This window comes from Rhodanobacter fulvus Jip2, assembly GCF_000264315.1.
Classification (GTDB): Bacteria; Pseudomonadota; Gammaproteobacteria; order Xanthomonadales; family Rhodanobacteraceae; genus Rhodanobacter; species Rhodanobacter fulvus.
This window is the reverse complement of sequence record NZ_AJXU01000014.1, coordinates 1-57286: the sequence shown is the minus strand read 5'-3', so window position 1 is coordinate 57286 and position 57286 is coordinate 1. Positions and strand designations below refer to the sequence as shown.

Below are 57286 nucleotides of genomic sequence, written 5' to 3'. Positions count from 1 at the left end.
CTGTGGAATTTCGGCGAGGAGCGCCACGGCCGGCGCATCGCCCGTGCCATCGTGGCCGATCGCGACGCCACGCCGTTCACCCGCACCGGCCAGCTGGCGGCGTTGTGCGAACGCGTGGTGGGTCGGCGCGAGCCGGGCAAGCATCCGGCCACGCGCACGTTCCAGGCGCTGCGCATCCGCGTCAACGGCGAGCTTGATGCGTTGCACGACGGGCTCGATGCCGCGCTGTCGCGGCTCAATCCGGGCGGACGTCTGTCGGTGATCAGCTTCCATTCGCTGGAGGATCGCGCGGTCAAGCAGTTCATCCGCGACCAGTCCGGTCGCGTGCAGAACTCCCGCCGCGGCCCGCCGGTGCAGGCCGCGCCCGCACGCCTGACGGCGGTGGGCAAGGCGCAGTTCCCCTCGGCAGAAGAGTTGTCGGCCAACCCGCGTTCGCGTTCGGCGGTGCTGCGCGTGGCCGAAAAGCTGGCGGAGGAAGGCGCATGAAGGCTGTCGGCGCCATCGCCACCCTGCTGTTGCTGGTTGCCGTGCTGGCCAGCGCGTTGGGCGTGGTGTGGACGCGTCACGAAAGCCGCGTGCTGTTCGTCAGCCTCACGGCGCTGCAAAACCAGCGCGACGAGCTGAACATCGAGTTCGGCAAGCTGGAGCTGGAGCAGGCGACCAAGGCCGACCCCAGCCGCATCAATGCCGAGGCGCGGGAGAAGCTCGGCATGGTCGATCCGCGTCCGCAAGATGTCAGGTTGCTGCGCTGATGGGCTGGCGCAATCACATTGCCGCACCGCAAGGCCGCCGCCACGCGGCCGGCCCCAGCGCACGCAAGCGCATGCTGATCGTGGTGGGCCTGCTGAGCCTCAGCGGGCTGGGGCTGGTGGCGCGCGCGTTCGACCTGCAGGTGGTGCGCAAGGCGTTCTACCAGCGTCAGGGCGACGCCCGCTTCCTGCGCGAAATGCCGATCCCGGTGTCGCGCGGCACCATTTTCGATCGCAACGGCGCGCCGCTGGCGGTATCCACGCCGGTCACCTCGATCTGGGCCAATCCGCCGGAAGTGCTGGCCAATGAAGAGCGCATTCCCGCGCTGGCGCGGGCGCTGGGCGTCGATGCCGCCGAGCTGAAAAACAAGCTGGCACAGCGCTCCGAGCGCGAGTTCGTGTACCTGCGCCGGCAGATGGCACCGGAAGCGGCGCAGGCCGTGCTGGATCTGGGCATCCCGGGCATCAATGGCCAGCGCGAGTTCAAGCGCTATTACCCGTCGGGCGAGCTGACCGCGCACGTGCTCGGCTTCACCAATATCGACGATCACGGCCAGGAAGGGCTGGAGCTGGCGTACGACGACTGGCTCTCGGGCAAGCCCGGCGCCAAGCGCGTGATCCGCGACCGCATGGGCCACGTGGTGGAAGACGTGGAGCAGGTGCGCGCGCCCAAGCCGGGGCAGAGTCTCACGCTGAGCATCGACCGGCGCATCCAGTTCCTCGCCTTCAACGAGCTGAAGAACGCGCTGGAGAAATTCGAGGCCGACTCCGGCTCGATGGTGGTACTCGACGCGCGCAACGGCGAAGTGCTGGCGATGGTCAACCTGCCGTCCTACAACCCCAACGCGGTCAACGACAGCAAGCCGGGCCAGCGGCGCAACCGCGCGATGACCGACCTGCTCGAACCCGGTTCGACGATCAAGCCGATCCTGATGGCGGCGGCGCTGTCCAGCGGCCAGTACACGCCCACGACGCCGATCATCGACACCACCGGTGGGCACTGGTATTTCCAGGGCCACGACATTCACGACACGCACAACTATGGCTTGTTGACGCCCACCGGCGTCATCACCAAATCCAGCAACGTGGGCGCGGCGCGCATCGCGATGTCGCTGGATACCACGTTGATGTACGACACCTATCGCGGCTTCGGTTTCGGCAACAGCACCGAGAGCGGCTTTCCCGGCGAAGCCTCCGGCTTGCTGCGCATCGGCCGTGACTGGCGGCCGTTGGAAAAGGCCATCCTCGGTTACGGCTACGGGCTCAACGTGACCGTGCTGCAGCTGGCCAACGCCTACGCCACCATCGCCGACGGCGGGCTGATGCACACGCCCGCGTTCATCAAGGACAACGACGGTCCCACCAAGCAGATCATCTCGCCGAAAGTGGCGCACGAGCTGGTGCGCATGATGGAGACGGTGACAGGGCCGGGCAGCACGGCGCCGCAGGCACGCATCCCCAATTACAGCGTGGCGGGCAAGACGGGCACGGCGCACAAGGCCAACGCCGGCGGCTACTCCAAGAGCAACTACACCGCCGCGTTCGCCGGCATCGTGCCCGCGTCGAACCCGCGGCTGGTCGGCGTGGTGGTGATCGACAACCCGCAGAAGCGCAGCTACTACGGCGGCATGGTGTCCGCGCCGGTGTTCGCCAAGGTGATGGAAGGCGCATTACGGCTGCTGGATGTGCCGCCGGATAATGTGGGGCGCTGGTATGTGGGCGGCCCGCTGCAGGGCACCGGTGGCCTGGCCGGCAGCAACCCACCGGTCGATGCGCCGATCGATGACGCACCCATCGACGAGGGCGCGCCATGACCGTGCATCGTCTCGACCGCCTGCTGCTGGGCATTGGCGATGCGGCGCTGGCGCAAGTAGCCGGCGCCCGTGAGCTTTCGATCGCCGGGCTCGCCATCGACTCGCGCCAGATCGTGCGCGGCGACGCCTTCGTCGCCTTGCGCGGCACGCAGACGCATGGCATCCGCTTCGCCCCCGTCGCCGCGCAGCGCGGCGCCTCGGTGGTGCTGGCCGAGGCACCGGTACCGGCCGACATCGGCACCTCTTCGCAGGTGATCGAAGGCGTGCCGGTGGTGTGGATCGACAACCTCGCCTCGCAGGTCGGCGAGATCGCCGCGCGCTTCTACGAGCGCGCCAGCGAAGCGATGCGCGTGGTGGGCGTCACCGGTACCAATGGCAAGACGTCGTGCGTGCAGATGCTGGCGCAGGCGCTGAGTTTTCTCGGCCATCGCAGCGCCACCATCGGCACGCTCGGCGCCGGCGTGCACGGGCAATTGCACGAGGGCGAGCGCACCACGCCCGATGCGGTGGCCGTGCATCGGCTGCTGGCGGAATTCCGCGACGCGGGCGTAAGCCATGTGGCGATGGAAGTGTCCTCGCACGCGCTGGCGCAGCATCGCGTGGCCGCGGTGGATTTCGACGTGGCCGCCTTCACCAACCTGACCCGCGACCATCTGGACTACCACGGCGACATGGCGTCGTACGGCGCGGCCAAGGCCTTGTTGTTTGCGTGGCCCAGCCTGCGCGCCGCCGTGATCAATCTCGACGATGCGTTCGGTCCCGAACTGCTGGCGCGGCTTGATGGCGCCGTGCAGCCGCTGCGTACCAGCATGGCCGACAATGCGGACGCCGATGTCGCCGCCAGCGCCATCGTCACCTCGTCCAACGGGCTCAGTTTCGAGCTGCGCACGCCGTGGGGTGCCGCGCCCGTCAAGAGTCCGCTGCTGGGCCGTTTCAACGTGGCGAACCTGCTCACGGTGGCCGGTTGCCTCGGTGCGCTGGGTGAGCCGTTCGAGCGCATCGTCGCTGCACTCGAAAACCTGCAGCCGGTGCCCGGCCGCATGAGCCGCCTCGGCGGGCAGGGCGATCTGCCGCTGGTGGTGGTGGATTATTCGCACACTCCCGACGCGCTGGAGCAGGCGTTGACCGCGCTGCGCGCGCATTGCGCCGGCCGCCTGATCTGCGTGTTCGGCTGCGGCGGCGAGCGCGATGCCGGCAAGCGTCCGCTGATGGGCGAGATCGCGGCACGGCTGGCCGACGTGGCCATCGTCACCGACGACAACCCGCGCGGCGAAAACGGCGACGCCATCGTGGCGCAGATCGTGGCCGGCATGCCTGAGGGCACGACGATCGAACGCGACCGGGCCGCGGCCATCGCTCTCGCGCTGCGCGACGCGCACGCCGGCGACGTGGTGCTGATCGCCGGCAAGGGCCACGAGCCCTACCAGGAAGACGCCAGCGGCAAGCATCCCTTCGACGACATGGCCGTGGCGCGAGCCGCGCTGGAACGCCGGGAGCCGCACGCATGATGTCCGCGAGCACCATCGCCATGTGGACCCACGGCCGCCTGCACGGCGCCGATGCCAAAGTCACCGGCGTGGTCATCGACACGCGCCGGGTGAAGCCCGGCGACCTGTTTGTGGCGATCAAGGGCGATCGCGTCGATGGCCATGACTACCTGGCCGACGCAGCCGCCCGCGGCGCCGTGGCCGCCATGGTGACGCACAAGCTGGAGCATGATCTGCCGCAAATCGTGGTCGACGACAGCGCACTGGCCCTGGGCGACCTGGCCAGTGCCGTGCGGGCGCAGCGCGACGTGCGGGTGGTGGGTATCACCGGTTCCAACGGCAAGACCACCGTCAAGACGCTGACCGCCTCGATCCTGTCACGGCATGGCCGCACTCATGTCAGCGCGGGTAATTACAACAACGAACTGGGGCTGCCGCTGAGCCTGCTGGCGATGCCGCTCGACACCCAGTTCGCCGTGCTGGAAATGGGCGCCGGCAAGCCGGGCGACATCGCCTACCTGGCGGCCATCGCGCGGCCCGATGTCGGCGTGGTCAACCTGATCGCGCCGGCGCATCTGGAGCGCATGGGCAGCATCGAAGGCGTGGCCGAAACCAAGGGCGCGCTGTATCAGGCCCTGCCCGCCGATGGCGTGGCGATCGTCAATGCCGACGATGCCTTCGCCAGCTTCTTCGACGGCCTGGCCGGTGGTCGCAAGCTGCTGCATTTCGGGCTGGATCATGCGGCCGACGTGAGCGCCCGGATCCTGGAGCAGCGCCCGGACGGGTCGCGTTTCGTGCTGCAGACGCCGGCTGGCGAGGCCGAGGTTTCGCTGCCGCTGCCCGGTCGCCACAACATCGCCAATGCGCTGGCCGCCAGTGCCATCGCGCTGGCGCTGGAGGTGCCGCTGGCCACCATCGTGGCGGGGCTGCAGACGGCCGAGGGCGTGCCCGGCCGGCTTCGCCGCGAGCTGACGTCCGGCGGCTGGACCGTGATCGACGACAGCTACAACGCCAACCCCAGCTCGATGCGGGCAGCGATCGACACGCTGCTGCTGGCCGGGGGCGAGCGCTGGCTGGTGCTGGGCGACATGGCGGAACTGGGCGCCGATGCGCGCGCCCTGCACGCCTCGGTCGGGCAACGTGCGCGCGAGCGCGGCGTGGAGCGGCTGTTCGCGGTCGGCCCGCTGGGCGCGGCCACGGTCGAGGCGTTCGGCGACGGTGCGACGCATTTCATCGACAAGCCCGCGCTGATCGCGGCGCTGCGCTCGCAATTGCATCCGGGCGTCACCTGTCTGGTGAAGGGTTCGCGCTCGGCCGGCATGGAACAGGTGGTGGTGGCGCTGGGGCAGCCTCCGGGCGCACCCGGCCCGGCGCAGGAGGGCACGTCCGATGTTGTATGAATTGGCCGAATGGATGTCGCGCCACTTCGTGGCGCCGCATCTTTTCCAGTACATCACCTTCCGCACGATCATGGCCGCGCTCACCGCGCTGGCGGTGTCGCTGCTGCTGGGTCCGGCGTTGATCCGCAAGCTGAGCGCGCTGAAGGCCGGCCAGGTGGTGCGCAGCGACGGTCCGCAGACGCACCTGGTCAAGGCCGGCACGCCGACCATGGGCGGGGTGATGATCCTGCTGTCGGTGAGCGTCGCCACGCTGCTGTGGGCCGACCTGCGCAACCGCTACGTGTGGGTGGTGCTGGCGGTGATGCTGACCTTCGGCGTGATCGGGTTCTACGACGACTACCGCAAGCTGGTGCTGAAGGACAGCCGCGGGCTGGCCAGCCGCTGGAAGTATTTCTGGCAGTCCGTCTTCGGCCTCGGCGCCGCGCTGTTCCTGTACTACACCGCACCCCACGCGACCGGCGCGCTGCCGGTGGCGGAGACCGCGTTGTACGTGCCGCTGTTCAAGCACGTGGTGCTGCCGATGGGGCTGTTCTTCGTGGTGGTGGCGTATTTCATGATGGTGGGCTTCTCCAACGCGGTGAACCTCACCGACGGCCTGGATGGCCTGGCCGTGATGCCGACGGTGCTGGTGTCCGGCGCGCTGGGCGTGTTCGCCTACCTGGCCGGCAACAAGGTGTTCTCCGAATACCTGGGCATTCCGTCCATCCCCGGCGCAGGCGAGCTGGCGATCTTCACCGGCGCGCTGTCGGGCGCGGGGCTGGGCTTCCTGTGGTTCAACACGTACCCCGCGCAGGTGTTCATGGGCGACGTGGGCGCGCTGGCGATGGGCGCGGCGCTGGGTTGCGTGGCGGTGATCGTGCGCCAGGAAATCGTGCTGCTGGTGATGGGCGGCGTGTTCGTGATGGAAACGGTGTCGGTGATGTTGCAGGTGGCCAGCTTCAAGCTCACCGGCAAGCGCATCTTCCGCATGGCACCGATCCATCACCACTTCGAACTGAAAGGCTGGCCGGAGCCGCGGGTGATCGTGCGCTTCTGGATCATCTCGGTAGTGCTGGTGCTGATCGGCCTTGCCACGTTGAAGGTGCGGTGATGGCCGGGAATAGGGAATCGGGAATGGGGAATCGGAACGGCACGTGCGCGCCGGTGCGTAGTGTCGTGCGTGCTTGTACCTATTCCCCATTCCCTATTCCCCATTCCCGGCTTGCGGAGCAGGCCCATGTTTGACACCACCCAGGCAAAACGGCGACACGGCCCGCGCGGCAGCTTCGATCTGCTGTTGCTGATTGCGCTGGTTGCGCTGGCCAGCATCGGCGTGGTGATGGTGGCGTCCAGTTCGATCTCGGTGGCCGACAGCCAGCACCTGGGGGCGTTCTATTACCTGAAGCGGCATCTGGTGTTTCTCAGTCTGGGGCTGCTGGCGGCGGGCGTGGCCATGCGCACCGAGATGAAGCTGCTGGAGAAATTCGCGTTTCCGCTGCTGGCGCTGGCGTTCGTCTTGCTGCTGGCGGTGTTCGTGCCGCACCTGGGCATGCGCATCAATGGCGCGCGGCGCTGGCTGAACCTGCTGGTGACCACGTTCCAGCCGGTGGAAGCGGTGAAGCTGATCCTGGTGGTGTACATCGCCAGCTATCTGGTGCGTCACCGCGAGAATGTGGAAACGCGCTTCCTGGGCCTGTTCAAGCCGGTGGTGGTGGCGGGGCTGATCGTGCTGCTGCTGCTGGCGCAACCGGATTTCGGCTCGGCCACGCTGGTGATCGCGGTGACCATCGCGATGGTCTGGCTGGGCGGCGCGCGGCCGATCTTCCTGTTCCTGATGGGGCTGCCGCTGATGCCGCTGCTGTACATCGCGGCCACTGGCGAGAGCTACCGCATGAAGCGCCTGACCTCGTTCATGGATCCGTGGAAGGACCCGTTCAACGACGGCTTCCAGCTGACCCAGTCGCTGATGGCGATCGGTCGCGGCGAGTGGACCGGCGTGGGCCTGGGTTCCAGCGTGCTGAAGCTGTCGTACCTGCCCGAGGCGCATACCGATTTCATCTTCGCGGTGATCGGCGAGGAGCTGGGCCTGGCCGGCGTGGCGCTGGTGATCGGCCTGTTTGCATTGGCGGTGGGGCGTGGACTTTATCTGGGCCTCAAGGGCGTGGAAGTCGGCCAGCGCTTCGCCGGCTACGTGGCGTTCGGCACCTCGCTGATGCTGGCGATGCAGGCGATCGTGTCGGTGGGCGTGAACCTCGGCGCGTTGCCGACCAAGGGCCTGACCTTGCCGCTGATCAGCTACGGCGGCTCCTCGATGGTGCTGACCTGCGCCATGGCCGGCGTACTGCTGCGCGCCACGTTCGAGATCAACCGCGCGCTGGATGCTCGGCACATGGCCACCCGGATGCCGGCGGCGGTGACCGCCGTCGATGCGAATGCCGCGGCGGTTCCGCGCGAGCAGGTGGCGGCATGAGTATCTACGGGAATCGGCAATCGGGAATCGGGAATGGCCAAGACGCGCCGCGCCCGGCTTTTACCGATTCCCCATTCCCCATTCCCGATTCCCGTCCCGTGCTGATCATGGCCGGCGGCACCGGCGGCCACATTTTTCCGGGCCTGGCCGTGGCGGAAACGCTGCGTGGGCAGGGCGTGCCGGTGATGTGGCTGGGGGCAGCCGGCGGTATGGAAACCCGTGTGGTTCCTGCCCACAACATCCCGCTGCACACGGTGGCGGTACGCGGGCTGCGCGGCAAGGGCTGGAAGGCCCGCCTGCTGGCGCCGGCGATGCTGCTGCAGGCCTTGTTCGCTTCGCTGGCGTTGCTGCGGCGGATCCAGCCGCGCAGCGTGTTGTCGATGGGCGGCTACGTGGCCGGTCCCGGAGGTTTGGCGGCGTGGCTGTTGCGGCGGCCGTTGCTGGTGCACGAACAGAACCGCGTGGCCGGCTTCACCAATCGCAAACTGGCCAGCATGGCTCGCCGCGTGCTGACCGGTTTTGCCGATGCGCTGCCGCAGGCCGAATGGGTGGGCAACCCGGTGCGCCAGGCGATCGCCCAACTGCCGCCGCCCGCCGCGCGCATGGCGCAGCACCGGGATGCGCCGCGGTTGCTGGTGCTGGGCGGCAGCCTGGGCGCGCGGGCATTGAACCTGGCGCTGCCGCAGGCGCTGGCCCGACTCGACCCGTCGCAGCGGCCCGACGTGCTGCACCAATGTGGCGCGCGCGGCATCGACGAGACCAATGCGGCCTATGCCGAGGCCGGCATCCGCGCGCAGGTGGTGCCATTCATCGAAGACATGGCGGCCAGTTACGCCTGGGCCGATCTGGCGGTTTGCCGCGCCGGCGCGCTGACTCTGGCCGAACTGTCGGCGGCCGGGCTGGGTTCGGTGCTGGTGCCGTTTCCGCACGCGGTGGACGACCACCAGACCCGCAATGCCGACGTACTGGTGCAGGCCGGCGCCGCCGTGTTGCTGCCGGAATCCGATCTGAAAGGGAACAGCTTGAACGTAGAACTTCTGGCGCAGCAGCTCGCTGCGCTACTTGGCGACCGCAGCCGCTTGCTGGCGATGGCCGAATCCGCCCGCACGCTGGCCAAACCCGACGCGGCCGCGGCCATCGCCCGCGCCTGCCTGGAGGTGGCGGCATGACCCCGCGCCGGCTCTCCGCCAACGAGGATTTGATGAGCACCTTCCGCCGGGTGCACTTCATCGGCATCGGTGGTGTGGGCATGAGCGGCATTGCCGAGGTGCTGCACAACCTGGGCTACGCCGTGTCCGGCTCCGATCGCAACCCGTCGCCTACCGCGCTGCGGCTGCAAGGCATGGGCATCACGGTGCACATCGGTCATGCGGCGAGCAACCTCGGTGACGCCGACGTGGTGGTCACTTCCAGCGCGATCCCGCAGGACAACCCCGAATTGCTGGCCGCCCGCGAGGCGCGCATCCCGCTGGTGCCGCGCGCGGAAATGCTGGGCGAGCTGATGCGTTTCCGCCGTGGCGTGGCCATCGCCGGCACCCACGGCAAGACCACCACCACCAGCCTCACCGCCAGCGTGCTGGCCGAGGCCGGCTACGATCCCACCTTCGTGATCGGCGGCCAGTTGAACGCGGCCGGCGCCAACGCGCGGCTGGGCACTGGCCAGTACCTGGTGGCCGAGGCCGACGAGTCCGATGGCTCGTTCCTGCTGCTGTCGCCGATCATCGCGGCGGTCACCAATATCGACGCCGACCACCTGGAAAACTACGGCGGCGATTTCGCCCTGGTGAAGAAGGCGTTTGCCGATTTTCTGCATCGGCTGCCGTTCTACGGGTTGGCCGTGCTGTGCGTGGACGACGCCGAAGTGCGCGAGCTGGCCGGCCGCACCACCCGCCGGGTGATGACCTACGGCATCGAATCGCAGGACGCCGACGTGCGCGCCAGCGCGCTGCGCCAGAGTGGCTTCGAGATGCATTTCAACCTGCACCTGCCGGGTCGCGACGAAGCCTTGCCGGTGATGCTGAACCTGCCCGGGCGCCACAACGTGCTGAACGCGTTGGCGGCGGCGGCGATCGGCTGGCAGTTGGGGGTCGAGGCGGAAGCCATCGCGCACGCGCTGAGCAAGTTCCAGGGTGTGGGCCGGCGCTTCCATCGGCGTGGCGAGATCGCGCTCGATCAGGGTTCGGTCCTGCTGGTGGACGATTACGGCCATCACCCCAGCGAACTGGCGGCGGTGTTCGCCGCGGTGCGCGGCGGCTGGCCCGAGCGGCGGCTGGTGGTGGGTTTCCAGCCGCATCGCTACAGCCGTACGCGCGACCTGCTGGACGATTTCGCCAACGTGCTGGCCGAGGTCGACGTGCTGGTGCTGACCGATGTCTACGCCGCCGGCGAAGCACCGATCGCCGGTGCGGATGGCCGTGCGCTGGCGCGTGCGGTACGTGCGCGCGGAAAGGTCGATCCAGTGCTGGTCGATCACCCGCGCGAGTTCGCCGACACCTTGCCGGCGCTGCTGCGCGATGGCGACCTGCTGCTGCTTATGGGCGCCGGCGATATCGGCGCGGTGGCGGTCGAGCTGGGGCGGGCCGGTGAGCTGAGGACACGCAAATGAGCGCCACGCAACGCCATCGCATCGACAACCCCGCCGACTTCGGCCGCGTGGCCGTGGTGATGGGCGGCAGCTCCACCGAGCGCAGCGTGTCGCTGGATTCCGGCCGCAACGTACTGGCTGCGCTGCAGGCGCGCGGCGTCGATGCGCATGCCGTCGACGGCATTCCCGCCTTGCTGGACGCGCTGCGGGTCGGCCGGTTCGCCCGCGTGTTCAACATCCTGCACGGCCAGCACGGCGGCGGTGAGGACGGCGTGCTGCAGGGCGCACTGGAAGCCTCGAACGTGCCGTACACCGGCTCGGGCGTGCTGGGTTCCGCGTTGTCGATGGACAAGACACGCTCGAAGCGGGTGTGGCAGTCGCAGGGCCTGCCCACGCCGGCGTTCATGCCGCTGCCGCGCGGCGCCGACGTGCAGGCCGCGGCGCAGGCGATCGGCTTTCCGCTGATCGTGAAGCCGGCCTGCGAGGGTTCCAGCGTGGGCGTGAGCCGCGTGTTCGATGCCTCGCAGCTGGATCAGGCGGTGCAGTTGGCGACGCAGTATCCCGGCGATCTGTTGATGGAAACACTGATCGAAGGCGCCGAGCTGACCGTCAGCATCCTGGGTCGCGACGTGCTGCCCAGCATCCACATCGTGCCGAAGGCGCAGTTCTACGATTTCAACGCCAAGTACGTGGCCGAAGACACCCAGTACCTGTGCCCGGGCCTGGAAGGCGAGGCCGAAGCGTCGCTGCGCGCGCTGGCGTTGCAGGCCTTCGATGCGCTGGGCTGCAACGGCTGGGGCCGCGTCGACGTGATGCGCGATCGCCAGGGCCGCAACTGGCTGCTGGAAGTGAACACCGCCCCCGGCATGACCTCCCACTCGCTGGTACCCAAAGCCGCCGCCGCCGCCGGTATCGATTACCAGGAATTGTGCTGGCGCGTGCTGGAAACGAGCTTCGGACCCCACGCCGCCGGCTCTTCCGAATCCCGAATCCCGAATCCCAAATCCCGCGACTCCAACGGAGGCGCCCAGTGAAAAGCTCCGTCCGCCTGATCGCCTGGTGCCTGGCCATCGCCCTGGTGGCGCTGCCCATCGTGGGCGTGTTGCGCGGCTGGTTTGCGGCCGCGCGGTGGCCGGTGAACCATTTGACCGTGCAGGCGGAGTTCAAGCACGTGACGCCGGCGGAAGTGCGCGCCGCGGTATTGCCTGGCATCGGCCGCGGGTTTTTCGCGCTGAACCTGGACAACGTGCAGAAGGCCGTCGCCGCGCTGCCGTGGGTGGAGTCGGTGGAAGCGCGCAAGCGCTGGCCCGATACCTTGTCGCTGCGCATCTACGAGCGCCAGCCGTTCGCGCGCTGGAACGACAAGCGGCTGATCAGCCGCCAGGGCCTGGTGTTCGATGCGCCCGGTGCGGGTGACCTCGTCGCGTTGCCGCATCTGCAAGGCCCGGACGATCGGCTGGCCGAAGTGGTCAGCTTCTACGCGCAAACCCAGAAAGCCTTCGCCGGCAGCGGGCTGCGCATCAACGGCGTGGCGTTGAGCGAGCGCGGCAGCTGGAGCGTAAGCACCGCCGCCGGCGCGCGCATCGTGATCGGCGACCGCGAACAGGCTGGCCGCCGCTTGCGCCGTTTCCTCGATGTCTACCCGCAACTGATGGCCGGCCATACCGAGCCGTTTGCCTACGCCGATCTTCGTTACACCAATGGATTCGCCGTGCGCTGGCCGCAAGCGGCCCCCGCCAACGCTGGAGGTTCGCCCCCCACCATGAACATTTCCTCATGAAACCACGCAACGACAAGCAACTCGTCGTCGGGCTCGATATCGGCACCTCGAAAGTGGTGGCGATCGTCGGCGAATACGAAATCGGCGAGCCGATCACCGTGATCGGCATCGGCACCCACGTGTCGCGCGGCATGAAGCGCGGGTCGGTGGTCGACATCGAATCCACCGTGCACTCGATCCAGCGCGCGGTGGAGGAGGCCGAGCTGATGGCCGGCTGCGATATCCGCTCGGTCTACGCCTCCATCTCCGGCAGCCACCTGGAAACCCGCAACTCGCACGGCAACGCGGCCATCCGCGACCGCGAGGTGACCGTGGGCGACCTGGAGCAGGTGCTGGAAGCGGCCAGTGCGGTGGCGATCCCCGCCGACCGCAAGGTGCTCTACAAGGAGTCGCAGGAATACCGCATCGACGGCCAGGACGGCATCCGCTCGCCGGTGGGCATGAGCGGCGTGCGGCTGGAGGCGAACGTGCACCTGGTCACCGGCGCGGCCGCCGCGGTGCAGAACATCACCAAGTGCATCCAGCGCTGCGGGCTGTCGGTGGACGAGCTGGTGCCCTCGGCGCTGGCCAGCGCCAAATCCGTGCTCACCGACGACGAGCGCGAGTTGGGCGTGTGCCTGGTCGATATCGGCGCGGGTACCACCGACATCGCCATCTACACCCACGGCTCGATCCGCTTCACCGCCTCATTGCCGGTGGGCGGCGACAACGTCACCGGCGACATCGCCCAGGGCGTGCACACGCCGACCGCGCACGCCGAGGAAATCAAGATCAAGTACGCCTGCGCGCTGGCCGGCCTGGCGCACGCCGACGAAACCATCCAGGTGCCCAGCGTGGGCGACCGTCCGCCGCGCCGGCTGGCGCGGCAATCCCTGGCGCAGAGCGTGCAGGCCCGCTACGAGGAAATCTTCGAGATGGTGCAGGACCAGCTGCGCCGCTCCGGCTACGAGAACCTGGTGGCCGCCGGCGTGGTGCTGACCGGCGGCGCCTCGAAGATGGAAGGCGCGCTGGAACTGGCCGAGGAGATCTTCCACATGATGGTGCGCATCGGCGTGCCGCAGGAAATCAGCGGCCTGGGCGAAGTCGTCTCCAGCCCGCTGCACGCCACCGGCGTGGGCCTGCTGCTGCACGGCTCGCGCGCCGGCGGGGCCCGCGTCAGTCACCCGATGGGCGGCAGCGTGGGCGGCCTGGTCGGCAAATGGCGCAACTGGTTCACCAGGAATTTCTGAGGGGGCGCGGGACGCGCCACCGCGGGTGACGGATTCACCCACCCACCGCGAGACGGCAGGAGCCGTACTCACGGTTACAACGACAACAACTCTACGGAGAACGGGAAATGTTTGAAATGATCGAAAAACTCGCACCCAACGCGGTGATCAAGGTGATCGGTGTCGGCGGTGGCGGCGGCAATGCCGTGGCCCACATGCTCAACGCCAACATCGAGGGCGTGGAATTCATCGTCGCCAACACCGACGCCCAGGCCATGACCAGCTGCGGCTCGCGCACGCATCTGCAATTGGGCGGCAACGTCACCAAGGGCCTCGGCGCCGGCGCCAACCCGGAAGTCGGCCGGCAGGCCGCGCTGGAGGATCGTGAACGCATCGAGGCCATGCTGGAAGGCGCCGACATGGTGTTCATCACCGCCGGCATGGGCGGCGGCACCGGCACCGGCGCGGCTCCGGTGGTGGCGCAGCTGGCCAAGGAAAAGGGCATCCTCACCGTGGCTGTGGTCACCAAGCCGTTCCCGTTCGAGGGTCGTCGTCGCATGCAGGTGGCGCTGAAGGGCATCGAGGATCTGCAGCAGCACGTGGACTCGCTGATCACCGTTCCCAATGAAAAGCTGCTCAGCGTGCTGGGCCGCGAAGTCACCCTGCTGAACGCGTTCAAGGCCGCCAACGACGTGCTGCAAGGCGCCGTGCAGGGCATCGCCGACCTGATCACCGCCCCCGGCCTGATCAACGTCGACTTCGCCGACGTGCGCACCGTGATGTCGGAAATGGGCCTGGCCATGATGGGCACGGGCACCGCGTGCGGCGACGACCGCGCCCAGGCGGCCGCCGAGGCGGCGATCAAGAACCCGCTGCTGGAAGACGTCAACCTCAACGGCGCCTGCGGCATCCTGGTCAACGTGACGGCCGGCCCGAACCTCACCATGCGTGAATTCGACGAAATTGGGCGGGTTATCCACGATTTTGCCAGCGAAGACGCCACCGTGGTGATCGGCACCTCGATGGACCCGGAAATGAAGGACGACGTGCGCGTCACCGTGGTCGCCACCGGCCTGAACCGCGCCGCGGCATCGCGCCAGCCGATCCGTGCGGTCGAGACCCAGCAGCAGGTGCAGATGCGTCCGCGCCCCGTGGTGCTGCGTACCGGCACCGGCAACGAAGTGGTCGATTATGCGCAGCCTGACGTGGTGGCCGGTCACAACCGTGCCGATGCTGGTGCCACGCCGGCCCGCAACGCCGAGCCGAACATCGACTACCTCGACATTCCCGCTTTCCTGCGTCGCCAGGCTGACTGAGGTATCACATAGACTGAACAAATCTACGCACAGCTTGTCCATCTCAGCATTGCCTGGCGCCGGCTGTCCGCATCCGGCGCTGCAGCGTTGCGTCGTTGCGTTGTTGCCGCGCTGACTGATCGTCGTGCGGCCAAAGTCGGCGTGGGTTCACTGCGACAGGCGGATGGTGTCGGAGCATGTGCGATCAGGCGTATACGTCGCCACATGTCATTTGCTCCGGCGGCATGTCGCTGCGAACGGCTTCGTCGCCACTACCGAACGACGGCTTCGCGGATCGCTTTCCGCAGGGATGAAGGAATCATGAAGGCTTAATCAGACTGTACGGTTCGGTTTGCTTTTATCACAGGTTAAATCTGTGTTAGCATCCGCTCCCTGATTGGCTGCTACCTACACAGGTACCAACAAAAATGATCAAGCAGCGTACGCTCAAGAACATCATCCGGGCCACCGGCGTGGGTTTGCATACTGGCGACAAGGTCTACATGACCCTGCGCCCGGCTGCGCCGAATACGGGCATCGTGTTCCGTCGTACCGACCTCGAACCCCCGGTGGAAATCCACGCGCGACCCGACAATGTCGGTGACACGCGCCGGTCCACCACGCTGGCCAAGGGCGACGTGCGTGTTTCCACGGTGGAACACCTGCTCTCGGCCATGGCCGGGCTGGGCATCGACAATGCCTATGTCGACCTTTCCGCACCGGAAGTGCCGGTGATGGATGGCAGCGCCGGTCCGTTCGTGTTCCTGCTGCAATCGGCAGGCATCGAAGAGCAGAACGTCGCCAAGCGCTTCATCCGGATCAAGAAGCCGATCAAGGTGCAGGAAGGCGACAAATGGGCCAGCTTCACGCCGTTTGACGGTTTCAAGGTGGGCTTCTCGATCGACTTCAACCATCCGATCATCAGCAAGCGCACCTCGCGCGCCGAGATCGACTTCTCCACGACCTCGTTCGTGAAGGAAGTCAGTCGCGCCCGCACCTTCGGTTTCATGCGTGATATCGAGATGTTGCGCGAACACAACCTGGCGCTTGGCGCCTCGATGGACAACGCGGTGGTGCTGGATGACTACCGGGTGCTGAACGAGGACGGCCTGCGCTACGAGGACGAGTTCGTGAAGCACAAGATCCTCGATGCCATCGGTGACCTGTATCTGCTGGGTCACAGCCTGATCGGCGCCTACGACGCGCACAAATCCGGCCACGAACTCAACAACAAGCTGCTGCGCACGCTGATCGCCGACGCCTCGGCGTGGGAAGAAGTCAGCTATCAGGACGATCCGGCCACCTCGCCGATCTCCTACGCGCATCCGGCCCAGGCGATCTGACGCCACCACCCGGCTAACCCGGAAACACCCCAACGGCCCTGTCAGCCCCCTGACAGGGCCGTTTTCGCATGCGCCGCGCCCGCTCGTCGGCCGGGTCAGTTCACACTTTCGTGATCGACGAGGTGCTTGGCGGCGCAAACGCGTGCTATAAAACCCCTCGGCCGCGATCGCAGGCGGCCAACGGGGGGTTCCTGGCGCACAAGCCGACGAGGACGCATTTGGCGACTCGTGGCTACTTTGCCCGGGGAAAAGGGGAATCAGCAGGTTCGGCGATGGACGCCAATTCAAGGAACAGTCCCTGCAATTCGGGGTCTGTCATGGATGCTGCGGTGGCCCGAAGATGGGCGGCGGCGGCAGGCGAAAGCGGTTTTGATCGGGACGGCTCGGTAGGGGCCGGCGGTTGGGGGACCACTTTCACGGTAATCGCACTGGCGTTGGTGCCAATGGCATCGGCGGCGGCCAGGATCTGCGTCTGCATCAATCGCAGGCGCGCCGCCCAGGCTGGTGAGGTTGCCAGGAAGACAAGGCGTCCGTAGCGCAGGTTGGCGAAACGTACTTCGTCGCGCAACGGCAAGGGCAATGTCTGACGCAATGCGCGATCGAGCGCTTCCAGCGCGCCGGCCTTTCGGGCCAGGGCCGCGAAGGAGCCGCAATCGACCAGGGCTTTCGGGCCGTGGCCATGGCGGCGCGAAGCGGGGTTGGCGTACTGCGTCACGGCGGGATTCGACTTGGGAAACTCATGCAAATCATACTCGTCTCACGTCATCGAAAGTTGCCACGCACGCTCGATCTTTCCCGGCGCTGGCTGCGCTGGAAGCTCTATGCGGCCACGGGATTCGTGCTGCTCGGCTGCGTTGGCGTGGGGGCCGCGCTGGCGCTGACCATCGCCAGCCCGCAGGACCGTACGTTGGCCCACATCCACGAACTGCAGCAGCAGATCCAGCAACAGGATGCGCAATTGAGCGGGGTCCGCCAGGACGCCGAGCGCGGACTGGACGCGCTGGCGCTGAAACTCGGCCAGCTGCAGGCGCAATCGACCCGCCTCAATGCGCTGGGCGTGCGGCTGGCCCAGGTCGGCAAGCTTGATGACGGGGAGTTCAGCTTTGACCAGCCGCCCCCGGTGGGCGGCATCGAGGAAGCCGGCGAAACCGGCTATGCGCTGCCGCCGGTGCTGGAAGCCAGTATCGACCAGCTTGCCGGACAGTTCGACAGCCAGCAGGCGCAGTTGTCGGCGCTGCAAAGCCTGTTGCTGGACGCGCGCATCGAATCGAGCCTGAAACCCACGGGCATGCCGGTCCAGGGCTATATCTCGTCGTATTTCGGCACGCGCCCCGACCCCTTCGACGGCCATATGGCGCGCCACACCGGCATCGATATCGCGGTGCCCAAGGGCACGCCCGTGCACGCCGTGGCCGCAGGCATGGTGACGTTCACCGGCGTGCGTCGCGGCTACGGCAAGGTGGTAGAGATCGACCATGGCAACGGCTACATGACGCGCTACGCGCACAACAGCAGCTTGCTGGCGCATCCGGGCCAGCGCGTGCGCGTGGGTCAGGTGATCTCGGACGCGGGTTCGACCGGGCGTTCGACCGGGTCGCATCTGCATTTCGAAGTGTGGCGCGGCGGTCGAGTGGTCAACCCGCTTACCTACGTGCGCAGCCATCGCTGAAACGCTCCCGCTATCCCCCTTGTGATGGCTCGGCCGAGGCCGATGGCCGTCACCGTGGCGCGTCGCCCTTGAATACCGGCGCCGCGACCGCCATTCCGAATCACCACATTCCTGATCGCCCTTGGGGTGTGTAGTAATATGCCCGATTGGCCTGCGCCAGTCGGCGGGCATCCCGTTTATCTACCCGGAAGATCGATGTTCAATCGTGCCTTGACGAGCCTGTTTGGTAGCCGCAACGAGCGCGTGCTGCGTCAGCTTTCCCGATCCGTCGCCCGCATCAACGCACTGGAACCCGAGTTCGAGAAACTCGGCGACGAAGCACTGCGCGGCAAGACCGAGGAATTCAAGCAGCGCGTCGCCGGGGGCGAATCGCTGGACAAGCTGCTGCCCGAGGCCTTCGCCGTGGTGCGCGAGGCGGCCAAGCGCGTGCTGGGCATGCGCCACTACGACGTGCAGATGATCGGCGGCATGGTGCTGCATCAAGGCAAGATCGCCGAAATGCGTACCGGTGAAGGCAAGACCCTGGTCGGTACGCTGCCGGTCTACCTCAATGCGCTCGAGGGCAAGGGCGTGCACGTGGTCACCGTCAACGATTACCTGGCGCGGCGCGACTCGGCCCAGATGGGTCAGTTGTACAGCTTCCTGGGCCTGGAGGTGGGCGTGGTGTATCCGGGCATGGATCACGCCGACAAGAACGCGGCGTACGCCGCCGACATCACCTACGGCACCAACAACGAATTCGGCTTCGACTACCTGCGCGACAACATGGCGCTGAGCAAGGAGCAGCGCTACCAGCGCAGCCTGAATTACGCGATCGTCGACGAGGTCGACTCGATCCTGATCGACGAGGCGCGCACGCCGCTGATCATCTCCGGCCCGGCCGAGGATTCCCCGGCGCTGTACATCGCGCTGAACAAGATCGTGCCGCAGATGATCCGCCAGACCGAGGAAGAAGGCAGCGGCGACTACTGGGTCGACGAAAAGCAGAAGCAGGTGCACCTGTCCGAGGAAGGCATGCAGCACGCCGACGAGCTGCTGCGCGCCGCCGGCGTGATCGACCAGGACAGCGGCCTGTACGACTCCAAGAACCTGGCGGTGGTGCATCACCTCAACGCCGCGCTGCGCGCCAACGGCATCTACCAGCGCGACGTCGATTACATCGTGCGCGATGGCGAAGTGGTGATCGTGGACGAGTTCACCGGCCGCACCCTGACCGGCCGGCGCTGGTCCGACGGCCTGCATCAGGCGGTCGAGGCGAAGGAAGGCGTGCCGATCCAGCGCGAGAACCAGACCCTGGCCACGGTGACGTTCCAGAACCTGTTCCGCATGTACAAGAAGCTGGCCGGCATGACCGGCACGGCCGACACCGAGGCGTTCGAGTTCCAGAGCATCTACGGCCTGGAGGTGGTGGTCATTCCCACCCACAAGCCGATGATCCGCAAGGACAACCCGGACATGATCTTCCTGTCGCAGACACCGAAGTACAACTCGGTGATCGAGGACATCAAGGCCTGCCACAAGCGCGGGCAGCCGGTGCTGGTGGGTACCACGTCGATCGAGGTGTCCGAGCTGCTTTCCGGGCTGTTGGACAAGGCCGCCGTGGCCCACGAGGTACTGAACGCCAAGCAGCATGAACGCGAAGCGCAAATCGTGGCCCAGGCGGGTGCGCCGGGGCAGGTCACCATCGCCACCAACATGGCCGGCCGCGGTACCGATATCGTGTTGGGCGGCAGCCTGGAAGTGGCGCTGGCCGCGTTGCCCGAAGGTGCCAGCGAGGTCGATCGCGCCCGCGTCAAGGCCGATTGGAAAAAGCTGCACGACCAGGTCCTGGCCTCCGGCGGCCTGCACATCATCGGCACCGAGCGGCACGAATCGCGGCGCATCGACAACCAGCTGCGTGGCCGTTCCGGCCGCCAGGGCGATCCGGGTTCCTCACGTTTCTACCTGTCGCTGGAAGACAACCTGCTGCGCATCTTCGGCGGCGAAGGCCTGGTGCGCTGGATGAAGCGCTTCGGCATGAAGGACGACGACTCGCTGGAAGATCGCATGATCAGCCGGCAGATCGAGAAGGCGCAGCGCAAGGTCGAGCAGCACAACTTCGATATCCGCAAGCACCTGCTGGAATTCGACGACGTCGCCAACGACCAGCGCAAGGTGATCTACGGCCAGCGCAACGAACTGCTCGAAGGCGAGGAAGTGGCCGCTACCGTGGCCGACATCCGCGAGGACGTGGTGCAGTCCATCGTGCGCACCCACGTGCCGCCCGAGAGCATCGACGAGCAGTGGGATATCCCCGCGCTCAACCGCGAGCTCGAGGGCCAGTTCGGTCTGTCGCTCGACCTCGTCCACTGGGTGGAACAGCAGGCGGAAGTGGATGCCGACGCCATCCTGGCGCACGTGCGCGAGGCGCTCGACACCTTGTTCGTGGCCAAGGAAGCGCAGATTGGCGCGGAAACCATGCGTCAGCTGGAAAAGCACATCATGCTGACCGTGGTCGACAACGCCTGGAAGGACCACCTGGCCAACATGGATTACCTGCGCCAGGGCATCTACCTGGTCGGCTACGCCCAGCAGGATCCGAAGCAGGCGTTCAAGCGCGAGTCGTTCAAGCTTTTCTCCGAGATGCTCAACCGGATCAAGACCGAAGTGGTGCAGATGCTGGCGCGCATCCGCATTCGCAGCGAGGAGGAAGTGGCCGCTATGGAGGCCGAGCAGCAACGCCTCGCCGAGCGCATGCAGAAGCAGATGCTGGCCAGCGGTGGCGGCGCGCCGGGCGAATCCTCGTTGCCCGCCAACGGCGGCTCCATGCGGCCCGTCACGGGCGAAAAAGTCGGCCGCAACGACCAGTGCCCGTGCGGCTCGGGCAAGAAGTACAAGCACTGCCATGGCCAGCTGTCCTGACCATGTCGGTTGATTGAAAGAAAAAGGCGGCCCGCATGGCCGCCTTTTTTTTTAAGGCAGGCGCGCGGTGAACATCGCCGATTCCAGCGTGAAATCGAGCGTCGCCCGGATCCGGTAGTAACGCTGCACTTCCATCGGTGCATCCGCCAGCAGATGGCGGATGGCCGCTTCCAGTACCGGCGGCGTGCGCATGCGGGCGACCCAGCTCGCGAACTCGATCTCCAGCGGCCAGGTCTGTTCGGCGGTCAACTCGAAACCCGCCCGCTGCAACATCGCGTGCCATTCGGCGGGGCTGTAGTCGCGCACGTGTGAGGTGTCGCGCAGAAGCTCCAGCGCCTGCAGATGCGTGTCCAGCAGCATGGCGTGAGGCCCTTGCGGACCCACCACGTCGATGAAGCACAGGTGTCCACCCGGCTTGAGCACCCTGGCCGCTTCGCCCAGCGCGGTGGCCGGATCGCTCCAATGGTGGGCGCTGTAGCGACTGACGACGAGGTCGAACGCACCGGCCTCGAACGGCAATTGCTCCGCGGGCCCCTGCTCGGTGCGCACCGAGGGCAACCCGCGCTGCGCCGCCGCGTCGCGCACCACGGCAAGCATGTCGCGCGAGAGGTCGTAGGCCACCACTTCACCCACATGGGGCGCCATCGCAAAACTGGCGTGGCCGGCACCGCAACCCATGTCCAGTATGCGCGCGTCGGCCGAAAGCGTCGCCGCGAGTGCCGCCAGGTGCTGCAAATCCTGCCCGCGTGCGTGTACCGCGCTTTCCAGGTAGGCCTGTGCGCGCGAACCGAATTGCCGGTCGACCTTGTCGTGATGTTCCATGGCGCTCGCTCATGTTGCGGAGCAGCAAACTAGCACGCGACGCGACGCGTTTGCATCGGTCAATGCGCCGCGTCCCGGATGCTCGGGTGGGTACAGCCGATGCCGTGCAACACGCGATGCGATGGACTCAGTCGCCGCCGCCGGGTGGACGTACGCGATGGGGTTCCGCGTCGACCGTGATGTACTGGAGTTCTTCGGCATCCAGTCGCAGCGCGGTGAGCTTGCCGCCCCAGACGCAGCCGGTATCGATGGCGTGGACGCCAAAGCCGGCGAAGCGGTCCAGCGCCGACCAGTGGCCGCAAACGATGCGCGTATCGCGCCGGCGCATGCCGGGCACCTCGAACCAGGGATAAAGCCCGGGTTTCTGTGTGCCGGGCACACCCTTGGCGTCGAAATCGATGCGGCCGTTGACGTCGCAATAGCGCATGCGGGTCAACGTGTTGATGGTGGCGCGGTGGCGATCCATGCCCTGCAGGCGGCTGGACCAGACGGCGGGGCGGTTGCCGAAAAGGTTGCGCAGCAGCCGGGGATGGCGCGGACTGGAGAGCTCACGTTCCACCTCCTGCGCCGCCCGCTGGGCCTGGCGCAAGGTCCAGATCGGCGCCAGGCCCGCATGGATCATCGTCCAGTTGAGCTTCTCGTCGTGATGCAGCAGCTTCTGCGAGCGCATCCACTCGAACAGCACCGGCGCGTCATGCGCAAACAGGACTTCGCGCAATTCGGGATTCACCCGCGCCTGCGCGTCCGGCTTGCGCTGGGCGATTGCCAGCAGGCTCAGGTCGTGATTGCCCAGCGTGACCACGCTGGATTCGCGCAGTTGATGGATCAGCCGCAACGTCTCCAGCGACTGCCCGCCACGGTTGACGAGGTCGCCGCAAAACCACAGCTCGTCCTGCGCCGTATCGAAACGCAGCTTCTCCAGCAGCCGTTGCAACTCGGGATAGCAACCCTGCACGTCGCCAATGGCGTAGGTGGCCATGTCAGAACGCGTCCATCAATGCAGCGTACGCGGAATGGACAGGGTGAAGGTGGGAATGGGCGCGTCGAATTCGGTGCCGTCGTCGGCCAGCATCTGGTAGCTGCCGCCCATCGTACCCACCGAGGTTTCCAGCACCGCGCCGGAGGTGTATTCGAAGGCGTCGCCGGGGCGAATCCACGGCTGCTCGCCGACCACGCCGTCGCCGCGCACTTCGTCGACCTTGCCGTTCGCGTCGGTGATCATCCAGTGCCGCGTGAGCAATCGCGCGGGCACATCGCCGGCGTTGCGCAGCGTGATGGTGTAGGCGAAAACGTAGCGGTTGTCGCCGGGTTTGGATTGATCGGGGACGAAACGTGTTTCGACCTGCACATCGATCGTGTAGGAAGATTTCTCAGTCATGTCCGGATTGTAGGGCTTGTCGCCGTGCATGGGGCACGGCGCGTGGCGCAATCGCACACGAGGATGCAGGAAGGGTCACTGGCCGCCGTAGATTTTCGCCAGTCGCACGAAATCCCCGGGCGCGAGCGTCTCGGCGCGGGCACCCGGCTCGACCCCGGCACGGCGGATCGCCTCGGTGTCCATCAGTTGCTTGAGCGCATTGTTGAGGGTCTTGCGCCGCTGCGCGAAGGCCGCCTTGACCACGGTGTAGACGTCGCCCGCATCGGCATCGTGGCGATCCTGCGGCGCCAGCGGCACCAGTCGCACCACCGCCGATTCCACCTTGGGCGGCGGCCGGAAGGCTTCGGGCGGCACGGTGAACAGCGGCTCCACGCGGCAGGCCAGTTGCAACATCACCGACAGCCGGCCGTAGACCTTGCTGCCGGGTTCGGCGGCCATCCGTTCGACCACTTCCTTCTGCAGCATGAAGTGCATGTCCGCGATCGCACCGAAGTGCTCGACGCAATGGAACAGGATCGGGCTGGAGATGTAGTACGGCAGGTTGCCGGCGATACGCAGCCGATCGACGCCATGGCGCTGCGCCAGCGCGGTGAAATCGACCTTCAGGACGTCGGCATGGATGATCTGCAGCTCGCCGACGCTGGCCGCGCGCACCTGCAGCGCCGGGATCAGGTCGGTGTCCAGTTCGATGGCGGTGAGCTTGCCGGCCGCCGTCAGCAGCGGCAGTGTCAGCGCGCCCTCGCCAGGGCCGATTTCCAGCACGAAGTCGGTGGCGCGCGGCGCCATGGCGCTGACGATGCGGTCGATGTAGCGGCTGTCGTGCAGGAAGTGCTGGCCGAAGCTTTTCTTGGGGCGCGCGTTCACGTGGTCGTTCCCGGCAGGACGGATCCGTCATCGCGCTCATCTCCCCCGGGAGGAGGGAAGGGATGAAGGGCGCGACGGGCCACCAGATCCAATGCCATGTTGGCCGCGGCGATCAGGCTGGAGGGATCGGCGCGGCCGCTGCCGGCCAGGTCCAGCGCGGTGCCGTGATCGACCGAGGTGCGGATGAATGGCAGGCCGAGCGTGAGGTTGACGGTGCGGTCGAACGCCTCGCTCTTCAGCACCGGCAGCGCCTGGTCGTGGTACATCGCCAGCACCGCGTCGTAGCGCGGACGCATGGTCGGCACGAAGGCGGTGTCGGCGGGGAGCGGCCCCAGCAATTGCATGCCCTCGGCGCGTAGCTGCTCCAGCACGGGAATCACGGTGTCGATTTCCTCGCGCCCCATATGCCCGCCTTCGCCTGCATGGGGGTTGATGCCCAGCACGGCGATACGGGGATGCGGCAAGCCGAACTTCCCGCGCAACTCGGCATGCACGATGCGCAGCACACGGGTCAGCAACGGGGTGGTGATTGCATCCGCGACCGCGCGCAGCGGCAGATGGGTCGTTGCCAGCGCCACCCGCAGCTCGGGGCTGGCCAGCATCATCACCACGTCGGCCTGCGCCCGTTCGGCGAAGAACTCGGTGTGTCCGCTGAAGGGAATGCCTGCGTCGTTGATCGATGATTTCTGCAGCGGCGCGGTGACCACCGCGGCATAGCTTCCCGCCATGCAGCCGTCGGCGGCGGTGGCGAGGGTGGTCAGCACGTGCCCGGCGTTGCGGGGATCGGGCTGGCCCGGAACTTCTTCCGCTTCCAGCGGCACATGCCGAACGCGGAGAGTGCCCGCCGCGCGATCGGCGGGTGCGCTGCCATCGTCGTCGATCAATTCGATCGCCACGCCGCATCGTGCGGCCGCGCGTTGCAGCAGGGCGCGATCGGTGATCGCCACCAGCGTGGCGGCCAGCGGCGTGGCCGCCAGCCGGATCAGCAGTTCGGGGCCGACGCCCGCGGGTTCGCCCGCGGTGAGGGCGAGCCGTGGCAGGGACATCGGCATGTCGCGGGTATTACGAGGAAGCGCTGTCGGTGTCGGCGTCGCGCAACTCGGGCACGACGATGTGCACGTAGGCATTGGAGCGGATGTCGCGCAGATAGTCGTCGTAGGCCTGCTCGGCCTTGCGATTGCCGATGGCCTGGCGCGCCTCGCCGCGCTCAAGCTCGACGGTCTGGTCGCTCTGGCGCGTGCCAAGACGCTCCAGGATGTGCCAGCCCGCTTCGCTCTGGAACGGTTGGGACACCTCACCGTCCTTCAGGTTGCCCAGCTGCGCGGCAATGGTCGCGCCCCAGGCCTTCTGCGGGAACCAGTCCATGTCGCCGCCGGCATTGGCGGTGGTGTCGTCGTCGGAATCTTCCTTAGCCAGCTTGGCGAAGTCTTCATGCTTGTTGACGATGCGGTCGTACAGGTCGCGCGCTTTCTGCTCGGCCTGGGCCGGCGTCATCAGTTCGCTGGGCTTGATCAGGATCTGCCGTGCGTGGAACTCGGTGACGATCTGCTTGCTGGGCTCGCGTTGCCCGATCAGCTTCAGGATGTGGAAGCCGGTGGGGCCTCGCAGTGCGTTGCTGACGTCGCCGGGCTTCATGGGCGCCAGCGTTTCGGCGAATGCCGGCGGGATCTCGTCGAGCTTGCGCCAGCCCAGGTCGCCGCCATCGAGCGCATCGGGGGCGTCGGAGTAGCGGATCGCCGCGGCGTTGAAATCCATCCCGCCCTTGATGGCATCGAGTGCCTGCTGCGCTTTCTGCGCGCTGGCCTGGATGGCCGCCGCGTCGGCGCCGCCGGGGATGCTGATCTGGATGTGGGCCAGATGGACTTCACCGGCCTTGTAGGTGGGGCTGCTCAGCAGGTTGTTGATCTCGCTGTCGGTGACCGTGACCGCACTCTGCACCACGCTCTGGCGCAGGCGCTGCACCATCAGCTGATCGCTCAGCTGGCTGCGGAATGCCGCATAGCTGTCGCCGCTGCGTTCCACTTCCATGCGCAGTTGTTCCGGCGTGATCCTGTTCTGCGCCGCCACGGCCGCGACGGCCTGGTCGACGTCGGCATCGGATACGCGAATGCCCTGCTCGTGTGCCTTCGCGATCTGCAGTTTCATCAGCACCAGGCGGTTCAACACCTGTTTCTGCAGGACCTGCTGCGGCGGCAACTGTTCGGGATGGGCGGCGTACTGCTGCTGTACCGAGGCCACGGCCTGGTCCAGCTCGCTCTGCAGGACCACATCCTCGTCCACCACCGCCACGATGCGATCCAGCGGCTGGCTGGCCGGTGCAGCAGGCGCCAGCAACTGGGCATGGGCCGGGAGCGCGATCGCCAGGGCGAGCAGCAGGGAGGCGAGGAGTTGCTTCATCGATGAAAGCCCGCGTAATGCGATTATTGATAGCCGAGAATATCACGCTGCAAGAGCGAGTCGATCTGATGGCCGGATGAGCCGAGGCCCTTGAAGACGATTTCGAACATGATCGCGTTGTCGCGCTGGTTGCCGCTGCCGGCAGGGAGGCCGTAGCCGCTCTGCTTCACGTAATTGCGTTCAACCAGCCGCAACGCCACACAGCAGCTGTCGTACTGCACGCCGGCCGCGGCTTCCACCGAATGGCCATCGGGCACCGACCACGCCACCGCGCCCACCAGCCGCCAGCGGTCGGAGAGTGGGTAGACTCCCGAAACGCCATATTGTTCCAGCAGGTTGCGGCGATAGTGGTAGGACACGTTGAGGATGCCGTCGTCGCCGACGCGGCGCTGCAATTCAAACGAGCCCATTTCGGTCTTCCGGGTATTCGGACTCCACTGGTAGCTGCTGTTCAACCGCCAGCGGTCGCTCAGCTGCAGGCCGAACTGGGCCACGTAGGCCGAGTGCACCCAGTCGTTTCCGACGACACGCTGCGGCGAGAAATAGTGGATCTGTCCCAGGCTGACCGACATCCGCTCCACGCCGTTCTCGTCCAGCAGCCGGCTGGTCAGCGCCGCGGTGAGGTTGTTGGCGTCCATCTGCCGGTCGGCGCCTGAAAACTGGTTCGGCGAAAACAGCTGCCAGTAATCGAAAGACATCAACCGGGTGTCGAACACCGGCAGGTTGTTCTGGTTGCGGTAGGGCACGTACAGGTAATACAGCCGCGGTTCCAGCGTCTGGGTGTAGCTGCTGCCGAACAGCGACGTGCTGCGATCGAACACCAGCCCGCTGTCGACGCTGACGATGGGCAGCGCGCGGGTGGGCGATTGCTCGGTGAACCGGGCACCGTATTTCGAATAGTCGTCGTTCAACTGGTAGGCGGTATATCTGTACGCCAGTTTGGGTCGCACGAACCACGCGGGGGTGCCGAAATAAGCGGCCAGGTAGGGGTACAGATCCTCGCGCTCACCCTCGATGTAGCCGGGCTTGCGAAAGGCGACCGCCTCGGTATCCATGCCGAATTCAAGCCACGGCGCCAGCGGCACATCCATCGAGAACGTCGCGTAGGGAAGTTGCCGGTATTGCAGCGACGCGTCGGTCACGAACGGGTTTACGTTCTGGTAGACGGTGGCGCCCACGGCCGCACTCCACCACTTTCCCGCACCGCGCACGGCCACGTTGGAACTGAGCGTGCGCACCACGGCGCCCGTGGTCGCCAGGTCTTCGCCGTAATCGTAGTAGTAGCCGCTGTCCGAGGCCCGGTTGATCGAGCTGATCAGATTCCAGCTCCCCCACAGCCTGGTGACGTTGCTGAAGTTGACCAGGTAACGTTCCGTGTCCTTGGTATCTTCGAGGCCAACCCGCTCACCGCGATCGTCCGGCACGTACTGCACGTTGAACTGGCCGCGGGTGCGCGGGAACAGATAGCGGAATTCACCGCCCAGCATCGGGCCGCGCGCGGTGTAGATGCGCGGGTCCAGGGTGGCGTCGTAGTTCGGCGCCAGGTTCAGGTAGTACGGCGTGCTGAGCTCGAAGCCGCCGCGGCTGCTCTTGCCGAAGACCGGGTACAGGAAGCCGCTCTTGCGCTGGTCGTTCACCGGAAAGGAGATGTACGGCAGGTACAGAAACGGCACCTTGCCCACGCGCATGGTGGCGTTGCGCGCCACGCCCACGCCGGTGGTCTTGTCGATGGCGATCGATTTGGCGCGGAATTCCCACACGTGGTGACCCACGTCGCAGGTGGAATAGGTGGCGCGGGTGTAGCGGGTGCGCTGGGCGTCGAACATCTGGCCCTGCTCGGCGACGCCGTTGCCGCGCGCGTCCAGCATCTGGTAGCGCACGTCATGGGCGATGCCGTGGCTGGCGTTGGTGTTGCCCTGCATGTGGCTGGCGGAAAGCAGCTGGCCCGCTTCCTGGTAGCGCACGTTGCCACGGGCGTCGTAGTCGGTGCTGACGTTGTTGTAATCGAGGCTGTCGGCCTGCAGCTTCTGGTCGGCGCGGTCGAGTTTGACGTCGCCGGAAAGGTGGTAGACCGACTGGTCGGAGCTGTCCACGTGCTGCGCCAGCACGCTGGTGGGGCTGGTTTCGCGCAGGCTTGGGTCACGACTCAGCGTGGGGTCGTAGAAGTCGAGCATCGCGTTGGGCCGACACATCGCGTAGCTGGGCGGCTTGGGCGGGCAATGGAAGGTGCCCAGCGGGCATGCGGTATCGGCGCTATCGGCGGTGGCGGGGCCTGGTTGCGCGGTTTCCGCGCTGGCCTGGTGGCCAATCAGGGCGAGTGCGGCGGCAACGGCCAGCAGGCGTCGTGGGGGTAGCTTGCGCGTCACAATGGGATTCTGCCGACTTCGAAGGCTCGTTAAGCTAGCAGAAAGACCCCATGTAAGGCAGGCGGGTACTTTCGAAACCGATCGAGGATTCAGCATGGCCGAACAGAAAATCACCAAGTCGGACGCCGAATGGCGGGCGCAATTGAGCCCCGAGCAATATGCCACCTGTCGCTGTTCGGCAACCGAGGCACCGTTCAGTGGCAAGTTCTATGAGCATGATGCCGCGGGCACCTACGTTTGCGCGGCCTGCCAGGCCGAGCTGTTCGGGTCGGACAGCAAGTTCCGGTCCGGCTGTGGCTGGCCCAGCTATTTCCAGCCGATCGCGCCGGCGGCGGTGGCCGAGCTGTCCGACGACAGCCACGGCATGCGCCGCACCGAAGTCGTGTGTGCGCGCTGCGATTCGCACCTGGGCCACGTCTTCCCCGATGGCCCGCCACCGACCGGTCTGCGCTACTGCATCAACTCGACCGCGCTGGATTTCAAGCCGGCCTGATGGCCCGACAAGGCCTCGGCGTTCCGGTCACGCCATCAGCGCGCCGACATGGGCGCTGACGCTGGCGGCCAGGGCGCCGAGGTCGTAGCCGCCTTCCAGCGTGGAGACGATCCGGCCGCCGGCATGGCGCCGGGCCAGTGCCTGCAGTTGATCGGTGATCCAGGCGTAGTCCTCCTGGCCCAGCCGGAGGTCGGCCAGCGGATCCTGCCGGTGTGCGTCGAAACCCGCCGACACCAGCACCAGTTGCGGCTTGAATGCGTGCAGCCGCGGCAGCAGCCGGTGCGTCCACAACTCGCGGAACTCCAGCGAGCCGGCGCCGGGTGACAGCGTGCCGTTGACGATATTGCCCACACCGCATTCGTCCTCGGCGCCGCTGGAGGGATACAGCGGCGACTGGTGGCTGGACAGGAACAGCACGCGCGGCTCGCGCTCGAAAATGGCCTGGGTGCCATTGCCGTGGTGGACATCGAAGTCGGCGATCGCCACCCGCTTCAAGCCGTGCACGGCGAACGCCTGGGCCGCGCCCACGGCTACGTTGTTGAACAGGCAGAACCCCATCGCCTCATCGCGGGTGGCGTGGTGGCCCGGCGGCCGCACCGCGCAGAACGCGGCCTCGCACTGCCCGCCGATCACCGCATCGACCGCCGCCGCCACGGCGCCGGCCGCGCGCAATGCCGCCTCGACCGAGCCGGGGCCGATCCAGGTGTCCTCATCCAGTGCGTGCAACTCGCTGTCGCCGGCGTGGGCCAGGATGCGATCGACGTGGGCGGCGCTGTGCACGCGCAACAACTGTTCGCGGCTGGCGCGTGGCGCCTCGATGCGATCGAGTGCGGCAAAGCGGTCGTGGTCCAGCGCCTGCAGCACGGCGCGCAGGCGGGCAGGGCGTTCGGCGTGATCGAGGCCGCCAGCGTGCTGCAGACAATCGGCATGGGTGTAGAGCCGCATCATCCGGCGGTCTATTCCGCGGCGGGTTTGGGCTTCCGCCGGCGTTCGTGCTGCCACAGCACTTCGCCATGACCGCTGGCGCGCGCCAGCACGCGGCAGATCACGAACAGCAGGTCGGACAGCCGGTTCAGATAGCGCTGCGGCTGCGCACGGATGTCTTCCGCGCGTGCCAGTGCCACCACTTCGCGTTCGGCGCGGCGGCAGACCGTGCGCGCCAGGTGGCCGCAGGCGGCCGCCATGCCGCCGCCGGGCAGGATGAATTCCTTCAGTGGCGGCAGCGGTTCGTTGAGATCGTCCAGGGTCGACTCCAGCCGTGCGATGTCGCTGTCCTGCACCATCTCCATGCCGGGAATGCACAGCTCGCCGCCCAGGTCGAACAGGTCGTGCTGCACCTGGGTCAGGACTTCGCGTACTTCATCCGGCACGCCGTCAGTGGCCAGCACCATGCCGATCGTGCTGTTGAGCTCGTCGACGGTGCCGTAGGCGGTGACCCGCAGCGAATCCTTGCCCACCCGCGAACCATCGCCCAGCCCGGTGCTGCCGTCATCGCCGGTCCGGGTGTAGATCCGCGACAGCCGGTTGCCCATTGCCGATCAGCGGGACGAGTGAGCCGCGCCGTTCAGCGCGCGCGACACCTGCGTCGCCAGCACATGCAGCACGGCGCCGATGCCCACGTACAAGGCCGTGGTCTGCAGGAACGGCAGGTACCAGTCCGCCATGTTGGCCGACCACGCGGCCATGCTGCGGGGCAGCGGCACGCTGTCGCTCAGCCAGTAGAAGCTGCCGTTGGACAGCAGATAGCAGACGGCCCAGCTCGCCAGAAAAGCCACCGCGGCCATGCCCAGCGTCTGCAACCGCAGGCCCACCTGATAACGCGCCAGCAGGCTGCCGCCCATCCACAGGCTGAAGTAGGCAGGCAGCAAGGCCAGGTAGGCCGCCGACATGCAGTAATGGCTCCAGAAATTCAGGCCCTGGCCGGAAATCACCAGGTAATCGATCAGCACCGCTTCGGCCATCAACAACGGAAAGGCCCAGCGGCCCGCCCCACGCAGCCAGAAACCGGCCAGGAAGAAAATGCCCCATGACGCGTCCGGCAGCGCATCGAAGTGATGCAGGATCGAGTGATGCATGCGGGTGGCGGCCATCACCACGGCGAGAACCACGAAAATGCCCAGGCGCTGGGTCGATGTCTTGGGCATGCGGAGGCTCCATGTGCGGCGATCAAATAGAAGCGCAGTTTAGCCCAATGTGGCCGCGACGAAAGCCGCGGGTATCATCGGCGGATGAATGCATCGCTGCCTTTTCCCCACTCGGACCCCGGCGTGCTGATCGTGGGCGGCGGCCTGGTCGGCGCCAGCCTGGCCATCGCGCTGGACGCGGCCGGCATCGCCGCCACCCTGGTGGAGACCGCCGCGCCGCGCACCGACCAGCAGCCCAGCTACGACGAACGCAACCTGGCGCTGGCGCGCGCCACCGTCAACGGCCTGGAGGCCATCGGCGTATGGCGCCATGCCGCCGGACGAGCCACGGCGATCCGGCATATCCATGTGAGCCGCGCGGGCGAGTTCGGCAGCGCGCGTATCGACGCGGCCCGGCATGGCGTGGACGCGCTGGGCTGGACCCTGCCGGCGCGCGAACTGGGTGCCGCGTTGTTGCGGCGGCTGGACGAATGCACCCGGTTGACGCGCCTGGCGCCCGCCACCTTGCAAACCCTGCAGCCGCTGGCGGACGGTTGGCGCGCCGGCATTGCCACCGCCGATGGCGTGCGCCAAGTCGATGCGGCCTTGCTGGTGGGGGCCGATGGCAGCGAATCGTTCGTGCGCACGCAACTGGGCATCGGCGCGGAACGGCACGACTACGAGCAAACCCTGTTTGTCAGCACCGTCACACCGGAGCGCGACCACGACGGTCGCGCCTACGAGCGCTTTGCCGATGACGGCCCGGTGGCGTTGCTGCCGCTGGCCGAGCGCCGCTGCGGATTGGTGCTTACCGTGCCTGCCGCGCAGGCCGAGGCGGTGGCGGCGATGGATGACGAGCGCTTCATCGCGCTGGCGCAGCAGCGTTTCGGCTGGCGGCTGGGTCGGCTGACGCGGCCGGGCCGGCGGCATCCCTATGCCATCCACCGCATTGCCGCGCAGCAGGTGATCGGCCCGCGTGCGGTGCTGGTTGGCAATGCGGCGCAGACCATCCATCCGATCGGCGCGCAGGGCTTCAACCTGGGCTTGCGCGATGCGTTGACGTTGTCCGAACTGTTGGCCAACGCCGCCGATCCAGGCACCGCCGACCTGTTGCGAGGCTATGCGGCGCGGCGCGCGGCGGATCGCGAGGGCACCATGGTGATGAGCCATGGCCTGGTGCAGCTGGCCTGCCTGCCGCAGCCCCTGTTGGGGCCGTTGCGCTCGCTGGCGTTGCTGGCCTGCGACCGCGTACCACCGCTGCAACGCGCGCTGGCGCGGCGCGGCATGGGTTTTCGCGGCGAACCGCCGCTGGCCGTGCTGGAGCGCTTGCCATGAACCGTCTGTTGCGGGAAATGCCGCGCCGGCGCGCTGCGATGCCTGACGTTGCCGTGGTCGGCGGCGGCATGGTGGGCGCCGCCACCGCGCTGGCGCTGGCGCGCGCGGGCTTCGATACGGTGTTGCTGGAAGCGCGTGCGCCGGCTCCGTGGCAGCTGCAGGACGAGGTGGACTTGCGCGTGGTCGGCCTGGCGCCGTCGTCGGTCGCGCTGCTGGACGATCTCGGCGTCTGGCCGTCCATTCGCGATGCTCGCGCATCCGCCTACGCGCACATGCACGTATGGGATGCGGCCAGCGGTGCGGCGATCGATTTCGATGCGGCGGCCGAAGGTCGGCGGGAACTGGGCTTTATCGTCGAGAACAATCTGGTGCAGTGGATGTTGTGGCAGGCGCTGGAAGCGGCTGGCGTGCGTCGCCTGTGTCCGTCGGCGGTGCAGGGTTTCGAGGCGCGCGAGGATCACGTCCGGCTGCAGCTGGACGACGGCGAAACCCTGTCGGCGGCACTGCTGGTGGCGGCCGACGGCGGCTCATCGCCACTGCGCCAACTGGCCGGCATCGGCACGCGTGGCCGCGATTACGCGCAGCGCGCGGTGGTGGCTCATGTGCATACCGAGCGCCCTCATGAAAGCACGGCATGGCAACGTTTCCTGCCTGACGGTCCGCTGGCCTTGCTGCCGTTGGCCGATGGCCGCAGCTCGCTGGTGTGGTCGTTGCCCGAGGCGCAGGCGCAGCGCGTGCTGGCGCTGGATGATGCAGCCTTCCGTGACGCCCTGGGCGTGGCCAGCGATTTCCGGCTGGGCCGCGTCACCGGCACCACGCCGCGCGCCTCGTTTCCGTTGAAGCTGCAACTGGCTGAGCGCTACCAGACCGATCGCTTCGTGCTGCTGGGCGATGCGGCGCACGCGGTGCATCCGCTGGCCGGGCAGGGCGTCAATCTGGGCCTGCGCGACGTGGCCGAACTGCGCGACACGCTGCTGGCCGCGCGCGCCGCCGGTCGCGACATCGGCGCCGCGCACGTGCTGCGCCGCTACGCCCGCCGCCGCCGCAGCGCCGACACGCTGGACGCGCTGGGTTTCGACGCGCTGGCGCGGGTCTACGCCTGGCAATCGTCACCGCTGGTGGCCGCGCGTGGCGCCGGCGTTCGCCTGCTCGATCGCCTCACGCCCTTGAAACGCCTGCTGTCGGGACACGCGGCAGGGCAATAACCACCCACCGGAGACAACCCCATGCGCATCGTTCGATTGTGTTGCCTGCTCGTGCTTGCCGTCGCGGCGTTTTCCGCCAACGCGAAGATGGTCCAGCGCGCCGTGGACTGGACCCAAGACGGCACGAAATTCCACAGCGTGCTGATCTATGACGACGCCACCATGGCGAAACGCCCGGGCCTGGTGATGGTGCCGAACTGGTACGGCGTGAACGATGGCGCGGTGAAAAAAGCCGAGGCGATCGCCGGCAGCGACTACGTGATCCTGCTCACCGACATGTACGGTGAAAAGATCCGGCCCACCTCCTTCAGCGAGGCGCAGGCTGCGGTGAAGCCGCTGTACGCCGACCGCGCGCTGATGCGCCAGCGCATCGGCCACGCGCTCGATCAGCTGAAAGCGCAGGCCGGCACGGCGCCGCTCGACGTTGCCCGGCTGGGTGCGATCGGCTTCTGTTTCGGTGGCAGCGCGGTGCTGGACCTGGCCCGCAGCGGTGCCGACGTCGGAGCGGTGGTGTCATTCCATGGCGGGCTGGATACCGACAACCCGGCGCTGGCGAAAAACATCAAGGCGCGCGTGCTGGTGCTGAACGGTGCCGACGACAAGGGCACCATGCCGGCCGCCGACGCGTTCATGGATGAAATGCGCCAGAGCCCGGCCGACTGGCAGTTCGTGGTGATCGGCCACGCGGTGCATTGCTTCACCGAGGTGGGCGAGAACTCGCCCGGTTGCCGCTACGACGAACCCATCGCCAGGCGCAGCTATCGGCTGATGCATGACTGGTTGCATGAGTCGTTTGCGGGCAAGCCGTAGGCGAATCTGGTCGCGGTGCTTTTCTGTCGAGATGGGCGAAAGGCATCGCGGCTGAAGCCGCTCCCACAAAAAATCTCGGGCTCAGAAGGTGCGCTGCACCGAATAATCGGCCAGGGTGGCCAGGGCGTCGCGATAGTCGGAAGCGGGTAGTGCGGCCAGCGCATCGCGGGCCGCCTGCGCATGGGCGAAGGCGCGCTCGCGGGTGCGCTCCAGCGCGCCGGAGTCGCGGATCGAGGCGATGATGCGGTCCAGCGAATCCAGGCCGCCGTGTTCGATCGCATGGCGCAGCGACTGCGCCTGATCCGGGCTGGCCTTTTCCAGCGCGTAGATCACCGGCAGCGTGGGCTTGCCCTCGGCCAGGTCGTCGCCGATGTTCTTGCCCAGTGCCTCGGGGCTGGAGACGTAGTCGAGCAGGTCGTCGGCGATCTGGAATGCGTAGCCCAGCTCCATGCCGTAGCGGCGCAGCGCGTCCACCTGCGTTTGCGGCAGGCCGCCCAGGATGCCGCCCAGCTCGGTGGCGGCGGCAAACAGCACCGCCGTCTTGCGCTCGATCACGGCCAGGTACGCCGCCTCGCTGACGTCGGCGTTGCCGATGTTGAGCAACTGCAGCACCTCGCCCTCGGCGATGGTGTTGGTGGTGTCGGCCAGGATGCGCATGATGCGCATGTCGTCCAGCTCCACCATCAGCTGGAACGAGCGCGAATACAGGAAATCGCCCACCAGCACGCTGGCCGCATTGCCCCACAGCGCATTGGCGGTCTTGCGGCCGCGGCGCAGGTCCGATTCGTCGACCACGTCGTCGTGCAGCAGGGTGGAGGTGTGGATGAACTCGATCACCGCCGCCAGCTTCACGTGCTGCTCGCCGCTGTAGCCGGCCGCGCCGGCGGCCAGCGTGTGCAGCATCGGGCGCAGGCGCTTGCCGCCGCCGGCAATGATGTGGTCGGCGATCTGGTTGATCAGCACCACGTCGGAGGACAGGCGGTGGCGGATCAGCGCGTCGACGCGTTGCATGTCGGTCGCGGCAAGATCGCGCACCCGGGCAAAGTCGGCGGGGCGGCTGGCGTCGGCTGGCATCGGGGTCATGGGGAAATTCAAGGAGGTTATCGGTTCGATTATAGGGCCCGGCGGTCACCCGCATGGTGTGATCAGTGCACATCAGGCGCGGCCGCGACATGTCGCCACAAACCGCCGCATGGGCCGCGACTCTATAATGCCGCCCATGCCTTCCCCGAAATCGGTACCCCGGTGAGCAAACTCTCCCGCCTTGAACGGCGCAGCGCCCTGACCCTGGCCTGCGTGATCAGCCTGCGCTTGTTCGGCCTGTTTTTGATCATGCCGGTGTTTTCGCTGTACGCGAAGACGATGCCGGGAGCCACCGGCTTCATGATCGGACTGGCGCTGGGCGTGTACGGATTGGGGCAGGTGCTGCTGCAGATTCCGCTGGGGTTGTTGTCCGACCGGATCGGGCGCAAGCCGGCGATTACCCTGGGGCTGCTGTTGTTCGCGCTGGGTGGGTTGATCGCGGCGATGTCGCATACGTTGACCGGCATCGTGATCGGCCGCGCGGTGCAGGGCATGGGCGCGGTGGCCGGTGCCGGCATCGCGCTGGCGGCCGACCTCACCGTTGAGGAGAACCGCGGCAAGGTGATGGGCATCATCGGCGTGTCGATCGGGCTGGCGTTCCTGCTGGCGCTGATCCTGGGGCCGCCGCTGGAAGCCATCGACGGCCTGCCCGGCCTGTTTGCGGCCACCTCGATCCTGGCGCTGATCTCGCTGGCGCTGTTGTGGCTGATCGTGCCCACGCCCGAACGGGCACAGGCGCCGGCCGCGGCTGGTTTCGGCCATGTGCTGGTGATGTTGCGCGACAGCCGCATGATGGTGCTGAACGGTTCGGTGTTCTTCCTGCACGCGCTGCTGACCGCCAGCTTCGTGGGCTTGCCGCTGCTGCTGGCGAACACCCTGGATTTGCCGGTGAACCGGCACTGGGAGCTGTACCTGCCGGTGATGGTGGTGGCGGCGCTGGTGATGGGCGGCAGCCTGCGCCACATGCGCGAGATCGCGCAGAGCCTGCGCATCGTGATGGTGTGCGTGGTGGCGATCGGGCTGGCGTTGCTGGGTTTCGCGCTGTCGGGCAATCACCTGATCGCGTTCGGCGTGGCCGCCACGGTATTTTTCTCGGCCTTCAACCTGCTGGAGGCGGCACTGCCCAGCCTGGTTTCGCGGCTGGCGCCGGCACACCTGCGCGGCGCGGCCATGGGCGCGTATTCCACCAGCCAGTTCATCGGCGCCTTTGTCGGCGGTACCTTCGGCGGCATCGCATTGGGCCGGTTGGGCCCCAGCGGCATCTTTGTGGGCGCCGCGGCCATGACCTTGCTGTGGCTGCCGCTGGTGGTGGCCGGTGCGCGCCGGATCGGTGCGGACATGGCGGCCACCGCCCAGGCGCAAACCGTCTAGGAAGGCGCTCCAGGCGACCTCCTACATGGCCCCGGCGGGGGCTGACGCGGGTTCCGGTGGGCGACGCATGTACACGGCCTTTGCCCCGGTTATGATGGCCAGCCTGATCCACCACTCCGGCCGTAATCATCCGTTAAATACGGCCGGCTCAACGAGGACACTCCCATGGCACGTGGCGTCAACAAAGTCATCCTGGTCGGCAACCTGGGCGCGGATCCGGAAATGCGCCACACCGGCGGCGGCACCGCGGTCACTACCTTGAACATCGCCACGTCGGAAAGCTGGACCGACAAACAGAGCGGCGAGAAAGTCGAGAAAACCGAGTGGCACCGGGTGAAGATGTTCGGCCGCCTGGCCGAGATCGCGGGGGACTACCTGAAGAAGGGCCGCCAGGTCTACATCGAAGGTTCGCTGCGCACCGACAAGTACACCGGCAAGGATGGCGTCGAGCGCTACAGCACCGACATCATCGCCAGCGAAATGCAGATGCTGGGCGGCAATGAAGGCGGCGGTGGCGGCGGTGGCGGCGGGCAGCGCTCGCAGGGCGGCGGCCAGCGCCAGAGTGGCGGCAATTACGGTGGCCAGTCACGCGGCAGCGACGATCAGGGCGCATCGCGCTCGTCGCCGCCCCCGGCCGACAACGGCTTCGCGGATGACGAAATTCCGTTTTAGGACACGCTTACGCAGAAGTGTTGAAGAAAAAAGCCGGCGAATTCGCCGGCTTTTTTTGTCGGGACGTTGGCCTTGCGGTAGTGGGATACGTCGCCCGACAAGCCGCATCCCCGCTCAACGCGAGATGCATACGTATTCATGCGCGGAGAGGGCCGATTGGCGACACCAGGGCCAGTACGCCATGCGAGACTCCGGTGACTGCCGGCCGGCCTTCCGTTCGCGCTGTACGCCAAAGCGCGCCACGACAGCTGAGCTCGCGGCCACCCATGAAACATGTCATCCGTGGCGGCTGCCATGGAAGGGGATTCGGAGCGTGACCAGAAAACTGCCAATCATGCGTATCGTCGCCGCCATCGTGCTGCTGCTGGCGACGAGCGGAAGCTTTGCGTTCGCCGCCACGGTGGCGCCCCATATCGATCACCATCGCGACGGTGTGGAGCTGCGTCGCGGTGCCGTAGCGCTGCGCGTGACGGCACTGACCGATCACATCATCCGCGTGCGGATCGCGCGCGACGGCGTGTTTCCCGAAGACGCCAGCTGGGCAGTGCCGGCCGAGGTCCGCCACGCGCGGGTTGCGGTGGAAAGTCATGCCGACGGCTTTTCCACCAGGGCGTTGCGCGTGCGCATCGATCCCCAGTCGCTGGGGCTGCGGGTGGAAGATCTGCAAGGTCGCACGATTTCGGCCGACGCGGCCCAACCGTTCGATGCGGACGGTCGCGCTTTCACCTTGCGCAAGCAGCTTCCGCTGTCCGAACACATCTTCGGCCTGGGCGACAAGACCGGCGGCTCGCTGGATCGGCGCGGGCAGAGCTATGTGGACTGGAACACCGACGCCTACGGTTTCAGCAGCGCCACCGACCCGATCTACAAGTCGATTCCGTTTTTCATCGGCGTCGGCGGCGCGGGCGGCAGCTACGGCATCCTGCTCGACAACAGCTGGCGCAGCTGGTTCGACTTCGGTCATCGCGACGCGGACACGCTGGCCTTCGGCGCGCCGGATGGTCCGATCGACTATTACCTCATCGCTGGCCCCACCACCGCGGACGTGGTGCGCCGCTACACCGATCTCACCGGCAAGGCGCCGCTGCCGCCGAGGTGGGCGTTCGGCTATCAGCAGTCGCGCTACAGCTACATGACCGGCGACGAGGTGCGGCAGGTGGCGGCGCGCTTGCGTGCGGACCGGTTCCCCGCCGACGTGATCTGGCTGGATATCGATTTCCAGGACCGCAACCGCCCGTTTACCATCAACCGGCAGGCGTTTCCCGACATGCCGGGGCTGGTGCGCGAACTGCGCGGTGAGGGCATCAAGCTGGTGGCGATCACCGACCCGCACATCGCCCATGCACCGGACGAGGGCTATGCGCCGTACGACAGCGGTGCGGCCGCCGATGCGTTCGTGCACAACCCGGATGGCTCGGTTTACGTGGCGCCGGTGTGGCCGGGGCCGTCGGTGTTTCCCGATTTCACCGAGGCCAGCGTGCGTGACTGGTGGGGCACGTTGTATCGGCCGTTCGTGGCCGACGGCATCGCCGGTTTCTGGAACGACATGAACGAGCCGGCGGTGTTCGATACGCCGACCAAGACCATGCCGCTGGACAACGTCCACCGCATCGCCAGCGACGATTTCACCCGCCGCAAGGCCAGCCATGCCGAGATCCACAACGTCTACGGCATGCAGAACACGCGCGCGACCTACGACGGGCTGCGCAAGCTGCGCCCCGACGAGCGGCCGTTCGTGATGACGCGCGCCAGCTATGCCGGCGGCCAGCGCTACGCGGTGACCTGGACCGGTGACAACGGTTCCACCTGGGATCAGCTGAAACTGTCGGTGCACCAGCTGATCAACCTCGGCCTGTCGGGCTTCTCATACAGCGCCGCCGACGTGGGCGGGTTCACCGGCGGCCCCAGCGCCGAACTGCTGACGCGCTGGTTCGAGATCGCCACGTTCACGCCGATATTCCGCGACCACGCGGCCAAGGGCACGCCGCGGGCCGAGCCGTGGGTGGATGGGCCGCAGCATCTGGCCATCCGCCGGCATTACGTGGAGGAACGCTACCGCCTGCTGCCGTATTTCTACGCCTTGGCCGACGAAAACGCGCGTCGCGGCGACCCGATCATGCGGCCGGTTTTCTACGATTACCCGGACGCGATCAGCGCCTCGTGCGACCAGTCGATGGCATTCACCGTGGGCAGCCAGTTGCTGGTGGCGCCGCCGCCCAATCCGGAATCGCCGCAGGATTACGATGTCTGCCTGCCGGCGGGCGGCTGGTACGACTACTGGACCGGGCTGGCGGTGGATGGCGCGGCTGTCGATGGGGCCAGCCAGACCATCCAGTCGGCCTCGCAGGCCACCAACGAGAAGCGCTCCAGCAGCATCGTGGTGAAAGAGACGCCGCAGCTGGACAAGCTGCCCGTCTTCGTCCGCGCCGGCAGCATCCTGCCGCGCCAGCCGCTGGTGCGGAGCACCGCGCAAACGCCATTCGGTGCGTTGCAGATAGACGTCTATCCCGGTGCCGATTGCCACGGCCAGTTGTACGCCGACGACGGCCACAGCATGGCGTACCGCAAGCAGGGCTTCCTGCGGCAGACGCTTCGCTGCACGGTGAGCGACGATGGCGTGCGCATCGACTTCGCGGCGCGCGATGGCCGGTTCAAGCCCTGGTGGAAGCAGTTGGCAGTGACGATCCACGGCTGGGATGGCGCCGGCCACGCGATGGTCGGTGGGCGTCGTGTCGACGCGGTGTCCGATCGCGCCGCGCGCACCTTGCGCTTCACCATCGCCGATCAGCCACAGGCGATCAGCATCGACGCCATGCACCCGTGAGGTGGCTCACGCGGGGGTGGGTCACGGGGCAGCGCTCACCGCCCGCTGAAGCTGCTGGTAGGCGGCGACGAGACGGTCGAGTCGGAAGCTTCGATTGCGGCCGCTCGGGTTGGGCAGCACCCAGACGATCGCGCCGCTCATGAGGTCGGCCTGCCGTCCCCAGCTGACCTCCCGGTGGCCCGATAACGCGGCATACGCCGCCTTGCCCAGGAAGGCCACGAAGCGTGGCGCGTAGTGCTCGATCTTGCGCCGGAATTCAGCAGCGGCGGACGCGAATTCCCCGGGCGCCAACTGGTCGGCGCTGGCGGTGGGCCGGCTGACCACGGTGGTCAGGCCGCAGTGGTAGTGGAGAATCCGCTGATCGTCCTCGGGCCTGATCTCGTCCGGGGTGAAGCCCGCCAGGTGGATGACGCGCCAGAAACGGTTCGTCGGCCCGACGAAATGATGTCCCATGGCGGCGGCCATCAGGCCCGGGTTGATGCCGCAGAACACCACGGCAAGCTGCGCCGCCATCAGGTCCGGCAATGCAGCTGGCGTCCCCTCGGCCTCGCCACGCGTGCTCTGCCGCCCACGGTTCATCCGCAGATCACGCCTGTCGCCTTCGAGGCCAGTTTGCGCAGGTCCTTGCGGGACGTGCCGGCGCGGGCACGCAGCGCCAGGGTGTGCAGGGTCGCGGTGGCAAGCAGGGCCAGCGCGGTCGGGTCGGCGTCACTGTCGAGTTCGCCGCTGTCGCGTGCACGGCGCAGGCGGGCTTCGAAACGGGTGTCGAGCGTGCGAAAGCCATCCATCACGCTGCGCCGCACCTCGGGGTTGTCGACCGCTTCGGTGATGGCCGTACCCACGACGAAACACCCGCGCGCCGGGCCGTCCCCGGAGAAATAGATGGCCAATGCCGCGTCGTAGACGCGCATCAGCGCGGTATCCAGCGCATGGTCGCCGTCGAGTGCCTTGCGCATCGCGGCAAGCTGGAGTTCCCAGTAGTCGGCCAGCGCCTGCAGGTAGATCGCGCGCTTGTCGCCGAACGCCGCGCGCAGGCTGGGCCGGTTCATGCCGGTCGCCGCCGTGATGTCGTCGAGCGAGGTTGCGGCATAGCCCGACTTCCAGAAGGCGCCCGTGGCTTGTCGCAGGGCAACTTGCGGTTCGTAGGCGCGCGGGCGTCCGCGCGGCTTCTTTGCTGTTCCGTTCATTTTGTACCGTTACGTATGGAAATATTGACCTGCGGCGCCGGTCAAAATATTATCCGACGGAGTACAAAAATCACAGGGCGGCCTGCAGCCGGGTTCCCGGACAAGGAGTTGATTCATGCAAGAGCAGCATGCGCAAACGGCGGGGGCCGATCACATCGGCCTCACGGTGGGTGACCTCGAGCAATCCCGCCGTTTCTTTGTCGAATGCCTGGGGTGGCAGGTTATTGGCGGCGTACCGGCGTACCCGGCGGTCTTCGTTTCCGATGGCACCGTCGGATTGTCGCTGTGGGAGGTCGACAAGTCCGCGACCCCGGTCGCGTTTGATCGACGCAAGAACATCGGCCTGCATCACCTGGCATTGAAAGTGCCCGACGCGTCGACGCTGCAGAGCGTCTACGCCCGCGTGTCGACCTGGCCCGGCGTGCAGACCGAATTCGCGCCGGAACCGGTGGCTGCCGGCGGATCACGCATGCACTGCATGGTGCGCGAACCGGGCGGCACGCGCCTTGAATTCGTCTGCACCCTGACCGACTGAGTGTTTCGCGAAGCGGCGGCGCCCATGCAGGCAGGGCGCCGTTGTCGTCAGCGGCTCATTTCATCTGCAGGCTGTTGTTGCTGCGGTCGTGATCGGGCAAGGCATGGCCTGGGTCGATGCTGACGGATGTCACCTGGCGCGTGCCATCCACGTGCACGACGTAGCGGCGATGCTGCTGCCAGGTTTCCCACGGCACGCGCACCTGCTGCTTGCTGCCGTCGTCGTAGACCACGTCCAGCGTGGCCGGCAACACCAGCTTGTCGAGGTTGGCGAGGGTGACGTCGACGCCCTTGCGGTAATCGCCATCGGTGTAAGCCACCTTCTGCACCGCCAGATCCAGCGTCCAGTTGTGCTGGAACCAGCCGCGCCAGAACCAGCCAAGGTCCTCGCCGGTTTCGCTTTCCATGAAGCGGAAAAAGTCCGACGGGCTGGGGTGCTTGTACGCCCAGGTGGCGATGTAGCGGCGAAACGCGGGGTCGAACCGTTCCGGCCCGATGATCTGCTCGCGCAGCAGCACCATGCCGAAGGCGGCCTTGAAGTAGGTGATCGGGTGGCGGTATTTCTCCGGCACCATGTCGGCGCCGATCAGCAGCGGCGGCGCGTCGGCGTCCATCATCACCCTGGCGATCTCGTCGGCGGGGTTGCCGCCGCCGGGCGCGTATTCGCCGTCGCGCTTGGGCGCGTATTCACCGTGGTTGAAGGCGTCGTCCTCGTACACGTCGATGAAGGTGTTGAAGCCTTCGTCCATCCACGCGTCGCGGCGCTCGTTGCTGCCCACGATCATCGGAAACCAGATGTGGCCGATCTCGTGCGCGATGACCATGTGCAGGCTCTTGCCCTTTGCCCGCTTGGAATCGAACGTGATGCCGGGATATTCCATGCCGCCGGCGGTGCCGGCCTCGTTGATCGCCACCGGCCAGGGATACGGATACCACTGCTTCGAGAAGTATTCGGTGGACGCCTTGAGGAACTCGGTGGCCCGGCCCCAGGCCTGCGGGCCCGCGCTTTCCACCGGGTACACCGACATGGCCAGCGCGGTCTTGCCCTCGGGCAGGTTGATGCGTGCCGCGTCCCACACATAGGCGGCCGAGGCGCCGAAGGCCACGTCGCGGGTGTTGTGCATGCGGAAGTGCCAGGTCAGCGTGCCACTGGTCTTTGGACGGCTGGACGGCTGATTCACTTCCGCCGGCGTGCGGATCATCACCGTGGCATCGCTGCGGCGTGCCTGCTCAAGCCGCTTTTGCTGGGTCGCGGTCAGCACGTCGCCCGGGTTCAGCAGTTCGCCGGAACCGGCCACGATCATGTTCCACGGCACGGTGATGGCGTAATCGAAATCGCCGTATTCCAGATAGAACTCGCTGTTGAGATAGGGCGCGGTATCCCACCCGCGCAGGTCGTCGTAGACAGCCATGCGCGGATACCATTGCGCGATCTCGAAGATCTCGCCGTTCCTGCTGGCGTTCACGTCCATGCGACCGCCGAACTCGCCGGGCACGGTGAAGCTCCACGCGACGTGCAGCTGCAGCTTGCCGCCGTGGCCCGGCAACGCGTCGGGCAGGCGCACCTGCATGCGCGTGTCGGAAACCACCCATTTCACCGCCTGCTTGCGGCCGTGGGCGTCTTCGACGGCCACCGACGTGATCCGGTAGCCGTCGGTGAACTCGGTGGGAAACTTGTCGCCGGTGAAGGCGCCACGGGCATCCTTGCGGTAGCGGTTCTGGTCCAGCTGCAGCCACAACACGTCCAGTGCGTCGGGGCTGTTGTTGGTGTAGCTGATCACTTCGCTGCCGTCGAGCTTGCGGCTGGCCGGATCGAGCGTGGCGGTGATGCGGTAGTCGGCGCGGTTCTGCCAGTACGCCGGCCCGGGCAGGCCGCTGGCGGAGCGGTAGGCCGTTGCCGGCTGCGGGTAATCGAACGGCGCGAACGCCTGCTGCGGGTTGAACGCGGCACTATCGGCCGCGGCGGCCATGACCGGCAGGGCCAGCCACAACAGGACACTGCCGAACAGGGCGCGCGCGGTGGATGGAGTCATGGATACCTCGGGAAAAGGGCAAGGCAGGCATGATATCCACAACCTCCACGGGCCGATGGCGTGGCCGCGCGTCCGCGGGCTTGCGGAAGGTGCCGGGTGCTGGCGGCGGCAGGTCTTTTTCCCGAAAATCAGACACCTGTGTCAGTCGGCCGCACGAGGCGCGGGCCGTGGGCAACGTTACCTCGCCGGCTGGACAGCCTGCAAAAGCATGCAAGAATGAAAAATATTTCCCTTTGCGGCAGGTCGTGCCGATGACGCGAGCCACATGAAATTCAACGGTATCGTGCGCTGGCGCACCGCCGGGCTGTTGCTGGCGATGATGATCATCGTGGGCATGCCTTACATCGTGACGCTGTCCGGTCAGCGCGACACCGTGCGCGCCAACGCGTGGGTCATTCATTCCAACGAGGTCAAGGCGCTTACCTACCGGATCGCGTACGTGATCCACGACAGCGAAGCGGCCAGCTATCGCCTGCTGGCGGGCGACGCCACCGATGCCGTGCGTCAACGCGCGGCAAGGGCGGCAAGCGAAACGGCTGAATTGTTGCCGGCCCTGCACGCCATGGTGCGCGACAACCCCAGGCAACAGGCGCTGGTCAGTGCACTGGAGAGCAGCGTCAACGGCCGCATCGCCCTGATGACCCAGGCGCAGGCCCGGCTGGGCAAGGGAGATGCCGCCGGTGCGCGGCAATCGCTGCGCGATGGCGATGATCTGTTCGGCATGAACGCGCGGATCGGCGCCATCGTGGCCAACGAGGACAACCTGCTGACGGACCGTCAGGTCATGGCGGGTGAACAGGCCAGGACGGGTCGCGTGGTATTGACGATCACTGCGCTGGCCCAGCTGGTGTTGCTGGCGATCATCGTGATTATGTCCGAGCGGCAGATTGGTCAGCGGCAATTGGCGGAAACGCGAGAGGGCCGGGCGGTGCTGCGCTCGCAGCTGATCTTCCAGGCCGTGCGCGAGCCGATCGCGCTGTTTGACGAAGACCTCAACAGCCTGCTGGTGAACAACGCCTTCAGCGAGCTGTACGGCATGGACGCCGATCAGCGTTCCATGCCGCTGATCGATATCGGTGGAGGGGTGTGGAGCGATGCCGTGGTGCTGCAGCGACTGAAGGATGTGCTGCTGCGGGACCGCGAGTTGTGGGATTACGACCTGACCCAGCGTACCGCTGACGGGTTGGAGCGGCATGTGGTCATCAACGCGCGGCGGCTGCAAAAGCTGGAAACCGACGCGCCCACGTTGCTGCTGACGGTGAGCGACGTCACCGTGCGTGCGCTGGCCGAGCAGCAGGTGAACGACCTCAACCGCCAGCTGGAAGGCAAGGTGGCGCAGATCTCCGACGTCAACCGCGAGCTGGAGGCGTTCAGCTATTCGGTATCGCACGATCTGCGCGCGCCGCTGCGGCACATTTCCGGCTTTGCCCGCAAGCTGGAGCAGCACCTGGGCGATCGGATCGACGAGAAGGCCAGCCACTACATCGAGGTCATCGGCGGCTCGGCGCAGCGCATGGCGCTGTTGATCGATGACCTGCTGGTGTTTTCCCGCCTGGGCCGTGGCGCGCTGCGGCTGCAGGCGGTGGACATGCAGTCGCTGGTGGAGGAAGCCAGCGCGCTGGCCGAATCGGGCGCACCGGACCGGCGCATCGTATGGACCATCAAGCCGCTGCCGATGGTCATCGGCGACGAGAACATGCTGCGCACCGTCTGGCAGAATCTGCTGGGCAATGCGGTCAAATACACCGGCCATTGCGATGTGGCGCAGATCGAGGTCAGCGCGACCCAGGGTCGCCAGGGCGAGTACCAGTTCACCGTGAGCGACAACGGCGCCGGTTTCGACATGCAGTATGCGGACAAGCTGTTCGGCGTGTTCCAGCGCCTGCACCGCGCTTCCGAATTTCCGGGCAATGGCATCGGCCTGGCCAATGTCCGGCGCATCGTGGCACGCCATGGTGGCCGTGTCTGGGCCGAAGCCGAACCCGGGCGCGGAGCCCACTTCCACTTTTCGTTGCCGGCCACCGACCTGGCCGGCGCACACACGCGAGACAAGGCATGAACAAGAAAGACCTGCGAACCATCCTGCTGGTTGAAGACAGCGCCGCCGACGCGGAAATGGCGATGGACGCGCTGAGCGAGGCGCATCTGGCCAACCCGGTGGTGCACGTGGAAGACGGCGTCGATTGCCTCGACTACCTCCATGCGCGCGGCGCCTGGGCCACGCGCGAGCCCGGCGATCCGGCGGTGGTGCTGCTGGACATCAAGATGCCGCGCATGAACGGCCTGGACGTGCTCACCGAGATGCGCAACGACGAACAGCTGCGGCGCATCCCGGTGGTGATCCTGTCCTCCTCGCGCGAGGAAAGCGACCTGGCGCGCAGCTGGGATCTTGGCGCCAACGCGTACGTGATCAAGCCGGTCGACGTCGACCAGTTTTTCGACGCCGTGCGTACGCTGGGCCAGTTCTGGGCCGTGCTGAACCAGGCGCCCGAACAGGACTGAGCGAAACGCGAGCCAAGGCAACACGGCCGCGCTGGGCGGCCACCGAAAACGCGCAGGTGCGGGTTGAAAGGACGAGGATCATGGCGGAGCACACCGGGCCAAACCAAACGCCGCGCACCATGCCGGTCGTTCGCGTGCTGCAGGTCGAAGACAACCGTCTCGATGCCGAGCTGGTCCTGGCCGAGCTCGACGACGACGGCCTTCCCTACGAAGTGCTGCTGGTTGACGACGAAGCCCGTTTCAGCGCCGCCCTGCGCGACTTCAAGCCGCACATCGTGTTGTCCGACCTCAGCCTGCCGGGCTTCTCAGGCCAGCACGCGCTGGAGTTGCTGCGCCGGCACGACGAGGATCTGCCCTTCATCTTCGTCTCCGCCACCCTGGGCGAGGAGGCGGCGATCGAGGCACTGCGCAATGGCGCCACCGACTACATCCTGAAACAGAACCCGGCGCGGCTGGCCAGCGCCGTGCGCCGCGCGCTGGCCGAGGCCGCCGCGCGCCGGGCCAGCCGCCGCGCCGAATCCGAGTTGATCCGGGCGCAGCGCTTCGAAAGCCTGGCGATGCTGGCCGGCGGCCTCAGCCACGACTTGCGCAACCTGCTGCAGCCGCTGCTGCTGGCCGGCGACAGCCTGCAGGATTACCAGGACGACCCGCGCCTGGCGCGGCTGGGCAAGCTGGTGCGCGATTGCGGCAAGCGCGGCCTGGACATGGTGCAGTCGATGCTGTCGTTCGCGCGCGGCGCCCGCCGCGCCGAGCAGGTGCGGCTGGGCGAACTGTTCAGCGCGCTGGATCTGCTGATGCAGGGCAGCGTGCCCCGCTCGGTGGCAATGGAGCTGGCCATCGAGGACCCCGAGCTGACGTTCGAGGGCAACCACACCGAGCTGCAGCAGTGCCTGCTCAATCTCTGCCTCAACGCCATCCAGGCGATGCCCGACGGCGGCAGGCTGCGCATCGAAACCAGCCAGGCCGAACTGCCCGTCGATTTTTTCATGGCCGGCGAACAGCCGCATTCGGGCTGCTACCTGCGCATCAGCGTGATCGACAGCGGCCCGGGCATGGACAATGCCGTGCTGGAGCATCTGTTCGAGCCGTTCTTCACCACCAAGGAAACCGGCACCGGCCTGGGCCTGATGTCGTGCAAGCGCATCGTGGGCAGCCATGGCGGCGTGATGCGGGTGGACAGCGCGCCGGGCCGCGGTACCCGTTTCGATCTCTACATTCCGCTGGAAGCGCTGGCCGCCGATACCGACACCGCGCTGGAGGAGGACCTGGACGGCGCCGCCGAAAGCGTGCTGGTGGTGGTGGAAGAGGCGGGCCAGCTGTCCCTGCTGGTCGACACCCTCGATGCCTACGGCTACGAGGCGCACGCCAGCCAGAGCGGTACCGCCGCGTTGCAATGGATCGAAGCCTGCGGCCTGCCCGACCTGGTCGTGCTCGACGCCGACATGAACCTGTTCACCGGCGTGCGCACCCTGGCCGCCTTGATCGACCACGGCTACGCCGGCGCGGTGATCCTGCTGGCCCGCCCCGACGCGCCGCCCGACCCGAACGAACTGCCGTCGCTGAAAAACCTGTTCGTGGTCGACAAACCCGTGGTGACCCAGGTACTGCTGCGTACCTTGCGCAAGGCGCTGGCGGCGGTGTCGTCCGCGGAGTGAGCGAGTGCGGACGCGCCCACCGCTTGGCGCTGGGGCGACCCGACGGAAAGATCAAAAGCGAACCCCGCCCCGGCACTCCCCCGCAAGCAGGGTAGGAGAACGGCGCGTGCGGTTGATGCCGTGCTCGCGCAGCGTAGCGCCAGCGGCCATACACTTCGACTTCGGCGCGGCGCGCCTGCGCTCAGGGTGAACGGTTGCCCATCCCTCAGTCGATGCCGAGCTTCTTCAGCTTGTAGCGCAGTGCGCGGAAGGTGATGCCGAGCTTCCTGGCGGCGGCGGTCTTGTTGTAGCGGGATTCTTCCAGCGCCTTGATGATCGCGGTGCGTTCCAGGTTGCTGATGTAGTCGTCGAGGCCGCCGTCGGCGCCCGGTGCCGGCGTTGCCGGCGGCTGGCCGAGGGCGGGTTCCGCGGCGGTTTCGGGGTTGAGGCGAGAAGTCCGTTGCGGCAGCATCAGGTCGGCGGCGTCGATGCGTTCGCCGTCGCACATGGCCATGGCGCGTTCCAGGATGTTCTCCAGTTCGCGCACGTTGCCGGGGAAATCGTAGGCTTCCAGCGCCTGTTTCGCTTCGGCGGACAACTGCCCGACGCCACCGCCGTTCTTGCCGGCCAGCGCCTGCAGGATGAAGGTGGACAGTTGCGGCACGTCGCTGCGACGCTCGCGCAGCGGCGGCACGCGCAGCTCGATCACGTTGATGCGATAGAACAGATCCTGGCGGAACTGGCCCTGTTCGACCAGTTGGCCCAGGTTCTTGTGGGTGGCCGAGAGGATGCGCACGTCCACGGGAATTTCGTCACGACCGCCGATGGCGCGCACCGCCTTTTCCTGGATCGCGCGCAGCAGTTTCACCTGCATGTGCAGCGGCAGTTCGGCCACTTCGTCGAGGAACAGGGTGCCGCCTTGCGCCGCCTGGAACAGGCCTTCCTTGTCGGCACTGGCACCGGTGAAGCTGCCCTTGCGGTGGCCGAAGAACTCGCTTTCCATCAACTCGGACGGGATGGCGCCGCAGTTGACCGGGATGAACGGGCCGGCCGCGCGGGGGCCTTGTTCGTGGATCAGTCGCGCCACCAGCTCCTTGCCCACGCCCGATTCGCCGGCGATGTAGACCGGCGCCTGGTTGCGGGCCAGCTTGGCGATGGTGGTGCGCACCTGCTGCATGGCCGCCGAGTCGCCGATCAGGCGCGAGCCGAAGTCGCCGGCCTTGGTGGCGCCGCCGCCGTTGCGCTTTTCCTCGGCCAGCCGCAACGCGGTGCGTACCAGGCCGCGCAACATCTGGATGTCCACCGGTTTGGAGACGAAGTCGAACGCGCCGGCTTTCAACGCGGTCACCGCCGCGTCGACGTTGCCGTAGGCGGTGATCATCGCCACCGGCGTGTCCGGGCAGGTTTCGGCGATCAGTTCGATGATCTCCTGGCCGTTGCCGTCGGGCAGTCGCATGTCGGTGAAACAGAGGTCGTACGTGCGTTCGGCCAACGCGCGGCGCGCGTCGGCGACGGTGCCCACGGCGTCTACCTGCAGATCCATCCGGCCCAGCGTGATGGTCAGCAGTTCGCGGATATCGCGTTCATCGTCGATGACCAGAACGGTCTGTGCAGTCATGGGCTTCTTGGTTGGCAACGGTGCTGTGCAGGTTACTAGGGCAGGGCGAAAGGTCAACGCGTGGCGGCGCGATCGGCGACTTCCGCGTCGGCCGGATTGCGTGCCGGCGGCGTCAGCAGCAGCCGGAAACAGCTGCCGCCGCCGGGTACGCGCACGTATTCCAGCGCGGCCTGGTTGGCGTCGCTCATCTGCCGGGCCAGGTACAGGCCCAGGCCGGTGCCGTATTCGTGGGTGGTGTAGAACGGCTCGAAAATCTGCGCGGCCACTTTCGGCGCGATGCCCGGGCCACGGTCGATCACTTCGAGGATGGGCACACCGTGTTCGCCGCGGCGCGCCACCACCAGTACCCGCGCCGCCTGGCCGGGCATGCGGCCATAGCGCAGCGCGTTCTGCACCAGGTTCCAGATCACCTGCTGCAGTTGCTGCGGGTCGGCCACGGCGGCGACCTCGACATCGCTGTTGGTCACCGCGCGCAAGGTGTCGGCGCCGATGTCGTTGCCCTGCTTGTATTCCTCCACGAACGACTGCGCCCAGTGGCCCAGGTCCAGCGTTTCCGGCCGCGAGCGCTCGCGCCGGGACAACTGCAGGATGTTCTCGATGATCTCGTTGAGGCGGATGCAGTGGTTGTTGATGATCTCGACCATGCGCTGGTCGGTGCTGTCCATGCTTTTCGATTCGGCCAGCAGCTGCGCGGAGTAGCGGATGGCCGCCAGCGGGTTGCGGATCTCGTGCGCGATGGAGGCCGACAGCCGGCCCAGCGAGGTCAGCGTGAGCTCTTCGGCGCGGCGCGACAGCAGCGAGGTGTCGTCCAGGAAGATCAGCACGTGGGAGTCGTCGTTCGGCGCCAGACGCGAGAAACGTGGCACCACCTCGGGCACGCCGTCGGCCAGTTGGGTGGCAGTTTCGTCCAGCTTGCCCGAGGTCATCCAGTGGTACAGGCGGCGCGACAGTTCCGGTGCCAGTTGGCCCAGGTCGCGCTGGTCGGCGCCGGGGTTGCCCATCAGCATCCAGGCCGATTCGTTGATCTGGTGGATGCGGTTGGCGTCGTCCACCAGCAGCACGCCGGTCTTCATGCGGCGGATGATCAGCTCGTTGACCTGCGCCAGGTTGGCCAGGTCGGTGCTGCGCTGCTCGGCCAATGCCTCGGTGGCACGCAGTTGCCGGCCCAGCACGTGGCATAGCGTGGTGGTGGCGAAGTAGGCAAGGCCGAACAGCGCCGCTTCCAGCAGGTCGCGATCACTGGAACTGGCTTGCGTGGCATCCAGCAAGGTGTGGCCGAGGGTGCCCAGCGTGGCCAGCGCCGCGAAGAAGCTGGACAGGCGCAGCGGCAGGATCAGGGCACCCGCGCTGAGGTTCACAGCCAGCATCATGGCAATGCCGATGTGGGCTTCGCGCATGGCGGTGATCGCCAGCAGCGCACCGACGATATCCACCACCAGCGCCACCGAAACCGCGAGCCGGGCATGCGGCATGCTGCGCCGGTTCAGCAGCAACGACACCAGCGCGAACAGCAGGTAGGCCTCGGCCACATGATGGGCGAAGGCGGGGTCGGGCACGCTGGGCCAACCCAGTCCCGTGGGACTGAAGGCCAGCCCCATGTAGACCAGCGCCTGGATCAGGCGGAAAACGTTGAGAAAGGTAAGTTCGTTGTAGAACGTTGTGGCGGGTCCGCTGGAGGCGGGCAAAAGTGACGTGCTGGACATTCGCAAGGCACTCCGGGGCAGTTGCGCGAGTATAAGCGGCGCGCGCCGGACGCGCAGTGCGTGGAACACGGTTTTTCGATGCGCTGGCGGGTGCCAGCTGCCGCGTCGCGGGTTGAGCCATGCGCGGGCATTTGCGAGCATGGCCGTCCGCGCAACCGCATGCCGTGATTGATCCGGCTGTTCCGGCTCCCCTCCCCGAACAAGGTAGAACGCCATGCATGACTGGCTTTCAGAGCATCAGTTTTTCCACATCCAGGTATTGCGCTGGGCCTATGCCGCGCTGGTGACGCTGGGTGGCTTCCTGCTGGCTCGCGGCGTGTTGCGCGTGGTGTCGACCCGCTTGCGCAAGCTGGCAGAGCGCACCGGCAGCGCCGCGCTGACGATCATGGCCTCGGTACTGAAATTGACCAGCGCCACGCTGCTTTTCCTGCTTTTCGTGCTGATCGGGCTGCATGTGCTGCAGCCGTCGCCACAGGTGACGCGCTGGCTCGACAGCCTGATGTTTCTCGTCGTCGGTTTGCAGGTGGGGCTGTGGGCCAGCCATGCGATCAGCGCATGGACGGCCAGCAGCCTCAGCCGTACCGGTACCGGCGCGGGCAACCCGGTCGTGATGACGATGCTGAGCTGGTTTGCGCGCACCATGGTGTGGGCATTGCTGCTGCTGGCCGTGCTGGACAACGTGGGCGTCAACGTGACCGCGTTCGTGGCCAGCCTGGGCATCGGCGGCATCGCGGTGGCGCTGGGCTTGCAGAACGTGTTGAAGGATCTGTTCGCCTCGCTGGCGATCGGCCTGGACAAGCCGTTCGAGATCGGCGAATTCATCCAGTTCGGCGATTTCCTGGGCACGATCGCGCACGTGGGCATCAAGACCACCCGCATCCGTTCGCTCAGCGGCGAAGAGATCAGCATCAGCAACTCGATGCTGCTGGATCAGACCATCCGCAACTACAGCCGCATGCGGACGCGGCGCATCGTGTTCGGCTTCGGTTTGCCGATCGACACCCCGCGCGGCAAGGTCGAGCAGGTGGTCGAGGCGGTGCGCGACATCGTCGGCGCCGTGGAAAACACCAGGCTGGACCGGGCGCACTTCCAGCGATTCGGCCCCAGTTCGCTGGATTTCGAGGTGGTGCACATCGTGCAAAGCCCCGACTACAACGTCTACATGGATATCCAGCAGGGCATCAACCTGGCGCTGATGCAACGGCTGGAAGCGCTTGAACTGACCTTCGCCGTGCCCGTGCGCACCTTGCGGGCGGACGGGGCGGTTTACCTGCCGGGCGCGGAGGGCGGCACGAGCCCTGCCGGCTAGGCTGGGCCCGGGGTTTCGCGCCGCTTAGGCCGCGCCGGGCCTCGCTTTGGGGGCTGGCTCTTTCCATTGCGGCCCCCATCCGCGAAAATGGCGGGCCGAATCGCGTGGATTTTGCCCTTTTCAACGGCATCGGTCTTCCCGCTTTCCGCCTTCGTGACCCACGCCGCCGCACCGTGTGCGGCCACCATGTTCCCCCGTTCGCTCGAGGTATCGAATGAATTTCCACGAATACCAGGCCAAAGAACTGTTCGCGCAATACGGCATCGCCGTGCCGCCGGGCAAGGTCGCCAACTCCCCCGACGCTGCCGTCGATGCCGCCAAGGCACTGGGTGGCACGCAATGGATGGTCAAGGCGCAGATCCACGCCGGCGGCCGCGGCAAGTCCGGCGGCGTCAAGTTCTGCCGCAGCTTCGACGACGTGCGCGCCGCTGCCAAGGGCATGCTCGGCACCAACATGGAAACCTACCAGTCGGCCGGCCGTGCGCTGCCGGTGAATCTGGTGCTGGTCACCGACGCCACCGACATCGCCCGCGAGCTGTACCTGTCGATCCTGGTCGACCGTGATTCCAGGGCCGTCTCGTTCATCGCCTCCAAGCACGGCGGCGTGGACATCGAGCAGGTCGCCAAGGACACCCCGGAAGACATCCACACCATCGTGGTCGACTTCGTCGAAGGGCTGCAGCCGTACCAGTGCCGCCAGCTCGGCTTCGCGATGGACCTGACCAACAAGCAGGTCAACCAGCTCACGAAAATCATGCTGGGCCTGTACAAGCTGTTCAACGAGCAGGACCTGGCCCTGGTCGAGCTGAACCCGCTGGCCGTGCTGGAAGACGGCAACCTCGCCGCGCTGGACGGCAAGGTCAACTCCGACGACAACGCCGAATTCCGTCACCCGAACCTGGCCGCCATGCGCGACCTGACCCAGGAAGACGCGGCCGAAGCCGCCGCGCAGCAAAGCAACCTCAACTACGTGACGATGGACGGCAACATCGGCTGCATGGTCAACGGTGCCGGCCTGGCGATGGCCACGATGGACGTGATCAAGCTGGCGGGCGGCGAGCCGGCCAACTTCCTCGACGTGGGCGGCGGCGCCACCAAGGAGCGCGTCACCGAGGCGTTCAAGCTGATCACCTCCTCGGACAAGGTCAACTGCATCCTGGTCAACATCTTCGGCGGCATCGTCCGCTGCGACATGATCGCCGAGGGCATCATCGCCGCGGTCAAGGAAGTGGGCCTGACCATTCCCGTGGTGGTGCGCCTGCAGGGCACCAATGTGGAGAAGGGCCGCGAACTGCTGGCCAACTCCGGCCTGGCGATCACGCCGGCGGATGATCTCAACGACGCGGCCCAGAAAGCCGTGGCTGCGGCCAAGGCCTGAGGAGCAATCGAAACATGAGCGTACTTGTCAACAAGAACACCAAGGTGATCGTGCAGGGCTTCACCGGCCAGCAGGGCACCTTCCATGCGCAGCAGTGCCTCGATTACGGCACCCAGATCGTCGGCGGCGTGACCCCGGGCAAGGGCGGTTCCGAGCACATCGGCCTGCCGGTCTACAACGAAGTGGCCGAGGCCGTGCTGGAAACCGGCGCCGACGCGTCGGTGATCTTCGTGCCGCCGCCGTTCGCGGCCGACTCCATCCTCGAAGCGATCGATGCCGGCATCAGGACCATCGTGGCGATCACCGAGGGCATCCCGGTGCTGGACATGCTGCGCGTGAAGAACGTGCTGGCCCAGCATCCGGAAGTGGTGCTGATCGGGCCGAACTGCCCCGGCATCATCACCCCCGGCGAATGCAAGATCGGCATCATGCCCGGCCATATCCACCAGAAGGGCAAGGTCGGCGTGGTTTCGCGCTCCGGCACGCTGACCTATGAAGCGGTGTTCCAGACCACCAACGAAGGCCTCGGCCAGAGCACGGTGATCGGCATCGGCGGCGACCCGATCAACGGCCTGAACTTCATCGACTGCCTGAAGCTGTTCCAGGACGACCCGCAGACCGAGGGCATCATCATGGTCGGCGAGATCGGCGGCAGCGCCGAGGAAGACGCCGCCGAGTTCATCGGCGAATACGTGAAGAAGCCGGTGGTGTCGTTCATCGCCGGTGCGTCGGCTCCGGCCGGCAAGCGCATGGGCCATGCCGGTGCGATCATCTCCGGCGGCAAGGGCACCGCCGCGGCGAAGTTCGCCGCGCTGGAGAAGGCCGGCGTCACCACGGTGAAATCGCCGGCGGATCTGGGCAAGGCGCTGGCCAAGCTGATGAAGTAAGCAGTGATTGCCACGTTGTTGATGAAAGGCCGCGCATTGCGCGGCCTTTTGTTTTGGAGCGGGTTGTTTGAAGCGGGCCCCCATCCGCCCTGTCGGGCACCTTCCCCCGCAAGCGGAGGAAGGAAGCTGGCTGTTTCGAGGAGTCCGGCCGCTTCCTTCCCCCGTGCAACGGGGGAAGGTGCCCGACAGGGCGGATGGGGGCGCTTTCATCGCCAGCCGACGCGCACCCACAAGCGCCGCTTACCCATCCCTCTGCTGCAACGCTGCCCAATCGCGCAAATTGACCCTCGGACACGCCAACGACGAGAGCACCATGCGCGACAGCGCCAAAATCCGCTTCGCGCGCCAGCTACGGCGCGAGATGACACCCGCGGAGCGCTACCTCTGGACACGTCTGCGTCGCCGCCAGCTGTCGGGCTGCCGCTTTCGTCGCCAGCATCCGCTCGGTCCCTACATTGCCGACTTTGCCTGCGTCGAAAAGAGGCTGGTCATCGAGATCGACGGCTCCCAGCATGGAGAGTCCGGTATCGATGCGCGCCGCGACGCATGGTTGCGACAGCAGGGATTCAAGGTGATCCACTGCTGGAACCATGACGTGCTCGCCCGTGTCGACCAGGTTCTGGCGTCGATTGCGGAAGTGCTGGCCATCCCGCATTCGGACGGCTAATCGGCAGTGCGGAAAGTCGACGGCTCCATTCTTTCCCGGCAGTTGAATTACCATGGCGGCCCTCCCCACAGAATGTTTTTCGCCATGGCAAAGTTGCGTCTGGCATTGGCCCAGCAGGATTTCCCGGTCGGCGCGGTGGCTGCCAACGCGAATCGCGTGCGCCGGCTTGTCGCCGAGGCCACGGCGGGCGGGGCGGCGCTGGTGGCGTTTCCGGAACTGACGTTGAGCGGCTATCCGCCCGAGGATCTGTTGCTGCGTCCCAGTTTCCTGGCTGCCTGCGAGAGCGAACTGGCGGCGCTGGCCGCGGATTCCGCTGACGTCGCCGTGCTGATCGGGCATCCGCACAGCGAAGGCGAGGTGTTCAATGCCGCCAGCTTGTTGCGGCAGGGGCGGGTCGAGGCGACGGCGCACAAGCAGGCGCTGCCGAACTACGGCGTGTTCGATGACATGCGCTATTTCCAGCCTGGCCACGAAACCACCACGGCGGTGATCGATGGTGTCACCGTGGGCCTGCTGATCTGCGAGGACGTCTGGCGCAGCGAGCCGGCCGCGCAGGCCGCGGCTGCCGGCGCGCAACTGCTGCTGGTGATCAACGCCTCGCCGTGGGACGACGCCAAGCAGGCCGAGCGCGAGGCGGTGCTGGTGGCGCGGGCGCGGGAAACCGGCTGCGCGATTGCCTACCTCAACCTGGTCGGCGGCCAGGACGAAGTGGTGTACGACGGTGCCTCGATCCTGGTCAATGGCGACGGCTCCGTTGCCGCGCGGGCACCGGCGTTCGTGGACGCCTTGCTGTGGGCGGAATTCGATACCGAAACGCGCATGCTGGCCGCGCACGACTGGCCGCGTGCCACCGACCCCGGCGCCGACGCCACGCTGTATCACGCACTGGTGCGCGGCATCCGCGACTACATCGACAAGAACGGTTTCCCCGGCGTGCTGCTGGGTCTGTCCGGCGGCATCGATTCCGCGCTGACCCTGGCGCTGGCGGTGGATGCGCTGGGTGCCGATCGCGTCACCGCGGTGATGATGCCCACGCGCTACACCTCGCAGCTGTCGCTGGACGGTGCGCGCGCGCAGGCGGAGAAACTCGGCGTGGACTACCACGTGATCGATATCGAGGCGACTTATCAATCGTTCGTCGATGCGCTGACTCCCGCCTTCGCCGGCAAGCCGGCCGACACCACCGAGGAAAACCTGCAGTCGCGCACCCGCGGCGTGATGCTGATGGCGCTGTCCAACAAGCACCGCCAACTGCTGCTGGCCACCGGCAACAAGAGCGAGATGGCGGTGGGCTACGCCACCCTCTATGGCGACATGTGCGGTGCCTACGCGCCGCTGAAGGATGTGTACAAGACGGTGGTGTACCGGCTGGCGCGCTGGCGTAACGGAGCAGGGATTGGGGATTCGGGATT

49 protein-coding genes (1 of these 49 cut by a window edge) are annotated in these 57286 nt (G+C 66.8%); 32 read left to right on the top strand and 17 right to left on the bottom strand.

What is annotated here, in order from left to right; all coding sequences use genetic code 11:
- From rsmH to lpxC, 14 genes are all read left to right on the top strand, one after another.
- A protein-coding gene (rsmH, locus tag UU9_RS02980; RefSeq protein ID WP_007080235.1) for a 16S rRNA (cytosine(1402)-N(4))-methyltransferase RsmH crosses the window boundary here: on the top strand, window positions 1-486 show its 3' portion. Its footprint begins 453 nt before the window's first position; only the last 486 of its 939 coding nucleotides appear in the window; the start codon falls outside the window, past its left edge; the stop codon is at window positions 484-486.
- On the top strand, window positions 483-752 hold the full coding sequence (gene ftsL, locus UU9_RS02975; RefSeq protein WP_007080234.1) for a cell division protein FtsL: 270 nt from the start codon (window positions 483-485) through the stop codon (window positions 750-752). The genes rsmH and ftsL overlap by 4 nt, the downstream gene beginning before the upstream one ends.
- Window positions 752-2563, top strand: a complete 1812-nt coding sequence (locus UU9_RS02970; RefSeq protein WP_007080233.1) for a peptidoglycan D,D-transpeptidase FtsI family protein — start codon at window positions 752-754, stop codon at window positions 2561-2563. The genes ftsL and UU9_RS02970 overlap by 1 nt, the downstream gene beginning before the upstream one ends.
- Window positions 2560-4071: a UDP-N-acetylmuramoyl-L-alanyl-D-glutamate--2,6-diaminopimelate ligase gene (locus tag UU9_RS02965; RefSeq protein ID WP_007080232.1), complete on the top strand. Its 1512-nt coding sequence runs from the start codon at window positions 2560-2562 to the stop codon at window positions 4069-4071. The genes UU9_RS02970 and UU9_RS02965 overlap by 4 nt, the downstream gene beginning before the upstream one ends.
- A complete protein-coding gene (locus tag UU9_RS02960; RefSeq protein WP_007080231.1) occupies window positions 4068-5450 on the top strand; it encodes a UDP-N-acetylmuramoyl-tripeptide--D-alanyl-D-alanine ligase in 1383 nt (460 codons plus the stop codon). The genes UU9_RS02965 and UU9_RS02960 overlap by 4 nt, the downstream gene beginning before the upstream one ends.
- Window positions 5440-6540, top strand: coding sequence for a phospho-N-acetylmuramoyl-pentapeptide-transferase (mraY, locus tag UU9_RS02955; RefSeq protein ID WP_007080230.1), 1101 nt, complete (start codon window positions 5440-5442; stop codon window positions 6538-6540). The genes UU9_RS02960 and mraY overlap by 11 nt, the downstream gene beginning before the upstream one ends.
- Before the next feature lie 126 nt (window positions 6541-6666).
- Window positions 6667-7899, top strand: coding sequence for a putative lipid II flippase FtsW (ftsW, locus tag UU9_RS02950; protein WP_007080229.1), 1233 nt, complete (start codon window positions 6667-6669; stop codon window positions 7897-7899).
- A 107-nt stretch (window positions 7900-8006) separates the two neighbouring features.
- Window positions 8007-9068 carry an undecaprenyldiphospho-muramoylpentapeptide beta-N-acetylglucosaminyltransferase gene (gene murG, locus UU9_RS02945; RefSeq protein WP_040670116.1) on the top strand — a complete coding sequence of 354 codons (1062 nt, stop codon included), beginning with the start codon at window positions 8007-8009 and terminating at the stop codon, window positions 9066-9068.
- Window positions 9065-10504, top strand: coding sequence for a UDP-N-acetylmuramate--L-alanine ligase (gene murC / locus UU9_RS02940; RefSeq protein WP_007080227.1), 1440 nt, complete (start codon window positions 9065-9067; stop codon window positions 10502-10504). Before murG ends, murC begins: the two co-directional genes overlap by 4 nt.
- Window positions 10501-11517: a D-alanine--D-alanine ligase gene (locus UU9_RS02935; protein WP_007080226.1), complete on the top strand. Its 1017-nt coding sequence runs from the start codon at window positions 10501-10503 to the stop codon at window positions 11515-11517. The genes murC and UU9_RS02935 overlap by 4 nt, the downstream gene beginning before the upstream one ends.
- A complete protein-coding gene (locus UU9_RS02930) occupies window positions 11514-12263 on the top strand; it encodes a cell division protein FtsQ/DivIB (protein WP_007080225.1) in 750 nt (249 codons plus the stop codon). Before UU9_RS02935 ends, UU9_RS02930 begins: the two co-directional genes overlap by 4 nt.
- Window positions 12260-13492, top strand: a complete 1233-nt coding sequence (gene ftsA, locus UU9_RS02925) for a cell division protein FtsA (RefSeq protein ID WP_007080224.1) — start codon at window positions 12260-12262, stop codon at window positions 13490-13492. The genes UU9_RS02930 and ftsA overlap by 4 nt, the downstream gene beginning before the upstream one ends.
- 107 nt (window positions 13493-13599) lie before the next feature.
- Window positions 13600-14787 carry a cell division protein FtsZ gene (ftsZ, locus tag UU9_RS02920; protein WP_007080223.1) on the top strand — a complete coding sequence of 396 codons (1188 nt, stop codon included), beginning with the start codon at window positions 13600-13602 and terminating at the stop codon, window positions 14785-14787.
- Between the two features lie 407 nt (window positions 14788-15194).
- Window positions 15195-16109, top strand: a complete 915-nt coding sequence (lpxC, locus tag UU9_RS02915; RefSeq protein WP_007080222.1) for a UDP-3-O-acyl-N-acetylglucosamine deacetylase — start codon at window positions 15195-15197, stop codon at window positions 16107-16109.
- A gap of 232 nt (window positions 16110-16341) precedes the next feature.
- On the opposite strand, the gene UU9_RS02910 is transcribed toward lpxC, so the two are convergent.
- The gene (locus tag UU9_RS02910; protein ID WP_040670115.1) at window positions 16342-16824 is read right to left on the bottom strand and encodes a DciA family protein; all 483 of its coding nucleotides are present in this window, start codon (window positions 16822-16824) and stop codon (window positions 16342-16344) included.
- 24 nt (window positions 16825-16848) lie between these two features.
- Between UU9_RS02910 and UU9_RS02905 the strand changes: the two genes are divergently transcribed.
- Window positions 16849-17778, top strand: coding sequence for a M23 family metallopeptidase (locus tag UU9_RS02905; RefSeq protein ID WP_007080220.1), 930 nt, complete (start codon window positions 16849-16851; stop codon window positions 17776-17778).
- 195 nt (window positions 17779-17973) lie between these two features.
- Window positions 17974-20679, top strand: a complete 2706-nt coding sequence (secA, locus tag UU9_RS02900; protein ID WP_007080219.1) for a preprotein translocase subunit SecA — start codon at window positions 17974-17976, stop codon at window positions 20677-20679.
- Window positions 20680-20730: 51 nt separating this feature from the next.
- Here secA and UU9_RS02895 read toward each other — a convergent pair whose 3' ends face one another.
- The 7 genes from UU9_RS02895 to UU9_RS02865 form a co-directional block, all read right to left on the bottom strand.
- The gene (locus tag UU9_RS02895) at window positions 20731-21501 is read right to left on the bottom strand and encodes a class I SAM-dependent methyltransferase (protein ID WP_007080218.1); all 771 of its coding nucleotides are present in this window, start codon (window positions 21499-21501) and stop codon (window positions 20731-20733) included.
- Between the two features lie 127 nt (window positions 21502-21628).
- A complete protein-coding gene (locus UU9_RS02890; protein WP_007080217.1) occupies window positions 21629-22480 on the bottom strand; it encodes a symmetrical bis(5'-nucleosyl)-tetraphosphatase in 852 nt (283 codons plus the stop codon).
- 15 nt (window positions 22481-22495) lie between these two features.
- Window positions 22496-22879: a Co2+/Mg2+ efflux protein ApaG gene (gene apaG / locus UU9_RS02885; RefSeq protein WP_040670114.1), complete on the bottom strand. Its 384-nt coding sequence runs from the start codon at window positions 22877-22879 to the stop codon at window positions 22496-22498.
- Between the two features lie 75 nt (window positions 22880-22954).
- Window positions 22955-23743 (bottom strand): 16S rRNA (adenine(1518)-N(6)/adenine(1519)-N(6))-dimethyltransferase RsmA, encoded by a 789-nt coding sequence (rsmA, locus tag UU9_RS02880; protein WP_007080215.1) that lies wholly within the window; start codon window positions 23741-23743, stop codon window positions 22955-22957.
- Entirely contained in the window at window positions 23740-24789 is a 1050-nt protein-coding gene (gene pdxA, locus UU9_RS02875; protein WP_040670112.1) for a 4-hydroxythreonine-4-phosphate dehydrogenase PdxA, read from the bottom strand. The genes rsmA and pdxA overlap by 4 nt, the downstream gene beginning before the upstream one ends.
- 16 nt (window positions 24790-24805) lie before the next feature.
- Window positions 24806-26140, bottom strand: coding sequence for a peptidylprolyl isomerase (locus tag UU9_RS02870; RefSeq protein ID WP_007080213.1), 1335 nt, complete (start codon window positions 26138-26140; stop codon window positions 24806-24808).
- A gap of 23 nt (window positions 26141-26163) precedes the next feature.
- Window positions 26164-28506 (bottom strand): LPS-assembly protein LptD, encoded by a 2343-nt coding sequence (locus UU9_RS02865; RefSeq protein WP_007080212.1) that lies wholly within the window; start codon window positions 28504-28506, stop codon window positions 26164-26166.
- Window positions 28507-28600: 94 nt separating this feature from the next.
- On the opposite strand from UU9_RS02865, the gene msrB reads away from it, so the two are divergent.
- Window positions 28601-28999 (top strand): peptide-methionine (R)-S-oxide reductase MsrB, encoded by a 399-nt coding sequence (gene msrB / locus UU9_RS02860; protein WP_007080211.1) that lies wholly within the window; start codon window positions 28601-28603, stop codon window positions 28997-28999.
- A 27-nt stretch (window positions 29000-29026) separates the two neighbouring features.
- Here msrB and UU9_RS02855 read toward each other — a convergent pair whose 3' ends face one another.
- Genes UU9_RS02855 through UU9_RS02845 form a run of 3 tightly spaced genes read right to left on the bottom strand, consistent with a single transcriptional unit; the run spans window position 29027 to window position 31143 of the window.
- Window positions 29027-29947 (bottom strand): histone deacetylase family protein, encoded by a 921-nt coding sequence (locus UU9_RS02855; RefSeq protein ID WP_007080210.1) that lies wholly within the window; start codon window positions 29945-29947, stop codon window positions 29027-29029.
- A gap of 8 nt (window positions 29948-29955) precedes the next feature.
- Entirely contained in the window at window positions 29956-30531 is a 576-nt protein-coding gene (locus tag UU9_RS02850; protein WP_007080209.1) for a cob(I)yrinic acid a,c-diamide adenosyltransferase, read from the bottom strand.
- Window positions 30532-30537: 6 nt separating this feature from the next.
- A complete protein-coding gene (locus tag UU9_RS02845) occupies window positions 30538-31143 on the bottom strand; it encodes a hypothetical protein (protein WP_007080208.1) in 606 nt (201 codons plus the stop codon).
- An 84-nt stretch (window positions 31144-31227) separates the two neighbouring features.
- Between UU9_RS02845 and ubiH the strand changes: the two genes are divergently transcribed.
- The 3 genes from ubiH to UU9_RS02830 are packed head-to-tail and all read left to right on the top strand — an operon-like array spanning window position 31228 to window position 34472.
- On the top strand, window positions 31228-32457 hold the full coding sequence (gene ubiH, locus UU9_RS02840) for a 2-octaprenyl-6-methoxyphenyl hydroxylase (RefSeq protein ID WP_007080207.1): 1230 nt from the start codon (window positions 31228-31230) through the stop codon (window positions 32455-32457).
- On the top strand, window positions 32454-33662 hold the full coding sequence (locus UU9_RS02835) for a UbiH/UbiF/VisC/COQ6 family ubiquinone biosynthesis hydroxylase (protein ID WP_007080206.1): 1209 nt from the start codon (window positions 32454-32456) through the stop codon (window positions 33660-33662). The genes ubiH and UU9_RS02835 overlap by 4 nt, the downstream gene beginning before the upstream one ends.
- Window positions 33663-33683: 21 nt before the next feature.
- Complete coding sequence (locus UU9_RS02830) at window positions 33684-34472, top strand: dienelactone hydrolase family protein (RefSeq protein WP_007080205.1); 789 nt, start codon at window positions 33684-33686, stop codon at window positions 34470-34472.
- A gap of 81 nt (window positions 34473-34553) precedes the next feature.
- On the opposite strand, the gene UU9_RS02825 is transcribed toward UU9_RS02830, so the two are convergent.
- Complete coding sequence (locus UU9_RS02825) at window positions 34554-35555, bottom strand: polyprenyl synthetase family protein (RefSeq protein WP_007080204.1); 1002 nt, start codon at window positions 35553-35555, stop codon at window positions 34554-34556.
- Window positions 35556-35717: 162 nt separating this feature from the next.
- Between UU9_RS02825 and UU9_RS02820 the strand changes: the two genes are divergently transcribed.
- From UU9_RS02820 to UU9_RS02810, 3 genes are all read left to right on the top strand, one after another.
- Complete coding sequence (locus UU9_RS02820; RefSeq protein ID WP_007080203.1) at window positions 35718-36926, top strand: MFS transporter; 1209 nt, start codon at window positions 35718-35720, stop codon at window positions 36924-36926.
- 165 nt (window positions 36927-37091) lie between these two features.
- Window positions 37092-37598: a single-stranded DNA-binding protein gene (gene ssb / locus UU9_RS02815; protein ID WP_007080202.1), complete on the top strand. Its 507-nt coding sequence runs from the start codon at window positions 37092-37094 to the stop codon at window positions 37596-37598.
- Window positions 37599-37932: 334 nt separating this feature from the next.
- Window positions 37933-40422, top strand: coding sequence for a glycoside hydrolase family 31 protein (locus UU9_RS02810; RefSeq protein ID WP_007080201.1), 2490 nt, complete (start codon window positions 37933-37935; stop codon window positions 40420-40422).
- Between the two features lie 21 nt (window positions 40423-40443).
- Here the strand turns inward: UU9_RS02810 and mug are convergent, their stop codons facing one another.
- On the bottom strand, window positions 40444-41001 hold the full coding sequence (mug, locus tag UU9_RS02805) for a G/U mismatch-specific DNA glycosylase (RefSeq protein WP_156804157.1): 558 nt from the start codon (window positions 40999-41001) through the stop codon (window positions 40444-40446).
- Window positions 40998-41609 carry a TetR/AcrR family transcriptional regulator gene (locus tag UU9_RS02800; RefSeq protein WP_007080199.1) on the bottom strand — a complete coding sequence of 204 codons (612 nt, stop codon included), beginning with the start codon at window positions 41607-41609 and terminating at the stop codon, window positions 40998-41000. Before UU9_RS02800 ends, mug begins: the two co-directional genes overlap by 4 nt.
- A gap of 115 nt (window positions 41610-41724) precedes the next feature.
- Between UU9_RS02800 and UU9_RS02795 the strand changes: the two genes are divergently transcribed.
- Window positions 41725-42144: a VOC family protein gene (locus UU9_RS02795; protein ID WP_007080198.1), complete on the top strand. Its 420-nt coding sequence runs from the start codon at window positions 41725-41727 to the stop codon at window positions 42142-42144.
- Window positions 42145-42199: 55 nt separating this feature from the next.
- Here the strand turns inward: UU9_RS02795 and UU9_RS02790 are convergent, their stop codons facing one another.
- Entirely contained in the window at window positions 42200-44176 is a 1977-nt protein-coding gene (locus UU9_RS02790) for a M1 family aminopeptidase (RefSeq protein WP_007080197.1), read from the bottom strand.
- A gap of 265 nt (window positions 44177-44441) precedes the next feature.
- On the opposite strand from UU9_RS02790, the gene UU9_RS02785 reads away from it, so the two are divergent.
- The 3 genes from UU9_RS02785 to UU9_RS02775 all read left to right on the top strand — a co-directional run bounded on the left by UU9_RS02785 (window position 44442) and on the right by UU9_RS02775 (window position 48333).
- A complete protein-coding gene (locus UU9_RS02785; RefSeq protein ID WP_007080196.1) occupies window positions 44442-46235 on the top strand; it encodes a sensor histidine kinase in 1794 nt (597 codons plus the stop codon).
- The gene (locus UU9_RS02780) at window positions 46232-46678 is read left to right on the top strand and encodes a response regulator (RefSeq protein WP_007080195.1); all 447 of its coding nucleotides are present in this window, start codon (window positions 46232-46234) and stop codon (window positions 46676-46678) included. Before UU9_RS02785 ends, UU9_RS02780 begins: the two co-directional genes overlap by 4 nt.
- 80 nt (window positions 46679-46758) lie before the next feature.
- A complete protein-coding gene (locus tag UU9_RS02775) occupies window positions 46759-48333 on the top strand; it encodes a response regulator (RefSeq protein WP_007080194.1) in 1575 nt (524 codons plus the stop codon).
- Between the two features lie 205 nt (window positions 48334-48538).
- Here the strand turns inward: UU9_RS02775 and UU9_RS02770 are convergent, their stop codons facing one another.
- Window positions 48539-49930 carry a sigma-54-dependent transcriptional regulator gene (locus UU9_RS02770; protein ID WP_007080193.1) on the bottom strand — a complete coding sequence of 464 codons (1392 nt, stop codon included), beginning with the start codon at window positions 49928-49930 and terminating at the stop codon, window positions 48539-48541.
- A gap of 53 nt (window positions 49931-49983) precedes the next feature.
- Window positions 49984-51633, bottom strand: a complete 1650-nt coding sequence (locus UU9_RS02765; protein WP_007080192.1) for a sensor histidine kinase — start codon at window positions 51631-51633, stop codon at window positions 49984-49986.
- A gap of 214 nt (window positions 51634-51847) precedes the next feature.
- Here UU9_RS02765 and UU9_RS02760 point away from each other — a divergent pair, with 214 nt between their 5' ends.
- The 5 genes from UU9_RS02760 to UU9_RS02740 form a co-directional block, all read left to right on the top strand.
- Window positions 51848-52942 (top strand): mechanosensitive ion channel family protein, encoded by a 1095-nt coding sequence (locus UU9_RS02760; RefSeq protein WP_007080191.1) that lies wholly within the window; start codon window positions 51848-51850, stop codon window positions 52940-52942.
- Window positions 52943-53156: 214 nt separating this feature from the next.
- Window positions 53157-54320 (top strand): ADP-forming succinate--CoA ligase subunit beta, encoded by a 1164-nt coding sequence (gene sucC, locus UU9_RS02755; protein ID WP_007080190.1) that lies wholly within the window; start codon window positions 53157-53159, stop codon window positions 54318-54320.
- A 14-nt stretch (window positions 54321-54334) separates the two neighbouring features.
- Entirely contained in the window at window positions 54335-55207 is an 873-nt protein-coding gene (gene sucD / locus UU9_RS02750) for a succinate--CoA ligase subunit alpha (RefSeq protein ID WP_007080189.1), read from the top strand.
- Window positions 55208-55520: 313 nt separating this feature from the next.
- Window positions 55521-55874 carry an endonuclease domain-containing protein gene (locus UU9_RS02745; RefSeq protein ID WP_007080188.1) on the top strand — a complete coding sequence of 118 codons (354 nt, stop codon included), beginning with the start codon at window positions 55521-55523 and terminating at the stop codon, window positions 55872-55874.
- A gap of 84 nt (window positions 55875-55958) precedes the next feature.
- The coding region (locus tag UU9_RS02740; protein WP_040670108.1) for an NAD+ synthase at window positions 55959-57286 on the top strand (1328 nt) is incomplete at its 3' end.

What these genes read in the sequence shown, in the direction of transcription:
- UU9_RS02745 (WP_007080188.1), top strand. Translation starts at nt 55,521, where the DNA reads ATGCGCGACAGCGCCAAAATCCGCTTCGCGCGCCAGCTACGGCGCGAG.
- UU9_RS02795 (WP_007080198.1), top strand. Translation starts at nt 41,725, where the DNA reads ATGCAAGAGCAGCATGCGCAAACGGCGGGGGCCGATCACATCGGCCTC.
- secA (WP_007080219.1), top strand. Translation starts at nt 17,974, where the DNA reads ATGTTCAATCGTGCCTTGACGAGCCTGTTTGGTAGCCGCAACGAGCGC.
- UU9_RS02855 (WP_007080210.1), bottom strand. Translation starts at nt 29,947, where the DNA reads ATGATGCGGCTCTACACCCATGCCGATTGTCTGCAGCACGCTGGCGGC.
- UU9_RS02960 (WP_007080231.1), top strand. Translation starts at nt 4,068, where the DNA reads ATGATGTCCGCGAGCACCATCGCCATGTGGACCCACGGCCGCCTGCAC.
- pdxA (WP_040670112.1), bottom strand. Translation starts at nt 24,789, where the DNA reads ATGTCCCTGCCACGGCTCGCCCTCACCGCGGGCGAACCCGCGGGCGTC.
- UU9_RS02935 (WP_007080226.1), top strand. Translation starts at nt 10,501, where the DNA reads ATGAGCGCCACGCAACGCCATCGCATCGACAACCCCGCCGACTTCGGC.
- UU9_RS02890 (WP_007080217.1), bottom strand. Translation starts at nt 22,480, where the DNA reads ATGGCCACCTACGCCATTGGCGACGTGCAGGGTTGCTATCCCGAGTTG.
- apaG (WP_040670114.1), bottom strand. Translation starts at nt 22,879, where the DNA reads ATGACTGAGAAATCTTCCTACACGATCGATGTGCAGGTCGAAACACGT.
- UU9_RS02785 (WP_007080196.1), top strand. Translation starts at nt 44,442, where the DNA reads ATGAAATTCAACGGTATCGTGCGCTGGCGCACCGCCGGGCTGTTGCTG.
- UU9_RS02800 (WP_007080199.1), bottom strand. Translation starts at nt 41,609, where the DNA reads ATGAACGGAACAGCAAAGAAGCCGCGCGGACGCCCGCGCGCCTACGAA.
- murG (WP_040670116.1), top strand. Translation starts at nt 8,007, where the DNA reads ATGGCCGGCGGCACCGGCGGCCACATTTTTCCGGGCCTGGCCGTGGCG.
- UU9_RS02830 (WP_007080205.1), top strand. Translation starts at nt 33,684, where the DNA reads ATGCGCATCGTTCGATTGTGTTGCCTGCTCGTGCTTGCCGTCGCGGCG.
- sucC (WP_007080190.1), top strand. Translation starts at nt 53,157, where the DNA reads ATGAATTTCCACGAATACCAGGCCAAAGAACTGTTCGCGCAATACGGC.
- murC (WP_007080227.1), top strand. Translation starts at nt 9,065, where the DNA reads ATGACCCCGCGCCGGCTCTCCGCCAACGAGGATTTGATGAGCACCTTC.
- UU9_RS02965 (WP_007080232.1), top strand. Translation starts at nt 2,560, where the DNA reads ATGACCGTGCATCGTCTCGACCGCCTGCTGCTGGGCATTGGCGATGCG.
- UU9_RS02845 (WP_007080208.1), bottom strand. Translation starts at nt 31,143, where the DNA reads ATGCCCAAGACATCGACCCAGCGCCTGGGCATTTTCGTGGTTCTCGCC.
- ftsL (WP_007080234.1), top strand. Translation starts at nt 483, where the DNA reads ATGAAGGCTGTCGGCGCCATCGCCACCCTGCTGTTGCTGGTTGCCGTG.
- UU9_RS02870 (WP_007080213.1), bottom strand. Translation starts at nt 26,140, where the DNA reads ATGAAGCAACTCCTCGCCTCCCTGCTGCTCGCCCTGGCGATCGCGCTC.
- UU9_RS02895 (WP_007080218.1), bottom strand. Translation starts at nt 21,501, where the DNA reads ATGGAACATCACGACAAGGTCGACCGGCAATTCGGTTCGCGCGCACAG.
- UU9_RS02770 (WP_007080193.1), bottom strand. Translation starts at nt 49,930, where the DNA reads ATGACTGCACAGACCGTTCTGGTCATCGACGATGAACGCGATATCCGC.
- mug (WP_156804157.1), bottom strand. Translation starts at nt 41,001, where the DNA reads ATGAACCGTGGGCGGCAGAGCACGCGTGGCGAGGCCGAGGGGACGCCA.
- ssb (WP_007080202.1), top strand. Translation starts at nt 37,092, where the DNA reads ATGGCACGTGGCGTCAACAAAGTCATCCTGGTCGGCAACCTGGGCGCG.
- UU9_RS02790 (WP_007080197.1), bottom strand. Translation starts at nt 44,176, where the DNA reads ATGACTCCATCCACCGCGCGCGCCCTGTTCGGCAGTGTCCTGTTGTGG.
- mraY (WP_007080230.1), top strand. Translation starts at nt 5,440, where the DNA reads ATGTTGTATGAATTGGCCGAATGGATGTCGCGCCACTTCGTGGCGCCG.
- ubiH (WP_007080207.1), top strand. Translation starts at nt 31,228, where the DNA reads ATGAATGCATCGCTGCCTTTTCCCCACTCGGACCCCGGCGTGCTGATC.
- UU9_RS02775 (WP_007080194.1), top strand. Translation starts at nt 46,759, where the DNA reads ATGGCGGAGCACACCGGGCCAAACCAAACGCCGCGCACCATGCCGGTC.
- msrB (WP_007080211.1), top strand. Translation starts at nt 28,601, where the DNA reads ATGGCCGAACAGAAAATCACCAAGTCGGACGCCGAATGGCGGGCGCAA.
- UU9_RS02760 (WP_007080191.1), top strand. Translation starts at nt 51,848, where the DNA reads ATGCATGACTGGCTTTCAGAGCATCAGTTTTTCCACATCCAGGTATTG.
- sucD (WP_007080189.1), top strand. Translation starts at nt 54,335, where the DNA reads ATGAGCGTACTTGTCAACAAGAACACCAAGGTGATCGTGCAGGGCTTC.
- ftsW (WP_007080229.1), top strand. Translation starts at nt 6,667, where the DNA reads ATGTTTGACACCACCCAGGCAAAACGGCGACACGGCCCGCGCGGCAGC.
- ftsZ (WP_007080223.1), top strand. Translation starts at nt 13,600, where the DNA reads ATGTTTGAAATGATCGAAAAACTCGCACCCAACGCGGTGATCAAGGTG.
- UU9_RS02810 (WP_007080201.1), top strand. Translation starts at nt 37,933, where the DNA reads ATGCGTATCGTCGCCGCCATCGTGCTGCTGCTGGCGACGAGCGGAAGC.
- UU9_RS02905 (WP_007080220.1), top strand. Translation starts at nt 16,849, where the DNA reads ATGCAAATCATACTCGTCTCACGTCATCGAAAGTTGCCACGCACGCTC.
- UU9_RS02825 (WP_007080204.1), bottom strand. Translation starts at nt 35,555, where the DNA reads ATGACCCCGATGCCAGCCGACGCCAGCCGCCCCGCCGACTTTGCCCGG.
- UU9_RS02970 (WP_007080233.1), top strand. Translation starts at nt 752, where the DNA reads ATGGGCTGGCGCAATCACATTGCCGCACCGCAAGGCCGCCGCCACGCG.
- UU9_RS02765 (WP_007080192.1), bottom strand. Translation starts at nt 51,633, where the DNA reads ATGTCCAGCACGTCACTTTTGCCCGCCTCCAGCGGACCCGCCACAACG.
- UU9_RS02835 (WP_007080206.1), top strand. Translation starts at nt 32,454, where the DNA reads ATGAACCGTCTGTTGCGGGAAATGCCGCGCCGGCGCGCTGCGATGCCT.
- lpxC (WP_007080222.1), top strand. Translation starts at nt 15,195, where the DNA reads ATGATCAAGCAGCGTACGCTCAAGAACATCATCCGGGCCACCGGCGTG.
- ftsA (WP_007080224.1), top strand. Translation starts at nt 12,260, where the DNA reads ATGAAACCACGCAACGACAAGCAACTCGTCGTCGGGCTCGATATCGGC.
- UU9_RS02780 (WP_007080195.1), top strand. Translation starts at nt 46,232, where the DNA reads ATGAACAAGAAAGACCTGCGAACCATCCTGCTGGTTGAAGACAGCGCC.
- UU9_RS02850 (WP_007080209.1), bottom strand. Translation starts at nt 30,531, where the DNA reads ATGGGCAACCGGCTGTCGCGGATCTACACCCGGACCGGCGATGACGGC.